We start from the raw sequence: 49,843 nt of genomic DNA, 5'->3' as shown, positions 1-49,843 counted from the left end.
AATGATATGATTTAATAATAATTTTATACTTTTTTTAATTGACCTATCTTAATCATGGTGCTATTATTGTTTTCACATGTTAATAGTTAACAATGTTAAGTAAATAGAAAATATAAAATGTAAAGAAAGGGAGGTGAAAATGATGCAGGGTTGTGGAAATGAAATATTTTCCATATTTAATCGTTTTCATCGTTTGAAAATCTCATCCATTCTGCCGGGGGTCTCATCCGTGGAAATGGGAACCTTAAAGACCATCGAGCATTGCCGCAAAGAAAAAGAGATGGCTACCAAAGAGACAGATGCCAAAGAGCCGGATAGCAAATCGATAGATGCAAAGGTTACGGTATCGGAAGTGGTACGTTATATGCGTGTGGCAGCACCGGCGGTGTCCCGGACACTTCGTTCCCTGGAAGAGAAAAATTATGTCGAACGTATGGTGTGTGAGGGTGACCGGCGGAATGTTTATGTGAGAGTAACTGAGGAAGGAAAAGAGGTTTTAAATGAATGCAACCGGATTTTGAGTGAATTATTAAAGTCGGTTACGGAGAAAATGGGAGAAGAAGATATGAACCGGCTGATTGGCTATCTGAATAAATTAGAGCAGACAGCAGAGCTTGAGATTGAAAAGAGAAGACAGTTGAAACAGCAATTAAAATAGAAATATTTTATAAATAATATAGAAAAGGAAGGAACAGGAAAGATGCGGAAACTATTTAAAAATATGCTCCCGTACTGGCATATCATCGTGGTAATATTTCTCCTCCTTGGAGTGCAGGCTTATTGCGATTTGTCGTTGCCACAATATACATCCGATATCATCGATGTAGGAATCCAGAATAAGGGAATCAAACATATTTTGCCGGAAAAGATGCCGGAGGAAGAATATCAGCTGGCAGAACTTTTTATGACAGATGGTGAAAAGGATACTTTTGAAGCGGTCTATGAAAAAAAAGATGATACTTATGTATGTACTGCGGATAAAGAGACATTAGAAACATTGGATGATGAACTACTGACACCAATCGTACTGACTTACCGTATGGCAAATATGAGTGAAACGGATTTTAAGAATACGATTGCGGAAGCATTGGAGCAGAATCCGCAGAACCAGATTACCAAAGAAAGCTTAGATGAGATGTCCATTGAAGAAATCGGACAGATGATGCAGATGGAACTGACCACATATGAAGCGGAAAATGATGATGGCGAAATGGTAACTTATGTGGATATGCGTCCGATGATGAAGCAGCTGATTGCAAGCGGTGCAATGACGCAGGATGGTATAGCACAGTCCAGAGAATATATGGAAAATATGATAGATTCTGTGGGAAGCAGTACCTTACATGCCATGGGAACAGCATATGCAGCATCCTGTGACGAAAAGGCAGGACTTGATGTGGAGCATATCCAGAAGAATTATCTCTGGTCAGAGGGTGGAAAGATGGCAGCTATGTCATTACTCATGCTGGCAGTTGCAGTGGTAGTCGGATATCTTGCATCCAGAGTCGGCGCAGGAGTCGGAAGAGACTTAAGAGAGAAAATCTTTGGTAAGGTAGTAGGCTTTTCCAATACTGAGATGGATAAATTCTCTACCGCTTCCTTAATTACAAGAAGCACCAATGATATTCAGCAGATTCAGTTTGTAACAGCAATTATGCTTCGAATGCTTTTATATGCACCAATCATCGGAATTGGTGGAATTTATAAAGTATTAAAGACCGGAGCACATATGGAATGGATTATCGTAATGGCAGTACTGGTAATTTCCGGACTGGTTATGGTGTTGATGTCCATTACACTTCCGAAGTTCAAAATAATGCAGAAGTTAGTGGATGCCCTGAACTTAGTATCCAGAGAGATTCTTACGGGACTTTCCGTAATCCGTGCTTTTGGAAGAGAAAAAAAGGAAGAAGAGCGGTTTGATGAAGCAAACCGGAATCTTACCAGAACACAGTTATTTACCAACCGTGTCATGACTTTTATGATGCCGGGCATGATGTTTATTATGTATGGAGTAACCATACTGATTGTCTGGGTATCGGCACATCGTATTGATGCCGGACAGCTTCAGGTAGGAGCAATGACCGCATTTATTACTTATACCATGCAGATTGTTATGGCATTCCTGATGCTTACCATGATGTCTATTATGCTGCCGCGTGCCGGTGTTGCAGCAGACCGGATTGATGAAGTTATTACTACAAATTCTTCTATTATAGAAAAGGCAGAAAAAGAAACAATTGAAAAACATACCGGAAAAGTGGAATTCCATCATGTAAACTTCCGTTATCCGGGTGCGGATGAAGATGTACTGGAAGATATTGATTTTACAGCAGAACCGGGAAAGACAACAGCGATTATCGGAAGTACCGGCTGTGGAAAGTCAACGCTGGTTAATCTGATTCCGAGATTCTATGATGTAACAGCCGGTAAGATTACCTTAGATGGTGTGGATATCCGGAATTTAAGCTTAGCTGAATTAAGAGATGAAATCGGATTCGTACCACAGAAGGGAATTCTATTTTCAGGAACCATTGCATCCAATCTGAAATTTGGCAGACCGGAAGCTACGGAAGCAGAAATGAAAGAGGCTGCAGAGATTGCACAGGCAACAGAATTTATTAATGAAAAGCCGGAAAAATATGACAGCGGGATTGCACAGGGTGGAACGAATGTTTCCGGTGGACAGAAACAGAGATTATCCATCGCCAGAGCAATCGCAAAGAATCCGAATGTTTATATCTTTGATGACAGTTTCTCTGCACTTGATATGAAGACCGATGCGGCACTGCGTAAAGCATTGGAGTCAAAAACAAAAGAAAGCAGTGTAATTATCGTGGCACAGCGAATCAGTACCATTTTACATGCCGACCAGATTCTTGTATTGGATGAAGGTAAGATTGTCGGAAAAGGTACTCATGAAGAATTATTACGGGATTGTGAAGTATATCAGCAGATTGCACAGTCACAGTTATCCGCAAAGGAATTGGGATTAGAAGAGGGAAAGGAGGAAAAATAACATGAGTAATGAGCAAAGTTATCGTGCACCACGTCGTAGAGGTCCGGGAGGACCAATGGGCGGTGGAATGATGCCGGGTGAAAAAGCAAAAGATTTTAAGGGCTCTTTCCGGAAACTTCTTTCTTATATTGGAAAATATAAAATTGGAATTGTTGCAGTTATGATACTTGCAATCTGTTCTACCGTATTTTCAGTATTAGGACCAAAGGTAATGGGTAAAGCTACTACGGCATTGGCAGACGGTCTGATGAATAAAGTAGCAGGAACCGGTGGAATTGATTTTACACTGATTGGAAAGATATTATTATTTACTCTTGGCTTATATATTATCAGTGCGGTATTCAGCTTTTTTCAGGGGTTTATTATGACTGGAATCACACAGAAAATCTGTTATCGTATGCGTAAAGAGATTTCTGAAAAAATCAACCATATGCCGATGAAATATTTTGAAAGCAGAACTTATGGGGAAGTTCTTTCCCGTATTACCAATGATGTGGATACTTTGGGACAGAGCTTAAATCAGAGTGTGACACAGATTATTACCAGCGTGGCAACCATTATCGGAGTGCTTGTGATGATGCTTTCTATTTCACCACTGATGACACTGATTGCATTAGTAATTCTTCCGATTTCAGCGTTGATGGTTTCGGCAATTGCAAAATTTTCACAGAAATATTTCCGTACCCAGCAGGAGTACTTGGGACATATTAATGGACAGGTGGAAGAGACTTATTCCGGACATTTAGTTATCCAGGCATTTAATAAAGAAAAGGAAACCATAAAACGGTTTAATGATACAAACCATGTATTATATGAGTCTGCCTGGAAATCCCAGTTTTTATCCGGAATGATGCAGCCGGTTATGGTATTTGTCGGTAACCTTGGCTATGCAGGCGTGGCAATTTCCGGTGGAATGCTTGCAATTAACGGAACAATCGGAATTGGTGATATTCAGGCATTTATCCAGTATGTAAAGAGCTTCACTCAGCCAATCCAGCAGATTGCACAGGTCATTAACCAGGTACAGTCCATGACCGCAGCTTCGGAACGTGTTTTTGAATTCTTAGGTGAAGAGGAAGAAGACCAGACCACAGAAAATGCAGTGGAATTAAAGGATGTTCGTGGAGAAGTAGAATTCTCCCATGTGCATTTCGGATACAATCCGGATCAGATTATCATTAATGATTTCTCAGCAAAGGTAGAACCGGGACAGAAGATTGCCATTGTAGGACCAACCGGAGCAGGTAAGACTACCATGGTGAAGCTGCTGATGCGTTTTTATGATGTCAACAGTGGAAGCATCAGATTAGATGGTAACGATATCAGAAACTATAACCGCCGGGAGCTAAGAGATGCCTTCGGCATGGTACTTCAGGATACCTGGTTATTTAAAGGTACTATTATGGAAAATATCCGTTACGGAAGACTGGATGCCACGGACGAAGAAGTTATTGCAGCAGCAAAAGCAGCCCATGCCCATCATTTCATCCAGACACTGCCGGGTGGTTATAATATGGAATTAAATGAGGACGCCAGCAATGTATCCCAGGGACAGAAACAGTTGCTTACCATAGCCCGTGCCATTTTAGCAGACAACCGGGTATTGATTTTAGATGAAGCAACTTCTTCTGTTGATACCAGAACAGAGCACAGAATCCAGAAGGCTATGGATAACCTGATGAAAGGAAGAACAAGTTTTATTATTGCCCATCGTCTGTCTACCATTCGTGATGCTGATCTGATTCTTGTTATGAAAGATGGTGATATTATTGAACAGGGAAATCATGAAGAACTGTTACAGAAGAATGGTTTCTATGCACAGCTTTATAATTCCCAGTTTGAAGAAGCTTCTTAAATAAAACCTTTGATTTTTTTATATAGATGTGTTAGTATAAATAAGCTGCAACCGTAGTCTAATGGATAGAACGTCAGACTCCGACTCTGATAATGCGGGTTCGATTCCCGCCGGGTGCATTTTATAATTTATATTAACACATTTTTTTGCGGGATTTATGTCCCGCAAAACTTATAAGAAACGTTTTTCATTATTTACACGGGCAGCTCACAAAGCATGCTTTTTTGGGGGGTCACGGGTAAGGTTAGGAGGACAGATATGAAAGCGTCAGAAATCAAAGAAAAAATGAGTAAGATATCAAAGAATGATATAAGTAGTTTCTTTCAGAAGAACTGGAAATATTTTACTGCAGTAATATTATTTGTTGTATTGGCAGTAGTAATGATAAAATTCAGCAGTGGAAATAAAGATAAAGATAATGGACTTTCTACGGAACAGAGTACCGAATCAGAGAGCTTTCAGGTAGATGCCGTTCCGGAAATCAATACCCTGATGCAGAATTATTACAATGCATATGCGGCAGGTGATCTGGCAACATTACAGACCTATGCAACACCTGTTTCCGAGAATGAACAGAGCCTGATTACCATGATGTCACAGTATGCAGAGAGTTATCAGAATATCAAATGTTATACCAAGTCAGGATTAGAAGCAGATTCTTATCTTGTCTGTGTAACGCTGGATTTGAAATTCGCAGGAGTAGATACTACAGCACCTGGTATGGAGTTCTTCTATGTAAAGAAGAATGAGCAGGGAGCACTTTATATTGATAACTTATACAGCAGCTTTAACCGTCATTATAAAGAACAGCCGACCGATAATAATGTGGAAAACTTAATCAGTAGTTTTGAAACACAGGAAGATGTCATTGCATTACAGGCAGAAGTACAGGCAAATTATGAAAAAGCAATTGCTTCAGATGAAAATCTTTCTAATATGGTAACGGTTACAATTGCTGATGCATATAATGCATGGGCAACAGCAATCGCACAGGCACAGCAGCAGCCGGCAACGGAAGAACCGGCAACAGAGGAGACACCGGCGGAACCAGAGGCACCGGTGGAACCAGAGGCACCGGTGGAACCAGAGACACCAGCTGAGCCGGAAGTGACAACGGAGACGGTATATACACTGGATAAAGTAAATGTCAGACAGGAACCGAATGAGTCCGGAGCATTGCTTGGAACAGTTGAAAAGGGAACTGCACTGACAAGAACCGGTACGACAGAAGATGGATGGAGCAGCATTGATTACAATGGTACACCGGCATATGTAAAGAGTGACTATGTTTCAACAGAAGCACCGGCACAGGAGCCGGCGGCAGACACCAGCGGAATCGCAGCGGGCACTAAGATTACATTAACCAATACGGTTAATATCCGTTCCTCTATGAGTGAGACCGCATCCAAGGTTGGAGTTGCTTATGCAGGAGATTCTGTTACTGTTCAGATGAGCTATGCAGAAGGGTGGACAAAAGTCACCTGGAAAGATAAAGAAGGATATGTTAAGACAGAGTTCTTAAAATAATAAATAGATGGAGGTCTTAGGACCTCCGTTATTTTTACTTTACAGGAAATTGCTTTCCTGTAAAGTAAAAAACGCTCCGCGAGGATGCACCAAGACACATTCTTTGTTCCGCGGGCAGCGAGAAAATTTACACAGGGTGAAAATATCGATGGAAGAAAACGGAGTCAGAATCAATAAATTTTTAAGTGAAGCAGGATATTGTTCCCGGAGAGAAGCTGACCGTCTGATTGAGCAGGGACGCATTACGGTAGATGGAAAAGTTCTTTCTGTTGGCTGTAAGGTGATGCCGGGACAGCGGGTGCGCGTAGATGGAAAAGAAATAAAAAAAGAAGAGGAAATGATTCTTCTTGCATTTAATAAGCCGGTGGGCATTGTCTGCACTGCTGCAAAAGACGAAAAAGACAATATTGTTGATTATATTCATTATCCGAAACGTATTTATCCGGTAGGAAGACTGGATAAAGATTCCCAGGGACTTATATTATTGACAAATAATGGGGATATTGTAAATAAGATGATGCGTGCCGGGAATATGCATGAAAAGGAATATGAAGTTACCGTAAATCATGACATAACGGAGACATTTTTAAAGAAAATGTCCGGGGGAGTTCCACTGGAAGAACTTGGTGTGGTTACAAGACCATGTGCAGTAGAAAAACTGGATGTGCGTAAATTCCGAATCATATTAACCCAGGGGTATAACCGGCAGATCCGCCGGATGTGTGAGTATTGCGGATATAAAGTAGTAAAATTAAAGAGAGTCCGCATTATGAATATAGAACTGGGCAGTCTCAAAAAAGGAAAGTACCGCAGAGTAACGGCGGAAGAGTGGACTGAGCTGAACCGGCGCATTTTAAATTCCAGCAATACAACAGTAATGCCAAAATAGATTGAGGGTAAGGAGCATATCCATGGATGAGAAGAAGAGAATCGAGGAACTGGTAAAAAAGTTAAATGAGGCGTCCGAAGCATATTACAATGGACAGGATGAAATTATGTCAAACTATGAATGGGATGGCATGTTTGACGAACTGACCCGGTTAGAAGAAAAAACAGGATATATTCTGCCGGAAAGTCCGACACAGAATGCCGGATTTGAGGAAAGCAATGGTGAACGGGAAGCGCATGAATATCCGGCACTTTCCCTTGCCAAGACGAAACGGATTTCTGATTTACAGGTGTGGGCGGGAGAAAGACCGGTCTGGTTATCCTGGAAACTGGATGGATTAACATTGGTAGTAACTTATGATAACGGAAAACTTGTTAAGATTTTAACAAGAGGAAATGGAACCGTCGGCAGCAATATCACATTTATGAAGGATGCCATTGAAGGGATTCCTAAGACTGTAAAATATAAGGGACATCTGGTAGTCCGTGGCGAAGCGGCTATTACCTATACAGATTTTGAATTAATCAATGATACCATTGAAGATGATAATGAAAAATATGCCAATCCGAGAAATCTTGCATCCGGCACTTTAGGTCTGGATAAGAGCAATCTTGATAAAGTAAAGGAACGCCATATTCATTTTTATGCATTTACACTGGTGCATCTGGATGAAACAATGTCATCCTGGGGAGAACGGATGGATTATCTTGAGAAGCTTGGATTTACGACAGTAGCACATGAATTGACCGATGCGAAAGGGTTGGAGGAAGTTGTAGAACGCTGGACAAAGAAGGTAGAAGATGGTGAAATGGATATTCCGGTAGATGGACTGGTTATCTGTTATGAAGATAATGATTATGCCCAGACCGGTAATGTTACCGGACATCATGCGTCAAGAGCCGGTTATGCGTTTAAATGGCAGGATGTCTCTGCGGAGACCACATTAAAATATGTAGAGTGGTCCTGTGCGGCATCTACCATTTCTCCGGTAGCAGTATTTGAGCCGGTTGCACTGGAGGGAACCACCGTAAGCCGCGCCTCTCTTTGCAATATCAGTGAAATGGAACGTCTTGGAATCGGAGAAGATGGGAAGACAACACTTGATATTATTAAAGCAAATAAGATTATTCCAAAATGTATCGGCGTAAAGAAAAAGGAAGGAACTTTTACGATTCCGGAATTCTGTCCGGTATGCCATGCCAGAACGGAAATCAGAATCAGTGAACACAGCGGAACAAAGACTTTACATTGTACGAATCCGGACTGTACCGCAAAGCATGTAAAAAAATTCAGCCGCTTTGTCAGCAAGCCTGGCATGGACATTGACGGATTGTCCATACAGACCATGCTAAAGTTTATGAACTTAGGATATATCCATTATTTTGAAGATATTTATACACTTAAAAATCATGCGGATGAAATCCGCTCTTTAGACGGATTTGGCGAGAAATCCTGTAACAATATGCTGCAGGCAATTGAAAAGAGCAAAAACGTTGATCCGGTACATTTTATTTATGCACTATGCATTCCGCAGATTGGCACCGATGCAGGAAAGAAAATGATTGCTGCCCTTGGCACAGGAGGTTTCTTTCAGAAACTGCATGCAGGGGAAGGATTTGAGGATATTGACGGAATCGGACCGGAGCGTTCGACTTCCATGCTGGACTGGTACAGACAGAATCAAAACCGTCATACGGTAGCTGCATTAGAAGAAATATTAAACATTGCGGAAGTAGAGCCGAAGGTGACAGAGGGAGGAACCTGTGAAGGACTTACCTTTGTCATTACCGGTGATGTCCATCAGTTTAAAAACCGTACCGAATTTAAAGAGTATGTGGAGAGCCAGAACGGCTCTGTTACCGGCAGTGTTTCTAAGAAAACAGATTATCTTGTGAATAATGATATTGAATCCACATCATCAAAGAATCAGAAAGCAAAGAGTCTTGGCATTCCGATTATTTCTGAAGATATGTTTGTGGAACGTTTCGGAAAGTGAATTGCATATTGAAGTATTCGTAAAATTAAGGTATTATGAAATGAGATATGTGTATATGATGAAAAGAGGTTAGATAATATGCCGATTAAGATAATGAGCGATTTACCGTCCAGAGAGATTCTGGAAAGGGAAAATGTGTTTGTTATGGATGAGGGAAGAGCAGAACATCAGGATATCCGCCCAATCCGGATTGGAATACTGAATCTGATGCCATTAAAAGAAGAAACGGAACTGCAGTTGCTGCGTTCACTTGCAAATACACCATTACAGGTTGATGTTACCTTTTTAACGGTATCATCCCATGAATCAAAGAATACATCCATGAGTCATCTGAATCATTTTTATCAGACAATGGATGAAATCTGGGATGAGAATCTGGACGGACTGATTATAACCGGAGCACCGGTAGAAACCATGGAATACGAAGAGGTGGATTACTGGAAGGAAGTCTGTGATATTATGGAGTGGTCTAAGACCCACGTAACATCAACCCTGCATTTATGCTGGGGCGCACAGGCTGCTCTCTATTATCACTATGGTATCCCAAAATATATGCTGGATGAGAAAATGTTTGGAATTTTCGAACATCAGGTAAAGAACCGCAAAGTACCACTGGTAAGGGGATTTGATGACCGCTTTATGGCACCGCATTCGAGACATTCCGGAATCCGTAAAGAGGATATTGAGAAGGTAAAGGATATTACCATTCTTGCAGAATCAGAAAAAGCAGGTGTATTTCTGGCAATTGCCAATGAGGGACGCAAAATTTTTGTAATGGGACATCCGGAATATGACCGTTATACATTGGATGAGGAATATAAGCGTGATCTGCAGAAAGGGATGGATATTGCCATGCCGGAGAATTATTATCCGGACAATGATATCAATGCAAAACCATTACTGCAGTGGCGTTCACACGGTAATATGTTATATGCAAACTGGCTGAATTATTATGTGTATCAGCAGACACCATATGATTATATCAATACCAGAAAAATTGTGGGAAAATAAGCAGATTTCTTTTTGGAAAAAGGCTTAAGAAAATACAGGGGGCACAATGAAAACGGAGAAAAAAGGTGTAGAGGGACAACTTGATATTTTCGAAGCAATGAATCGTGCAGCAGATGCCATAGACCGGATGGTGGAAGAAGACCAGAAGAAAAAGAAGGCATCCGGAAATAAAACGGAATCCGGAGAGAAGTCTGCAAAAGCTGTAACCGGGCAGAAGAAAAACAAAGAGGATAAAATCATCCGTGGCTGTGATATGCATGCATCCATGCAGAAGACATTTCTAAACCCGGAAGACGGCGATTTTGCCATGATTGCTTATATTGACTACAACAAGGTTTATATCAGGGAATGGAATTCCCCGGCAGCGTTATATACTTTCGAAGAGTCAAAGAAGGCTGTGGATTTTTATATTGACAAACTGACGAAGATAAAGGCGGCAGGGATGGCAGAAGAAACAACAGAGCAGGAACCGTTCAGTGATGTAAAATATCTTTCAGATAATATTTATGCAGAGTGTGAGGGATAAGAATGGAGCATTTAGTATATTACGATATTGCGGCTGCATTTGTTCTTCTGACTGCATTAGTTGCGTATCATTTAAGAAAATACAGTGACAATTTTCAAAGCAGGGTATACCGCGTAATGTTGTATGCTCTGCTTGTCGTGTCTACCAGCGACTTTTTACTGTTCTGGAAGGAAATCACTTTCGGAAAAACAGGAACTACAGTCCTGCTCTATATCTGTATTTTAGGGCAGGTTGTGGCAGCGGCAGCTTATCTTTTGTATATTCTGTGCCTGACAGGAAGAGTGGAACGCTTTATCCGGAAGGAAAAGGGATGGTTGTTTGTACCGGCCTGGATTGTAATCGCATTGCTGGTAGTACAGTTATTTATACCATATCTTTTTAAAGTGGGAACGGATGGCAGCTATCAGAGACAGAATGGAATTATGTTATTCTACCTATGTATGATTTATTTTTATCTGATGGGGGAAGTGTTTCTGGTTCGTTTCCGAAAACGGCTCAGCTTTGAATTATTATTCTCTACGACTGTATTTGCAGTTGTAAGTGTGTTTACACTGGTGCTTCATATTGCATTTCCGGGTTTCCGGTTTCAGTTTTTTGGAATGGCAATGTGCGTACTTTTATATCTGATTTCTTCGGAAAGACCACAGGAATATACGGTGCCGGAGCTTGAAATTATGAACCGGAGGGCATTTTTAAAAGAGTCAGAGGAACGCCTGTTAGGAAGTGAGCGTTTTCCGATGCTTGTCATTAAAGTGCATAATTTAAAGGTGATGCGGCAGACATTGGGAAATGATTCCGTCAATGAATTCCTGAAGGAAATGGCGGCATTTTTTCGTAAGCTTATCGACAATTCACGTATTTACCAGTTTTCACAGAGCGTATATGTGCTGGCGTTAGACCGGAAGAAGAAGGATATTGATTCTTCCTTACTGATCCGGCAGATTCTGAACCGGTTTGAACAGCCATGGCATTCCGGCAGTGTAGAGACAAAATTCCGGATTCATATCAGCAGTATTGTGTGTCCGCGTGATACGAATAATCTGAATGGATTAATTGACTATATCCAGTATATGCGTTCAATATCATCTGAAAATGGAAATGTAGTATTAAAGACTGCTGAGATGGATATTGACCGGCCAAAGAGGGAACTTCGTATCCGGAAACTTTTGAATGATGCAGTAGACCATAAAGGTTTCGAAGTCTTTTACCAGCCGATTTATTCGGTGACAGAAAACAGAATCGTATCTGCGGAAGCACTGGTCCGGCTGAAAGATCAGAGTATGGGCTACATTTCTCCGGAAGAATTTATTCCGATTGCAGAAAAGAGCGGAATGATTATGCAGATTGGAGAATTTGTATTTGAGACAGTCTGTCGTTTTATCCAGGAAAAGCAGCTTACGGACTATGGCTTACAGTATATAGAAATAAATCTGTCTGTGGTGCAGTGTATGCAGGAAAATCTTGCCGAGAGGTTGACGGAAATAATGAAGAGGTATCATGTAGCACCAGCCCAGATCAATCTTGAGATTACTGAGACAGCGGCAGCCCATAGTGATATGTTGGAAAACAATATCAAGATACTGCATAAGCAGGGCATTGAGTTTTCTTTGGATGATTATGGCTCGGGATATTCCAATACGGATTATCTGTTCCGGTTTCCATTCCGTATCGTAAAAATTGATAAAACCATTCTGTGGGAAGCATTTAAAAATGAAAAGGCAATGATTGCATTGCGTAATACTATCCGCATGATTAAAGAACTTGGGCTTGAGATTGTGGTAGAAGGAGTAGAAAACCAGGAATATGTAGATTATCTGACAGAACAGCACTGTGATTATCTGCAGGGATATTTTTATTCCAAGCCGATTCCGGACAGAGATTTCTTAGAACTTTTACGCAGGGAAAATGCACAATATTATGCGGAAAGGTTTTCAAAAAATGAATTATCTGATATAATAACCACATAATATTTTTGTAGGAGGCAAAACGATGGCAGATAATAGAAAAGTTGTTAAAATAAAAGAAGATAACCTTGGGGAAGTACATGTGGCAGATGAGGTTGTTGCTATTATTGCAGGACTTGCAGCAACAGAAGTAGAAGGAGTTGCATCCATGGCTGGCAATATTACCAATGAACTGGTGAGCAAACTTGGAATGAAGAATTTATCTAAGGGTGTTAAGGTAGAAGTGGCAGAGAAAACGGTCAGCGTAGAAGTAGCTTTAAATATTTCTTATGGTTATTCTATTCCGGAAGTATCTGAGAAGGTACAGGAGAAAGTAAAATCTGCAATTGAGACTATGACAGGATTATCCGTAGCAATTGTTAATGTCAGAATTGCAACGGTTGACATGAAAAATACGAAATAAAACTTTTGTGATAACCGCAGATGTAGTATAATAAAGAATGCTGTTAAAGCATTCTTTTTTATAGTTACATGGAAGACCAATAATGAAAGGATACAACATGAGCAGGAGAGAAATCAGAGAACAGATATTTAAAATGTTATTCCGTGTGGAATTTCATAGTGAGAAGGAATACGAAGAGCAGATGAATCTGTTTATCGAAGAGAATGAACCGATTGAGAAGCCGGATGAGAGTTATATTGAAGACAAATTTAATAAGATTATTGCTGTTTTAGAGGAAATCGATAAGATTATCAATGAATCATCCAAAGGCTGGAAAACAACCCGTATGGGCAAAGTTGATCTGACCCTGATTCGTCTTGCTGTATATGAGATGAAATATGAAGAGGATATTCCAACCGGAGTAGCCATCAATGAAGCAGTAGAACTGGCAAAAAAATATGGAACAGATGATTCACCGGCATTTATCAACGGAGTATTGGCAAAAATCGCATGATAAAGAAAGTATATGGGGTAACCCAGATTAACCGATACATCAGAAATATGTTTGCCCAGGATTTTGTCCTGCATCAGGTATGTGTGAAGGGTGAGGTATCGAATTGTAAATATCATTCCTCCGGTCATATTTATTTTACTTTAAAGGAAAATAACAGTGCCATCAGTGCAATTATGTTTGCCGGTAACCGGGGTGGTTTATCCTTTCGTATGAAGGATGGCGACAAAGTCGAGGTAACAGGTTCTATTGAAGTATTTGAACGTGATGGCAGATATCAGATATATGCAAAAGAAATTACACTTGCCGGTGCAGGGGATTTATATGCCAGATTTCTTCAATTGAAACAGGAACTTGAGGAAATGGGCATGTTTGCGGAAGAGTATAAAAAACCGATTCCGCAGTATGCCGGACGTATTGGAATTGTTACAGCACCTACCGGGGCTGCAATACAGGATATCCGTAATATTGCTGCACGAAGAAATCCTTATGTGCAGCTTATTCTATATCCGGCACTGGTACAGGGTGAGGGTGCCAAAGAAAGCATTGTAAATGGGATTCATGCATTGGATGCCATGCATTTGGACATTATCATTGTGGGGCGTGGTGGTGGCTCCATAGAGGATTTATGGGCATTCAACGAAGAAATTGTTGCAAGGGCAATTTTTGAATGTGAAACACCGGTTATTTCTGCAGTGGGACATGAAGTGGATTACACCATTGCGGATTATGTGGCAGACTTGCGGGCACCGACTCCGTCTGCAGCGGCAGAACTTGCGGTATATGACAGGAATCAGATGTTACAGCGGATACAGACTGACCGGGTACATCTGATGCGCAGCATGAAGAGTAAAATTGCTGTGATACAGGGACGCATGGAGACACTGAAGGCAAGATTAATGCAACAGAGTCCTGTATATCGTCTGAACAGTCAGAAACAGTATCTGGGGGAATTACAGCTTCGCTTAGAGCATAGCATGACACAGCAGTTAGATAAGAATAAGGCAAGACTTCGGATGTTAGCCCAGCATTTCGATGATATTTCGCCATTGAAACGATTGGGACAGGGATATGCATATGTTTCTGACAGCCGGCAGAATGGTTTAAAAAGTGTTTCACAGGTTTCAAAAGGAGAACAATTGCAGATCAGTGTAAAAGACGGAACCGTTAAGGCAAGAGTAGAAGAAATCATATGCCAGGAGGAAATCGGAAGATGACAGATTATACAATCAATGAAAATGAGACAGATAATATAACGGAAAAAAAAGAAAATGAGAATTTAGAGGATTTATTTGCAGAAGTGGAACAGCTGATTGCACATATGGAGGAAGACATTTCTCTTGATGAATCCTTTGTCTGCTATGAGCAGGGCATGAAGAAGCTGAAACACTGCAGTGAGCGGATAGATTCGATTGAAAAGAAAATGTTAGTGTTGAATGAACAGGGAATGCTGGAGGAATTTTAATGGATATGACAGCAGAGCTTACAAAGCGGACAGAACAGATTGAAAACATCATAAAAAAATATCTTCCGGAGGAAGAAGGCTATCAGAAGCAGGTAATTGAAGCCATGAATTATAGTTTTCTTGCAGGAGGAAAGCGGTTAAGACCAATGCTGATGTTGGAAACTTACCGCATGTTTGGTGGAAAATCAGAGGTAATTGAGCCATTCATGGCAGCCATTGAGATGATTCATACGTATTCTTTAATTCATGATGATCTGCCGGCAATGGATAATGATGAATACCGCCGCGGACGAAAGACAACGCATATTGTCTATGGAGAAGCTATGGCAATTCTTGCCGGGGATGGTCTTTTGAATTTTGCCTATGAGACAGCATTGACAGCATTACAGACGGAACAGACGCCTAATGTGGCAAAGGCATTGCTTGTATTATCACAGAAAGCCGGAATTTATGGTATGGTAGGGGGACAGACCGTAGATGTGGAAACGGATAAAACACAGTCTGTTACCAGAGACCAGTTAGATTTTATTTATAAATTAAAGACCAGTGCTTTGATTGAAGCGTCTATGTTAATCGGTGCAATTCTTGCAGGTGCCACGAAAAGCGAGCAGAAGATTATCGAAGAGGCGGCATCAGAGATTGGTCTGGCATTCCAGATACAGGATGATATTTTAGATGTTACCGGTAATCAGGAAGTGCTTGGAAAACCGGTTGGCAGTGATGCCAAAAACGAAAAGGCAACTTATGTTACATATGAGGGATTGAAAAAAGCACAGGAAGATGTGAAACGATATTCAAAACATGCAGTGAATTTATTAGAATCACTGGTGGTAAAAAATGAATTTCTGATTCATCTGGTAGAATATCTGATTCATAGGGAAAAATAAGAACTTCAGAAACCAAAGGAGTAAAGATACATGGTGCTGGAAAAGATTGAGCATGAAAATGATATAAAAAGGATAAATAAAAACGAACTTCCGATTCTGGCAGAGGAAATCCGCTCTTTTTTGATTGACAAAATATCAAAAACCGGTGGGCACCTTGCCTCCAATCTTGGCGTGGTAGAGCTTACCATGGCACTGCATCTTGCTTTTGATTTACCAGAGGATAAAATTATCTGGGATGTAGGACATCAGTCTTATACCCATAAATTACTGACAGGAAGAAAAGCCGGTTTTGATGAACTGAGAAAATACGGCGGCATGAGCGGATTCCCCAAACGTCATGAAAGTGATTGCGACTGCTTTGATACGGGACACAGTTCGACTTCCATATCCGCAGGATTAGGCTATGCTATGGCAAGGGAGCTTACCGGAGAAAAGTACAAAGTCATCTCTGTTATCGGAGATGGTGCATTGACCGGCGGAATGGCTTATGAGGCATTGAATAATGCATCAAAATTAAAGTCAAATCTGATTATTGTTTTAAATGACAATAAGATGTCTATATCGGAAAATGTCGGCGGTGTATCCAGATATTTAAGCGGACTTCGTACCGCAGAATCTTATCAGGGATTAAAGAATGGTATTACGAATTCCCTGAACAGCATTCCGAAATATGGAGAACGTATTGTTGAGAAAATCCGTAAGACCAAAAATGGAATCAAGCAGCTTGTGATTCCGGGCATGCTCTTTGAAAATATGGGAATCCTTTATTTAGGACCGGTAGATGGCCATAATATTCCTGCCATGGTGAAATTATTCAAAGAAGCCTCTAAGGTGGAAGGACCGGTTCTGGTACATGTGATTACGGAAAAAGGAAAAGGATACCTTCCGGCAGAACGCCATCCGGCACGTTTTCATGGAACGGAAGCCTTTGATGTTGAGACAGGACTGCCTCTTGTGAAACGGGTAAAAGCCAATTATACCGATATTTTTTCTACGGTTATGCGTAAATTGGGCGACCGGGATGAAAAAGTGGTTGCCATTACAGCGGCAATGGCAGATGGAACCGGACTAAAAAGATTCCGGAATATGTTCCCGGAACGTTTCTTTGATGTGGGAATTGCAGAAGAACATGCAGTGACTTTTGCTGCAGGATTGGCAGCAGCCGGTTTAAAACCGATTGTAGCGGTTTATTCTTCTTTCCTGCAAAGAGCATATGACCAGATTCTGCATGATGTCTGTATACAGGAATTGCATGTAGTATTTGCCATTGACCGTGCAGGACTTGTGGGCAGTGATGGAGAGACTCATCAGGGAATCTTTGATTTATCTTATCTTTCCTGTCTGCCGAATATGACAATTTTAGCACCTAAGAATAAGTGGGAATTATCAGATATGATAAAATATGCCGTGGATTTTTCCGGACCGATTGCAGTACGATATCCGAGAGGCGAAGCCTTTGATGAATTAAAGGAATACCGGGCACCGTTAGAATATGGTAAGGCAGAAGTTCTTTATGAAGAAAGTGAAATTTTACTTTTGGCAGTAGGAAGCATGGTAAAGACAGCACTTACCGTAAGGGAACAATTAAAAGAAAAAGGTTATTCCTGCTCTCTTGTCAATGCAAGATTTGTGAAGCCTTTTGATGAAGAGCTGCTTCTTAAACTGCAGAAGAATCATAAGCTTCTGGTTACTCTGGAAGAAAATGTACAATCCGGAGGCTTTGGAGAGCATGTATTGGAATTTATGAATACAAATGGAGATGGTTCCATGGAGGTTTTAAATATTGCAATACCGGATGTGTATGTAGAGCATGGAAATGTAGAACTTCTCCGCAAAGAAACAGGAATTGATGCAGATGGAATTATCGGTAAGATATAGACAGAAAGGCACAGTAAGAACGATGAAAGAAAGATTGGATGTTCTCTTGGTACAAAAAGGGCTGGCAGAATCCAGGGAAAAAGCAAAGACTATGATTATGGAAGGAAATGTCTTTGTGGATGGACAGAGAGAGGATAAAGCAGGAACAAATTTTGATACAGAGGCAGAGATTGAAGTCCGGGGAAATACATTAAAATATGTCAGCCGTGGTGGACTGAAGTTAGAGAAAGCAATGAAGGAATTTGATATTTCTTTAGAGGGAATGGTCTGCATGGATATCGGCGCATCCACCGGCGGATTTACTGACTGTATGTTGCAAAATGGTGCAGTGAAGGTATATTCTGTAGATGTAGGATATGGACAGTTTGCCTGGAAATTAAGAAATGACCCAAGGGTTGTCTGCATGGAGAAAACCAATATCCGTTATGTAACGCCGGAAGATATTGCAGATGTCCTTGATTTTGCATCCGTTGATGTATCTTTTATTTCTCTTACCAAGGTGCTGGTACCGGCAAGGGAGCTGCTGCGGGACGGTGGAAGAATGGTCTGTCTGATTAAGCCGCAGTTTGAAGCCGGAAGGGAAAAAGTAGGAAAAAAAGGTGTTGTCCGTGACCCAAAGGTACATGAGGAAGTCATCCATAAGGTAATTGATTTTGCGTTGGAAAATGGATTTTCTGTTCATAATCTTTCCTATTCACCGATTAAGGGCCCGGAGGGAAATATTGAATATCTGGTATATATTGAGAAAAACAGCGAGAGCAAGAAGGAGGAGACCATTGATGTGGATGCCATCGTAGAGGCGGCACATACATCATTGTCCTAGATATATGAAGCATTTTTTCATAATTGTAAACGCACAAAAAGACAGTGAACTTATTTTTACCAATCAGATTATAGATTACATCAGGCGTAAGGGTGGAACCTGTGATTATTTTGCCAGCTTTGAGGAAGAAAAAGCGGAATCAGTGGAAAAAGAAATTCCAACAGAAACCGAGGCAGTGCTTGTTATTGGTGGAGATGGAACATTAATTCGTGCGGCACGCAATCTGGTAAAGAAAAATATTCCGCTGCTGGGAATTAATTTAGGAAAGCTTGGATATCTGTGTGAGGTAGAAGAGAATACGATATTCCCGGCAATTGATGAATTGATGGCTGACCGTTATACCATAGAGCAGAGAATGCTTTTAGATGGCTATACCGTACAAAGTGGCGGAGAGAAGATTCAGAGGGTTGCGTTAAATGATGTGGTCATCCATCGTACGGGAGCACTTCAGATTGTGAATCTGAATGTTTATGTAAATGGAGAGTATCTCTATAATTTTAAGGCGGATGGAATCATTGTGGCAACACCAACCGGTTCCACCGGTTACAGTATGTCGGCAGGTGGCCCTATTGTGGACCCGAAAGCCAACCTTTTGCTGTTGACACCAATTAATGCACATACGTTGAATTCCAAGAGCATTGTAATCGGACCGGAAGATGAAATTACCATTGAAGTAGGCATGCGGAGAAGCCAGCGGGATGAGCAGGTGGAAGTGAGCTTCGATGGAGATTCTGGAGTGGAACTTAAGGTTGGTGACAAGATTGTAGTGCATAAGGCAGAAGAATCCGTAGGGATTATTCGTTTGAGTAAGATTAGTTTCCTTGAAATTTTGCGGAAAAAGATGCAGAATTATACATAACAGGAGGGACTGTAATGAAGATAGGACGACATGCAAAGATTCTGGAATTAATTCAGAAGAATGAGATAGGCACACAGGAAGAATTATCAGCAAAGTTGGAGCAGGAAGGATATCATGTGACGCAGGCAACGGTTTCACGGGATATCAGAGAGTTAAAACTGACTAAGGTAGCATTGAGCAATGGCCGTCAGAAATATGTAGCTTTATCTGAAAATAAGGAGGACATGACAGAAAAGTATGTCCGTGTATTCCGGGATGGTTTTGTATCTATGGATATGGCACAGAATATTCTTGTGATTAAGACGGTATCCGGAATGGCAATGGCAGTTGCGGCAGCATTGGATGCCATGGATTGCCATGAAATAGTAGGAAGCATTGCTGGAGATGATACAATTATGTGCGCTGTCCGTACCGTAGAGGATACCACAGCGTTAATGGGACGTCTTCGCCGGATTATGGAAGATTAGAACGGAAGACGAGAGAGAGTAGAAGGAGAAAATATGTTAAGAAACCTGCATGTTAAGAACCTGGCACTCATTGATGAGGCGGAAGTCGATTTTGAAAAAGGGTTAAATATCCTGACCGGAGAGACAGGAGCCGGAAAATCAATTATCATTGGTTCCATTAATCTGGCTCTGGGAGAAAAGGTATCCAAAGAGATGTTAAGGGATAATGAGGAGAATGCATTTGTGGAGCTGATTTTTGATGTAGAATCAGATGCTTTAAAGAAAGCACTTTCCGGGCTTGATGTTTATCCGGAGGATGATATGCTGATTTTAAGCAGAAAGATTTCCGGAGGAAGAAGCATCGCCAAAATCAATGGGGAAAGTGTTCCGGCATCAAAGATGAAAGCAGTTTCTGCGTTGCTGATTGATATTCATGGACAGCATGAACACCAGTCGCTGCTTAAGAAACAGAAGCATTTAGAAATCCTTGATGATTATGCAAGAAATGAACTGTCGGACATCAAAAGTGAGTTGAAAGAAACTTATAAAAAGTACCGTGAAGTTACGAAAGAGTTAGAAGAAGCTTCTCTGGATGAAGAGAGCCGGATGCGGGAATTATCTCTTTTAGAATATGAAATCCATGAAATTGAAGAAGCTGCATTAACAGCTGGCGAAGATGAAGTTTTAGAAACAAAATACCGGAAGCTTCTGAACGGAAAGAAAATTATGGAAGCAATTCATGCAGCCCATGGATTACTCAGCATGGAAGACGGCAGTGCATCGGAGCTGACCGGAAGAGCTCATAGAGAATTGTCATCTGTGGCAGATTATGATGATGCAATTCGTGGGATGGCAGATGAACTTTTGGAAATTGATAATCTTTTGAATGATTTGAACCGGGAAATTGCAGACTATATGGATGAGGCTGAATTTGATGATGAGACTTTTGCCGGAACAGAACAGCGTCTGGATGAAATCAATCATCTGAAGGCAAAATACGGTCATACGATAGATGAAATTTTAGCATCTTTAGAGGAAAAGCAGGAAAAGGCAGAAAAATTACAAAACTTTGATACATATCATAAGAAGCTGCTGCAACAGGAAAATGCATTAAAAGAAATATTGCAGAAGCAGTCTGAAAAAGCATCTGTAATCCGCAAAAAATATGCAAAGGAGCTGGCTGAGAAAATCAGGGAGCAGTTAGTAGATTTGAACTTCTTAGATGTTCGTTTTGAAATGAAATTTGAACAGAAAGAGACTTTTGGAGCAGATGGCTTTGATGAAGTGGAATTTGTCATTGCAACCAACCCGGGAGAGCCATTAAAACCACTTGGCAGCGTAGCATCCGGTGGAGAATTATCAAGAATTATGCTGGCATTAAAAACAGTGCTTGCTAAAAATGATGAAATAGAAACCTTGATTTTTGACGAAATTGATACAGGAATCAGCGGAAGGACGGCGCAGATGGTATCTGAAAAAATGCATATGATTGCAGAACATCATCAGGTAATCTGCATCACACATCTGCCGCAGATTGCTGCAATGGCAGATGCCCATTTCAGTATTGAAAAATCCGTAGAAAATGAGACAACCATTTCTACCATACGAAGACTCACCGAGGATGAGCAGGTAACGGAATTAGCAAGAATGCTTGGTGGAGTGAAGATTACAGACACCGTATTGGAAAGTGCAAGAGAAATGCTTAACCTGGCACAAAATGCTAAAAAATAAACGATTGAATCAAACAATAATACACATAATAAAAACAGGATATTCAATGAATATCCTGTTTTTATTTTACGCGGGAAAGCTGTAAAGAGAGTTTCCTGTAGTTATTATGCCTGTAGTGAGGAAAATATAATGCGGATGAGATTAATAAGAAAAAGCATAAAAAATATATGGCAGATTATAGTGATTGTCTGGCTGGTATTTGCTTACCAGCTTATGTTAAATATGGTTCCGGATGAAGTAAAACTTATCGATGGTGATTTAAGTAAACTGGACATTTCCATGCCGGTGACCTTCGAATGCCGGGATTCCGGAAAGAGATTTATCGATACATCTGTAATGGAAAATCAGCAGCTGCAAAGCAGCATGGACAAGGCCGGTGACGAAAGAAATGAAATAGATATGGTTTCAGATACGGTTGTTTTACGAGCGAAGCTCTTTGGAATTATTCCCATAAAGGATGTGCAGGCAGATATTGTAGCGGAGCAGGAGGTCTATGCCAGCGGGGAAAATATTGGTATTTATGTGCAGACGGATGGCATCTTTGTCATTGGAACGGGAAATTTTGAAGGGATGGATGGAGTACTGTATGCACCGGCACAGAATGTTTTAAAGAGTGGAGATTATATCTGTGCAGTAGATGGTGTAGAACTTGAAAATAAGGAGGCGTTAATGGATGCTGTGGATAAATGTGAAGGAAAATCTTTAGTGCTTCGGATACGTCGAAATGGAGAAACATTAGAATTATATATACAGCCGAAATTGTCAAAAGAAGAAACGTATAAATTAGGAGTCTGGGTAAGGGATGATCTGGCAGGAATCGGAACACTTACCTATATCAGCCAGGATGGAAACTATGGGGCACTGGGACATGCGGTAACAGACATGGATACCGGAAGTATGCTGGAAGTGGGGACGGGAAAACTTTATAACAGCAGACTGGTGGGAATCGTAAAAGGAGAATCCGGTAAACCGGGTGAATTATCAGGAGTCATTAATTATGAAGAAAAATATTGTATGGGAGATATTGAGGAGAACTGCGAACGAGGAATCTATGGAACATTACATGAAAAAAATAATTTGCTGGAACATGCCGTAGCTTATCCGGTTGGTTATAAGCAGGATATTGAACCTGGAGAAGCAGAAATTATCAGTGATATCGACGGAACGATAGCGCATTATAAGATAAGAATTACGGAAGTTAATTATCGGAAGAATAAGGAGAACAAAAGTATTTTATTTGAAGTAGAGGATGCGGCACTGTTAGAGAGCACCGGAGGTATTGTACAGGGAATGAGCGGCAGCCCGATGATCCAGAACGGAAGGCTGATAGGTGCAGTTACCCATGTGTTCGTCGATGATGCAAAGAAGGGGTATGGTATTTTTATTGAGGATATGTTAGAGATGGGGAAAACGTCGAATCCATAAGAAAAAACAGTTTATAATTTAACGACATGTTTCGACATAATTTATGTCAGGATATAATTATGATACAAAATGTATAAGGGGAAGAAGGCAGCCGTTGTCTCCCAGACGACATTGATGTCGAAATAAGATGAACGCTTTAGCTTGAAACGACAGAAAAGTTGTGTTTAAATACAAGTAGTTTCATCTTTGTACAAAAGAGTGGAAACGGCAGGAGGTTTGAAATGGAAAAATTAAATGTAGCAATTGCAGATGATAACGAGAGAATGGTACAGCTTTTAGATGAAATCGTAGCCAGCGATAAGGATTTGCAGGTGGTTGGTACGGCAAAGAACGGGGTCGAAGCATATGAGATTATCAAACATAAACAGCCGGATGTTGTTTTATTGGATATAGTTATGCCAAAACTTGACGGACTTGCACTGTTAGAAAAAGTAAAAAAAGATAAATCCATAAGAAAATGTCCTAGTTTTATTATTATCAGTGCGGTAGGACAGGACCGGATTACAGAAGATGCATTTAATCTGGGGGCGGATTATTACATTATGAAGCCCTTCGATAATGATATGATTATCAATCGGATAAAAAGTACAAGAGTGCTCCGGGGAATGAATGCTGCGGAATCAAAAAAAGTCGGAGCATATGAGAAAAAGCCTTCGGCAAAACCGGAGGATCTGGAAAGTAAAGTGACAAATATTATACATGAAATAGGAGTTCCGGCACATATCAAAGGATATCAGTATTTGCGTGAAGCAATTATTATGTCGGTAAATGATATTGAAATGCTTAATTCCATTACAAAAATACTTTATCCGACAATCGCAAAAAAATATCAGACAACAGCCAGCCGCGTAGAACGTGCTATCCGCCACGCAATAGAGGTGGCATGGAGCCGTGGCAAAATGGACACGATTGATGAGCTGTTTGGGTATACGATAAACAATGGAAAAGGTAAACCGACGAATTCAGAATTTATAGCACTGATTGCAGACAGAATCCGCCTGGAATATAAAGCGTATTAAAAGGGTGGTTTCTACAAAACGGCAGCAAAATATAGTATCTGAATCAGACAGTTTAGGTATTTTCTGCTCCCCCATAACGTGGTATAATAGACGCATAAGAAAAACAAGCGGCTGCAGAGCAGACATTTGTTTTTCTTGCGGCGTTAACGAGCAAATATTCTGCGAAGCAGAATGAAGAGCACGTTAGTGCGTATTTGCGAGTGTGAGCGTAAATAGGGCGAATGCCCGTACATCGAGAAAGCTGTAGGCTTTCGAAGATGCACTGCGAAAGAAAGCGCAGCGGATTTGCGAGTGTGAGCGTAGATAGGGCGAATGCCCGTACATCGAGAAAGCCGTAGGCTTTCGAAGATGCGCAGCGTATTTGTAAAAAGGGTATCAGATTTGGGGGTAACAGAAATGAAGCGGGTATTATTTGTTACATCAGAGGCAGTTCCATTTATCAAAACAGGCGGTCTTGCAGACGTTGCAGGTTCACTGCCAAAATATTTTTCAAAAAATGAATATGAAGTCAGCGTCATGCTGCCGAAGTATATGTGTATCCGTGAGGATATGCGTAAGAAAATGCATCATATATTGCATTTTTATGTAGATCTGGGCTGGCGAAAACAATATGTAGGAATACTGGAGGCAAAGGAAGATGGAATCCAGTATTATTTTATTGATAATGAATTCTATTTTGCGGGAGACAGACCATATAATAATATTTACGAAGATGTAGAAAAATTTGCATTTTTCTCAAAGGCAGTATTAGAAGCATTGCCGCATATGAATTACCAGCCGGATATTATTCATTGCCATGACTGGCAGACGGGACTGGTTCCGGTATATCTGGAGAATATCTATAAGAAAAATGTATTTTACCAGAATATGAAAACGGTATTTACGATACACAATCTACAGTTCCAGGGGCGCTGGAATCTAAAGGCAGTAAAAGATATTACCGGATTGCCGGATGCTCTTTTTACACCGGATAAATTAGAATCCTATGGAGAGGGCAATTATCTGAAGGGTGGTATTGTATATGCAGATGCTATAACAACGGTAAGTCCTACATATGCTTATGAGATAACAACTCCGGATGGTGGCGAAGGCTTGGATGGTCTCATTCGCAGTAACAGCTATAAATTAAGCGGTATTATTAATGGAATCGATTATAATGAATATAATCCGAAAGCGGATCCAAAGATTGCTTATTTATATGATGCCAATGATTTAGAAGAGGGCAAGCGGAAAAATAAGCAGGCACTTTTAAAGGATATGAATCTTCCGTATTCGGATGATGTGATGTTAGTTGGAATTGTTTCAGAATGACAGAGCAGAAGGGATTTGCACTGGTAGATTATATGATGGATGAACTGCTTTCTTCCGGTAAATTTGAGATTGTTGCCTTAGGAACCGGAGAGGAACGTTATGAGAATATGTTCCGTTATTATGAGAGCAGGTATCCGGACAGACTGAAGGCAAATATTATGTATTCCGAAGAAGCAGCACATAGAATTTATGCAGCATCAGATGCTTTTTTGATGCCATCTTTATTTGAACCCTGTGGTCTGAGCCAGTTGATGTGCCTTCGTTATGGAACAGTACCGGTGGTTCGCGAGACCGGTGGCTTAAAGGATACCGTAGAGCCATATAATGAGTATCAGCATACCGGAACAGGTTTTACTTTTTCCAATTATAATGCTCATGAAATGCGTGACAGTCTTCTTTATGCATATCAGGTATTCCATGAGAACCGGACCGGGTGGCTGGATATCGCAAGACGTGGCATGGAGCAGAATTTCTCCTGGTCCAGTTCTGCAAAGGAATATGAAAAATTATATGCTAGATTGTAGTCCTTTCTTCTGGCATAGAAGTAAGAAGCTTTTCAGAGTGGGAATAGAAATAAGCGTGATCGGATAAGATTTCTTCTTCCTCAACCTGAGTGGAATTTACTTCATGAATCATAGCATTTAAATCCTGTATACAGGTTCCGGGCAGAACAGGAAGAATCAGAAATTCATGAATGCTGCTTGGAATCAGATAAAAATCACATGTGAGCTTATCTGCAATGGAATCTAAAAGATTTGGATAGAGAATGCAGGAAGCACCATAGAGTCTGGCTTTATTGGTTAATACATAAAGCGGTGTTTCGGATTCTTCTTCCATGCTATCTGCAGGAAAGGGCATTGGCATAAGCTTATTGAGTAATGGCATTAATGGTTCAAAATCAGCAGGAAGCTGTGCCGGCGTATTCTCTAAGGCATAAGAATATAACGCATCTGCGGAGACGTTCCAGTAGGAAAGATGAGTGGAACGAATCAGAATAGTGGCGTTTCCCTGACTTGAGCTAGATAAAAGACAATAGAAAACAACTGCAAAATCAAGATAACGAAAATGAGGAATTTCTTTGAGGAGTTCCTCATTTTTCTGATAGTGAATCAGTTTAAAAAGGATGCGGTGCCGTACATTTTCAAAATTAGTAAAGAATGCTACATCGACAGAGCTGCTTGGACGGTAAGCCCGGTAAATTTCCCGGATATGTAAAATAATGTTATGTATGCTTTTTCCTGCCTGATATTCTTTGTAATAATCATTGAGATAAATAGTGGGAGAAATGTTGCAGCCCTTTTGCAGAATAGTGAGTCCATCCAAAGTAACGCCATTATTTTTTTGGATTTTATGCAGCTGAATCGTAACATCTGTATCAAACAGAGAATGAATTTGTAACTGGATTTCAGTAAGAAATTGTTGATATGTCATAAAGACCTCCTGGTTAGAAATGGTAAAAATGAATAAATAGAAAAGAAAGTCCATGGATTATTCCAATGGACTTTCAATATATCATCTTGTGTCTTGAATAACAAGAAAACGTAATATGAAATTTTTCTAAAAAATTTCTAATCTTTTAGAGACCAGAATATTTTAGTAAGATTTTAATTTCTTCCAGAGATAGTCATAAGTTTCTGTAGCCGGGACATCAAGACTGTTAAAAATTTCACAGTTTTCTAAAGTTTCCTGATCAGAAAAAATAGTAGTACTTTCCTGAACCTCTTCATCCAGTTCGTCATAAACAGCGGTGTTTGGTGTAGCATACCAGACATAGTCAAAGTTTTCCATACCGATATCTTCACGACAGAGATAATTTAAAAACTGTTCTGCAGCATCCTTATGCTGGCAGGTTTTGGGAATGAACCAGGAGTCCATCCACATATTGGAACCTTCTTTCGGAACCACATAATCAAGATCATCATTATAATCCTGTGCATAGGCAGCCTCTCCGGAATAAATAAGAGCCATGGCAGCATTTCCGGCAATCATTTCATCGGCAGAAGAATCTACCAGATAGGAGTAGACTAAATCTTTCTGGTCACAAAGCATGGAAAGTGCTTCGTTTAATTCATCTTCATCCGTAGTATTGATGGAATAGTCCAAAAGCCGGAGTGCAGGAACGAAGGTATCGCGGACGGAATTTTCCATGATAATCTGTCCCTTATATTTCGGATTCCAGAGAACATTCCAGCTGTCCATATCAGCTTCATCTACCATGGTTTTATTGTAGAGAATACCAAGTGTGCCGAAGAAATAAGGCAGTGTGTATTTTGTTTCCGGGTCAAAGGCCTTGGAAAATTCCACATAGGTCGGGTCGATGTTTTCGTAAAGTGGAATATTATCATAATCCATTTCTAAGACTTCACCTTCATTGATAAGCTTCTGGATCATATAGTCGGAGGTACAGATTAAATCGTATTTGATGGAACCCGCCTTATATTTGGTATACATTTCCTCCGGACTTTCATATTCTTCGTATTTGATGGTAATACCGGTTTCTTTTTCAAATTGCTGGATAACATCCGGCTCTATATATTTTCCATAATTTAAAATAACAAGTGCATTTTCATCCTCTTTCTGTCCACAGCCGGAAAGAGTAAGGAGACCAGCAATAAGCATAAATGAAAATAAGAATTTCTTCATTTCTTAAGACCTTCCTTTCGCATCCTTGACACTGCGGTAATTCATAATCAGAAGAAGTACCAGTGCAAGGAAGAATAAAATCGTAGACAGTGCATACATCTCAGGAATAATACCTTTACGCAGCTGGGTATAAATCATGGTGGACAATGTATTGACACCGGCACCCTTGGTAAAATAGGTGATGGAAAAATCGTCTAGGGACATTGTCACAGCCATCAGAAAACCGGAGAATACACCAGGCTTGATATCCGGCCATACAATTTTGAAAAATGCATAAAGTGGTGTTGCACCTAAGTCTCTGGCAGCCTCATAGGTATGGGAGGAGGTGTTGGAAAGCTTAGGCAGTACATTTAAAATGACATATGGAATGTCAAAGGTAATATGTGCAATCAATACGGTTGATGTTCCAAGCTCTGTAAAGCGGACAAAAAGCAGCATCAGGGAGATACCGGTAACAATATCTGCATTCAGAAGTGGAATGTTAGTTGCACCAAGCATAATCTGACGGTTCCTTTTCCGCATGGCACTGATTCCGATTGCTGCCATGGTTCCGATTATTGTAGCAATCACAGAAGATGCAACGGTAATCAGAATCGTGGTATAAAAGGCATTCATAATAGTCGGGTCAGAAACAAGATTGCGGTACCATTCTGTCGTAAATCCACCCCATTTTACACGGGAGAGTGAGTTGTTGAAGGAAAGTACAATCAGAACTCCAATCGGAAGATACAGAAACAGGAAAATAATTGCAAGATAAATTCTTGATAAACTTTTCTTTACCATACTGCATGCCCTCCTGATTCACCGGCACGATTCATAAATGCCATACTGATTAAAACAAAAATCATAAGTACAATGGAAAGTCCGGAACCTAAATTCCAGTAGGAACCCTGCATGAAGGACTGCTCAATAACATTTCCAATGAGAAGTACTTTACCTCCACCTAAAAGGTCTGAAATAACAAAGGAGGTAAGTGCCGGCACGAATACCATAATAATTCCGCTGACAATTCCAGGCAAAGTAAGCGGCAGAATGATACGGAAGAAGGTGATAAAACTGTTGGCACCTAAATCCCTTGCCGCATCTATGGTTTCTTTGCGGATACGTACTATGGAATTGTAAATCGGCATAATCATAAATGGAAGAAAATCATAAATCATGCCAAATACAACGGCTCCCTGTGTATTTAACATATGAAGCTTCGGGATGCCAAAAATGGAAAGGAATCCATTGATAATTCCATTGTTGGAAAGCAACATCTGCCATGCTAAAATACGCAGCATAAAATTCATCCACATTGGCAGGACGAAGATAAATACCACAAAGCTCTGATGCTTGATATGAAGACTATTTAATATCATGGCAAGCGGGTAGGAGAGCAGGAGACAGACAACCGTACATAAGATACCAAGCTTCAAGGAAAGCAGGAGTGCTTTTATATGTACCGGGTCTGCAATTGCAGCAATATTTGCCCAGGTAAAACCACCGTCACTGTTGGTGAATGCGTAATATAATATCATCAGAATTGGAAGTACAGTAAATCCAATAATCCAGACCAGATAAGGTCCGGCTAAAAGTCTTTTTCTGGCATTATGCATCGAGTTCCACCGCCTTTTCGTCACTGGATTCCGGTTTATGCATAATCTGGATATTGAAAGGAATTACCTTCATTCCCACATGGCTTCCGGTTTCAAAATATTTGGTGGTATGAACAAGCCATTCATAGCCGCCAGCCATAATTTCGATTTCATAGTGGACACCCTTGAAGATAACAGAAGTAATATCACCATCCATAAAACCGGTGCCGGCTTCTACAATCTCAATATCTTCCGGGCGGATGACTACGTCTACCGGTTTATTATTACCAAAACCGGTGTCGACACATTCGTGCTTGATGCCTAAGAAGCTGACTAATTTATCCTCAATCATGATACCGTCAATGATATTGCTGTCTCCGATAAAGTCGGCAACGAATGCATTTTCCGGCTCATTATAAATATCTTCCGGAGTACCAATCTGCTGGATATAGCCCTGATTCATGACAGCAATGGTGTCTGACATGGTAAGGGCTTCTTCCTGGTCGTGGGTAACATAGATAAAAGTAATGCCAAGTTCATTTTTCAGACGAATCAGTTCGTACTGCATGTCCTGACGCATTTTTAAATCCAGTGCACCCAAAGGCTCGTCTAAAAGGAGCACCTTTGGTTCATTTACAATGGCACGGGCAATGGCAATACGTTGCTGCTGGCCACCGCTTAAGGAATCAATGCTGCGGTTTTCATAACCGTCTAAGTTTACAAGCTTTAAGGCATATTTGATTTTATCCTGAATATAAGCCTTGCTTTTCTTGCTGATTTTTAACCCAAAAGCAATATTTTCTGCAATGCTCATATGGGTAAAAAGTGCGTATTTCTGGAATACGGTATTTAATTTACGCTCATTTGGCGGAAGAGAAGTAATATCTTTTCCATCAAAAATAATACGTCCGGTGTCCGGTGTCTCAAAACCACCGATAAGACGCAGGGTAGTAGTCTTTCCACAGCCGGAAGGTCCCAGCAGTGTTAAGAATTCGTTTTCCTTTACATAAAGATTTAAGTCATCCAAAATCATATTTCCGTCATAAGTTTTGGTAATATTTTCTAATTGTATTAATTTCTTGCCCATCATAACCTCCTAAAAACTTGGCGGGTTTGTAACCCAGATAAGAACGGCATCTTTCCTGCCGGTATTTTCGATATGGTGCTTTTTATTGGACTTAAGATAAAAAGACTCCCCCTGTCTTGCAGTATAAGTACGGGTACCATATATGATTTTAATGGAGCCCTTAAGTACATAGCCGAATTCTTCTCCCTCATGTGGAAGATAGATGTCTGATGTGCCGCCGGGCTTCAGCGTCAGTCGTACCGGTTCCATCATATCTTTCTGGGCACCGGGAACCATCCATTCGATTAAGCTCCTGTGTTCCGCATCTTCTTTTTCAAAATAATCTTCATTTTTAAAGACAAGCTGTGCAGGTTCATCATCTGCAAAAAATTCTGCCGGCGTAGTGCCGAGACACTGGATAATATCTAAAAGTGTACCCACGGAAGGAGATGTAAGATTACGCTCTAACTGGGAGATAAATCCTTTGGATAATTCCAGACGGTCAGCCAGTTCCTGCTGGGTGAGACCGTAGAGAATCCGCAGCTCCTTGATTTTATTTCCAATATCCATTTTGTACTTCCTTTCCATGAAAAGTGATTTTACATAGTTTTTACAAAATGAAGCTAATAATGTATTTGAAGTTTAATAATAATAAACTCACTAAGGAGTATTATGAGAAATTGAAAGAGAAATGTCAATACTATTTTTAGATTATTTTTAGACAACAAAAAAAGCTCCCGAGGGGACTCGAACCCCTGACCTACGCATTACGAATGCGCCGCTCTACCAACTGAGCCACGGAAGCAGAATAATCTGGTTATATGCGAAATAAAATATTTTCCTCAGACAACCCTTTATTTATTAAAATCATACTATAATATTATATATAGAAAAAAATAAATTTGCAATGTTTTTTTGAAAAAAGTTGTTCTTTCAAAGGTTACTTGGTATAATGGGCGTAGATGTGTAAGAACCGGAGAAAGATGAACCGGCTTATGAAAAGGGAAATCATTACAAGGAGGAAGTTTTTTTCATGGAAGTGAAGGAATTTGTTTCAGGGGGAAAGAAAACTGAGGACAGTAAGAAGAATATGAAGAAGAAAATCAACAGCGCAAAGAAAAATTATGCAAAGAAGAACAGTCAGTTTACGATTGCAGAATTAAAGGAAAACAGCGCGCTGATTATGTTATGTGTATTTGTGGTTTTTGCCGTATTGGAAATTGTGCTGGGTATACTGGTATGGAAGATACCGGTAGTGAGCGTATGTATTGTAGTGTTGATTGAAGCGGGACTTGCTGCATGTCTGCATAACCTTCCTGTCTGGCTGCATGGAATTGTTGCAGCAGCAGAGATTGTCGTTGGAATAATTTCCGGTAAAGTAATATTTATGCTGATTGGAATTTTATGCTATGGGGCAGCTTTGTTTGCATTGAAATTCCAGAAGGAAAATAATCCGCTTTCTATATTAAAATAAGAAGAAATCATACCAGGAGATAAAACATGGATCCCTTACAATTAGTAGAGTTATTAAGAGGACACAGAACTTATATTCAGACACATAATTTTCCAGATCCGGATGCGATTGCCAGTGCCTTTGGCTTACAGCATTTTTTAAATTACCATGGGATTAAAGCAGATATCTGTTATGATGGTAAGATTGAACGCCTGAGTACAAGAAAGATGTTTGACACATTTCATATTGATATTTTGTCTAAAGAAGATTTGGATGATATGAAGAAAGAGGACTATATTGTTACCGTAGACTCCCAGAAATATAATGCGAATCTGACCGATTTTATCGGGGATGAGGTGGCATGTATTGACCATCATCCGACAGTAATTGCCTGTGAATATGCTTATAAAGATGTGCGCCGTGTAGGAGCCTGTGCCACAATGATTGCAGAGTATTTTTATCTTACCAATACACCAATGAGCCGGGATGTGGCGGCAGCACTGGCATATGGCATCAAGATGGATACGGATGACTTTGTCCGTGGTACAACAAAGCTTGATGTGGATATGTTTGCATACATCTATCCAATGGCAGATGTGGAAGAGTTAAAGTCCATGTATGTAAATGTAATGGAGTTTTCTGATTTAAAAGCATATGGTGCGGCAATCGATAATATCCACATTTATGATGATGTGGGATTTGCATCGATTCCGTTTGATTGTCCGGATGCGCTGATTGCAATTATTTCAGACTTTATTTTATCTCTTGATGTAGTTAATATTTCCGTGATTTATGCAATCCGTTCTGACGGCATTAAGTTTTCTGTCCGTAGTGCATTAAATCATGTAGATGCCGGAAGAGTTGTAGCAAAGGCATTAGCAGATTATGGAAATGGTGGCGGACATCCGGCAATGGCTGGCGGTTTCATTCCAAAGAAGAATATGGAAAAGTTGGAACCGGACCGGGATTATAAATTAGAAATGCTGTTCTTAGAGCAGATCAAGGCAGAAGAAGGAAGGTAAGATACCATGGCAGAAAATCAGGTGAAGATAACCTATCATATTTATCTTGAGGCAGAGGATGTATCCCAGTCGAGAATTTTATCCAGTACCTCTTATGTAAAGAACTTATTTAAAAATTGTGGCAATCATTATTTTCAGGGTGTAGATTTTGATGATGAAAGTGATTTGGATGACTTTACCCTGCGTCTCTTTGTGGAGCAGGAAATCTTAGAAGAAGAGTGCAGCGTAGAGGCAGACGCAAAAGACTTTCCGGCAGATATGGCAGAATTCTTGGATAATATAGCCCAGGCACATTCTTTCCTTGATATGGAAGGTGATTTTACCGTGGAATATCAGGGCGAGAAAGTAAGTTTTAAGTTTGCTTCTGAAGCAGGAGCAGATTACTGTGACTTTGAAGAAATCGAAGAAGCATAAAAATTCATAAGTAATTTCCTGTAAAGTAAGAAAGAGAAAGGCAGTATGAAGAGCAGGTGCAATTCATACCGCCTTTCTTTATTTCCTCTTTAAGCAGAGCTTCTCAAAACTTCCAATCAGCTGATAGAGCAGCATGGCAATGAGACAGAGAATCAGAATCGATAAGATGACCCAGTCTAATTTAAAAACCTGGCTGCCATAAATAATAAGATAGCCTAAGCCTTTTTTTGCTGCAATAAATTCACCGATGATAACACCAACCAGACAAAGACCGATGTTGACTTTCATAATAGAAAGCAGGGTGGGAACACAGCCCGGCAGCATAATTTTAAACATGACATCATTACGGGTGCCGCCTAATGTCTTTATCAGAAGAATCTTTTCTTTATCCATATCACAAAAAGCAGTGTAAAGACTCAGAATAGAGCCAAAGATAGCTACGGACATACCGGTGATGATAATGGTCTTGTAATTGCCGCCCAGCCATACAATCAGCAGTGGAGCCAGCGCGGATTTTGGCAGGGAATTTAAAACCACAAGATAAGGCTCTAAGGTTTCGGATAAGGTTTTGGAAAACCAGAGGATTGCAGCAATCAGTAATGTTAAAATAATAACAAAGAAAAAGCTGCTTAAGGTTTCAAACAGGGTGATTCCAATGTGATAAAGGAGCTTCTGACCGGTAATCATCTGGTAGAAGCAGATGATAAGTCTGGTGGGACTGCTGAAAATAAAGGGGTCGATTTTTCCATATTTCGCACAGAGTTCCCATTGCAATAGAAAGACAACAAGAATCAGGATGCGACAGATTTTTATTTTAAGCCGATGCCTGCGGCATTGCCGTAAATACATAAGCTGTGCAGAGGATGGGTTATTCATTTTGATTAAATTCCTTCCATATTAAGTTAAAATAGGATTTAAAATGGCTGTCATTTCGTTTCTCTAAAGGCGTAAGACCAGGCTCAAAGGATATGGGTATAATGGAGCGGATTGTGCCCGGCCGGTGGCTTAAGACAATAACACGGTCTCCCATGGAAATTGCTTCGGATAAATCATGGGTTACAAGAATGGCGGTTTTATGTTCCTGCCGCAGAATGGTACCGATGTCATTGCTGACATTAAGGCGGGTCTGATAATCTAATGCCGAGAAGGGTTCATCTAAGAGAAGCAGCTCCGGGCGAAGTACCAGGGTCCGAATCAGGGCAGCCCGCTGCCGCATGCCGCCGGAAAGCTCAGAAGGACGTTTTGCAGCAAAATCGGCAAGTCCATAAGTTTCTAACAGCCGGCTGGCATAAGCAAGATTTTCCGGTGTCATTTTGTGCTGGATTTCCAGCCCTAATTGGACATTGGATGCGATGGTACGCCACTCTAAGAGATGGTCTTTCTGGAGCATGTATCCCATATTTAAGATATCCTTTGACTGCAGGGGGTGTCCCATGAAGGAAATGCTGCCGCCGGATGGGACAAGGAGACCGCAGATAAGGGATAAAAGTGTTGATTTGCCACATCCACTGGGACCTACAATAGCAACAAATTCTCCATTGGATAAAGTAAAACTGATATTGGACAGAGCCTTGGTTTCGCCGTCTTTCGTATGATAAATATAATCTATATTGGACAATTCAAGGATGGAGCACATGGTATTCACCTGATAGAAGTTTATAGGATAATATATGTGAAAAAATGAGATTGGTCACCCGGATTGACAGAAGAAAAGGATAGATTATAATAGGAACAGAATCGACAGAAATTTTGAATGGGAAAGGTAAATGCGATGAAAGAAAATTACCAGAAAATATTGGATGAAACGATTGCCGGATTAGAAGAAAGAGGAGAAGTTCCGAAACTTTTACTTCATAGCTGCTGTGCACCCTGCAGTTCTTATGTATTAGAGTATCTTTCCAACTATTTTTATATTACGGTGTTGTACTATAATCCCAATATTTATCCGGAGGATGAATATTATCACAGAGCAGCGGAGCAGAAACGCTTTATTAAAGAATTTCCGACGAAATATCCTGTCACCTTTGTGGAAGGAAATTTTGAACCGGAGCGTTTTTATGAAACAGTAAAAGGTTATGAAAATATCCGGGAGGGTGGCGAACGGTGTTTCCGCTGCTATGAATTAAGACTGCGGGAAGCGGCAGAGTATGCGAAAAAATTAAATTGTGATTATTTTACGACAACGCTGTCTATCAGTCCCATGAAGAATGCTGCAAAGTTAAATGAGATTGGAGGAAGGCTGGCTGAAGAATATGGCATTCCCTATTTATATTCGGATTTTAAGAAACGGGATGGCTATAAGCGTTCTACCGTAATTTCGGCAGAGTATGGCATGTACCGGCAGGATTATTGTGGCTGTGTATTTTCGAAGCGGGAGCGGGAAGAACAGAAAAGAGAACGTGCGGCGCAGGAAAGTGAGCAGACAGTACAGGAGTGATTTCTTCTGGTTGTCATTTTATGAAAAATAAGGTATACTTTCAGAAGTTAGTTATGGATTTTTGTTTAGAATAAGTACGGACATCCGTATGGAAAGAGAGGATAAAAGAGTGGCACAGTTATGGGGTGGACGCTTTACCAAAGAGACAGACAAGCTCGTTTACAATTTTAATGCGTCTATATCATTTGATCAGAAATTCTATAAACAGGATATGGAAGGCAGCATTGCGCATGTGAAAATGCTTGGAAAACAGGGCATTTTAACAGAGAAAGAAATGCAGGATATTGTAGACTGTTTAAAAGAAATCTTAAAAGAAGTAGAAGAAGGAAAGCTTATTATTACCGATGAATACGAAGATATTCACAGCTTTGTAGAGGCAAAACTCATTGACCGTCTGGGAGATACCGGTAAGAAATTACATACCGGACGAAGCAGAAATGACCAGGTTGCACTGGACATGCGTCTTTATACCAGACAGGAAGTATTGCATACTGACAAGCTGGTAAAAGAACTTCTTGAGACCATTCTTAAGATTATGGAAGAAAATACCGAGACGATTATGCCGGGATTTACCCATCTTCAGAAAGCACAGCCGATTACACTGGCACATCATATGGGAGCTTATTTTGAGATGTTCCGCCGTGACAGACTACGCCTGCAGGATATTTTTAAGAGAATGAATTACTGTCCGTTAGGTTCCGGTGCCCTGGCAGGAACTACTTATCCATTAGACCGTGAATATACTGCAGAATTACTTGGTTTCTATGGACCAACCTTAAACAGTATGGATGGCGTATCAGACCGTGACTACTTAATCGAATTTTTATCTGCATTATCAACGATTATGATGCATTTAAGCCGTTTCTCAGAAGAAGTTATCATCTGGAATTCCAATGAATATCAGTTTGTAGAGATTGACGATGCATACAGCACCGGAAGCAGCATTATGCCACAGAAGAAAAATCCGGATATTGCAGAATTGGTACGTGGAAAGACCGGAAGAGTGTATGGTGCACTGATGTCATTGCTTACTACAATGAAGGGAATTCCCCTTGCGTATAATAAAGATATGCAGGAAGACAAGGAGCTTTCCTTTGATGCCATGGATACTGCAAAAGGCTGTCTGGCACTCTTTAACGGTATGCTCGCAACTATGAAATTCAATAAAGAAAAAATGCATGACAGTGCCAACAAGGGATTTACCAATGCGACAGATGCAGCAGATTATCTGGTAAATCATGGCGTTCCTTTCCGTGATGCCCACGGTATTGTAGGAAGAATCGTGCTTTATTGTCTGGATAAGAAGATTGCCATTGATGATATGTCATTGGATGAGTTAAAGGCAATCTGTCCGGTATTTGAAGAAGATATCTATGAAGCAATTTCCATGGAAACCTGTGTTAATAAACGTCTGACTGTTGGTGCGCCTGGTAAAGACGCAATGGAAAAAGTCATTGCATTGCATAAGGAATATCTGTCAAAGGACTGGCAGGATGAGTTGAATCTGCCGGAAGAGGCGTAGAAAATAAGTAGCTTATTTTAAAAAATTGGTACATATGTATAAGAAAAATGCAATTCACTTAGTAATTTTTGATAAATTGTGAATTGCATTTTTTGTATAAATAGGATAGTATATTTATCAGAAAGACAACTGTTCGCGATAGACGAACATAAAAACGTGAGGAGAAAAAGAAATGAGCAGCAAATTAAAAGTCGGTATTTTAGGTGGAACAGGAATGGTAGGTCAGAGATTTATCTCTCTTCTGGAGAATCATCCATGGTTTGAGGTAACTACAATTGCAGCAAGCCCAAGAAGTGCAGGAAAGACCTATGCAGAAGCAGTTGGAGATCGTTGGAAAATGGATACTCCAATGCCGGAAGCCGTTAAAAATATTGTAGTAAAGAATGTTAATGAAGTAGAAAATGTTGCAGCAGAAGTTGATTTCGTATTCAGTGCTGTAGATATGACTAAAGATGAAATTAAAGCAATTGAAGAAGCATATGCTAAGACAGAGACTCCTGTTGTTTCGAACAACAGTGCACACAGATGGACACCGGATGTTCCTATGGTAGTACCTGAAATCAATCCGGAACATATGAAAGTAATCGAATTCCAGCGCAAGAGACTGGGAACCAAGAGAGGATTTGTTGCAGTAAAACCAAACTGCTCCATCCAGAGTTATGCTCCTGTTCTTACAGCATGGAAAGAGTTTGAACCATATGAAGTAGTAGCAACTACCTATCAGGCAATTTCCGGTGCCGGAAAAACCTTTAAGGACTGGCCGGAAATGGTTGGAAATATTATCCCATACATCGGTGGAGAGGAAGAAAAATCCGAAAAAGAGCCACTTCGTATCTGGGGTGAAATCAAAGATGGTGTCATTGTACCTGCTACATCACCGGTTATTACCTGCCAGTGTATCCGTGTTCCGGTATTAAACGGACATACAGCAGCTGTATTTGTTAAGTTCAAAAAGAACCCTACAAAAGAGCAGTTAATCGAAAAATTAGTAAACTTCAAGGGTGTTCCACAGGAATTAAATCTTCCAAGTGCACCAAAGCAGTTTATCCAGTACTTAGAAGAAGACAACAGACCACAGGTTTCTATGGATGTTAACTATGAAAACGGTATGGGAATCAGTGTTGGACGTCTTCGTGAGGACACCGTATATGATTGGAAATTCGTAGGATTATCCCACAATACCGTACGTGGTGCGGCTGGTGGAGCTGTTCTTTGTGCAGAACTTTTAAAAGCACAGGGTTACATTACCGCAAAATAAGCAGCAAAATATGTAACAAAATGAAGATAGAAAAGTCATATTGCAGGAAAGCAGTATGGCTTTTTTATCGTTTTGGCGTTGATAGAAAAATTAAAATGTGATATTATTTTTGTTAGAGTGACTTCTTAGAATTAGAAATTTTGGAGGATATTACCAATGATGATTCAGACATCCGAATTAAAAAAATTAGAAGAGGTATATGGACAGTCCGGCAATCAGATTGTTCTTTTATATGGAAGAGATAACTGCCAGAAAGAGCAGTTGATAAAAGAATTCTGTAAGGAGAAAAAGTTTTTTTACTATCGCGCCAGACAGGCATCCGAAAGGGAACAGGTTTTGCAGATGGGGCAGGAAGTGGAAACAAAATACGGAATTCGTCTGACACGCTATAGTTATGATGAATTCTTTAACCGCATCAAGAGTGGAGACCCGACCAAGCTTGTGGTTGTTATTGATGAATTCCAGTATATTGCCAGAAAAGATGTTGGCTTTATGAACAGCATTCTGAAACTGAAAGCAAAGAAATTATATCCGGGTCCTGTTATGATTATTCTGACCAGCTCTTCACTGGTATGGGTAGAGGAAGACTGCAGAGAAAAATATGGTGAATACTTAAAGAAGGTAGACGCAGCCATCCGCATGGAGGATGCGACATTTCTTGATGTGGTTCGACATTTCCCGGAATATGGAACCAGTCAGGCAGTGCAGGTCTATGGAATTATTGGAGGTGTGCCGGGTTATCTTACACGCTGGAATTCCAAAAAGAGTATTAAGGAAAATGTCTGTCGGCATATTTTGTCTCCGGATGGCTTCCTGTTCCATGAGGCAGAAAATTATATCAGCATTGAATTAAGAGAACTTTCTGTATATAATACAATACTTGCAGCATTGGCTTCGGGAAATAATAAGCTGAATGACCTCTTTTTAAAGACAGGCTTCTCCAGAGCAAAAATCAGTGTCTACATGAAGAATCTGATGGCATTTGATGTGGTAGAAAAGGTGGTTTCCTTTGATACCGGTGGCTGGGAGAATACGAAAAAGGGTGTTTACCGCATTGCCAATACTTATGTGAATTTCTGGTTCCGTTTTGTCTATCCACATTTATCGGACTTATATATGATGACACCGGAAGAATTTTATGATACTTATATTGAAAAAGATTTAGATGACTATATGAACCGTTATTTTGTCAAGGTCTGCCGGGAATATCTGACTTTATTAAATCGTATTGGTAAACTTCCGATTGACATTCACCGGATTGGAACCTGGGTTGGAAAGAAGGGCAATATCGATATTGTCGCCCAGAACAGTGTCCGTGAGAGCATTGTCGGAATCTGTAACTGGTCAGAGCCTTATATGACCCGCTCGTCAGGTGAAGCATTGCTTGATAATCTGAAACAGGCAAAAATTTCCGCAAAATATCTTTATATGTTTTCCGCACAGGAATTTGCAGAGGATTTAAAACAGATGGCAGAAGAAGATAAAAGATTTGTCCTGATCGATATGAAGGAATTATAAAGTGCCGGAAAGCTAAAAATGACAGTAAAGTCAAATGATTGAAAAAGACAAAATAATAGAAATGGCACAGAAATTGGAGGAAATAACGGTTGGGTAAGTCGTTAATTATCACGGAGAAACCAAGTGTTGCCCGGGAATTTGCACGAATTCTTGGCGTATCCGGCAGAAATGACGGATATATCGAAGACAGTCACTATGCTATTACCTGGTGTGTTGGTCATCTGGTGGAAATGGTATATCCGGAAGAATATGATATAAAATATAAGAAGTGGAAGTTAGAAGACCTTCCATTTCTTCCGAAAGATTATAAATATAATGTCATACCATCTGTAAGCAAACAGTATGACATCGTACATAAGCTTTTACACCGGGAAGATATTGATACCGTTTACTGGGCAGGCGATGCCGGAAAAGAAGGACAGACCATTGAAGAGAATATCCGGCGGTTCGGTGGAGTCCGTGAAGGTATGAAAGAGCTGCGGGTATGGATAGATTCGCAGACGGAGGAAGAAATTAAAAGAGGAATTGCTGAAGCAAGACCAATGGCGGATTATGATAATCTTGCTAATTCCGGGATTATGCGTACCATTGAAGACTATGCCATGGGAATTAATTTTTCCCGTGTCATGTCTGTAAAATATGGAAATCTTTTAAATGATGCTGCAGGAACCAAGTCCTATACTGCAATTGCAGTTGGCCGTGTCATGACCTGTGTACTTGGCATGGTTGTAATCCGGGAGCGGGAAATCCGTAATTTTGTAGAGACACCATTTTACCGGGTAGTGGGAAATTTTTTTGATGCAGAGATAGAAGGCGAATGGAAAGCAGTAGAAGGTTCTTCTTATTATGCGTCTCCGTTGCTCTATAAAGAGAATGGATTCAAAGAAAAAACACATGCAGAAAAGTTAATTGAAGATTTAACTAATAAAACAGCGGTTGTAAAAACAGTAGATAAAGGAATTACAAAGAAACGTGCACCGCTTTTATTTAACCTGGCGGAGCTGCAGGCAGAGTGCTCGAAAAGGTTTAAAATCAGCCCGGACGAGACGCTGCAGGTAGCACAGGACTTATATGAAAGAAAGCTGACTACTTATCCGAGAACAGATGCAAGAGTATTATCTTCTGCCGTTGCAAAAGAAATCAGTAAGAATATCAGAGGACTCCGTTCCTTTGAGCCGGTTGCACCTTTTGTACAAAATATTATGGAACATGGTTTATATAAAAATATCGGAAAGAGCAGTTATACCGATGACAGTAAGATTACAGACCATTATGCTATTGTTCCAACCGGACAGGTCAATGAATATAAGTCGCTGACGGAATTGCAGAAGCGGGTCTACGAGCTGATCGTGCGGCGTTTCTTAAGTATTTTCTATCCGCCGGCACAGTATCAGACGGTAAAACTGACCATCGGAATTGAAAAGGAATCTTTCTTTGCCGGAGCAAAAGTATTAAAGGTTCCCGGATATCTTGAAATTGCCGGAAGACCGGATACCAAAGAAAAACGGGAAAAGGAAGATGGCGACGGAGAAGAAAACAATCCGAAGAACAGCGCAGCATTACTAAAACTTGCAGATAGTCTCAAAGAAGGAGATACCGCAGAAGTAAAAGAATTTCTGGTAAAAGAGGGAAAGACTTCTCCACCAAAGCGTTATACTTCAGGTTCCATGGTGCTTGCCATGGAAAATGCGGGACAGTTAATCGAGGAAGAGGAATTAAGAGAACAGATTAAAGGCTCCGGAATTGGAACCTCTGCTACAAGGGCAGAAATCATCAAGAAGCTGGTGCGTATCGGCTACCTTGCTTTGAATAAGAAAACACAGGTGCTGACGCCGGAAGCCTTAGGCGAGATGGTTTATGAAGTGGTGAATATGACTGTTCCGGCACTTTTGAATCCGAAGATGACCGCTTCCTGGGAAAAGGGCTTGGATGGCATTACCCAGGGAACGGTTCCGATGGAAGATTATCGGGAGAAGTTAGAGGAATTTATCCGGAAAGAAACAGTTTCCATGATAAATGAAAATCTCACCAGCCAGATTGCCGGTCAGATTCGTCCATTGGCTGGCAGCAATGCCAAAGATATGAAGGCAAGGGTTAAAATCGGAGCAACCTGTCCGGTCTGTGGCGGCGAGATTGAGACTACACCTTTTGGTTATGGCTGCTCGAATTATAATAAAGATGGCAGTGGCTGCCGTTTTGCTATTGGTTCCATCGCCGGAAGAGAGCTTAACGATGAAGAAGTAAAGCAGTTATTAAGCGAAGGCAGAACCGGAGTCTTAAAGGGATTTACTTCGAAGAATAAGAAGAAGTTTTCTGCCTGCCTTGTGATGGCAAAGGATGAAGAAGGAAAACCGAATATAACCTTTGATTTTTCACAGAATGAGCCGGAGACCATAGAGGGCGTAAGTTGTCCGTTGTGTGGCGGAGCAATAGAAATAAAGCCATTTGGTTATGGCTGTGCCAATTATAAAGCGGAAGATGAGGCTGGCTGCCGGTTTGCCATTGGCAAAATAGCCGGGAAAGATTTAAACACCGCCCAGGTGAAGGAGCTTCTGACCAATGGAAGAACCGGAACGATTCGTGGATTTACTTCAAAGAATAAGAAGAAATTTGATGCCTGCCTGATGCTTGGAGAAGATGAGAATGGAAAGAAAGTCCTGAAATTTGATTTTGAGCATGTGGAAGCAAAGAAGGTAAAAGATGTAAAATGTCCACTGTGTCAGGGTGATATTGTGCAGACGCCATTTGGCTATGGCTGTGCCAATTATGACAGAAACAAAGAGGACAGCTGCCGTTTCTCAATCGGTAAAATAGCCGGAGTAAAATTAAAGGAAACTCAGGTAAAAGCACTTTTACTGACAGGAAAGACGGAAATTATAACAGGATTTAAGTCTAAGAATGGCAAGAAATTTGATGCACCATTGAAGCTTACCGAGGATGGACGCATTGAATTTGACTTTCCGGAGCGTCCGAAACCGGAAGAGACAAAAGTAAAATGTCCAAAGTGTGGGGCATTGTTAAAGAAAAGCCAGTGGTACTATGAATGTGACTGCGGATTCCGGGTGAACCGTTATGTAGCAAAGGTGGAACTGGCTGAAGAAGTATTAGAAGAGCTTTTTGCAAAAGGATATACCGCTAAAAAAATAACCGGATTTACTTCGAAAGCAGGAAATGTATTTGATACCTGTCTGAAGTTTGAAGAGGATGAAATCCGTTTTGATTTTGACCGGAAACCGGAAGAAGAAAGAGAGGAAGAGAAAGATGGAACAGTGCAAAATCAGTAATATGTATACATTAGAGGAGACAATCGCAAAGGATTATCTTGCACAATTTACTTATCCGTGGGAGGCACTTGCCGGAATCGGAGATTATATCAAAGAACTGGGAAAAACATTGAATCCGGATGTTTATGAACAGAAGGGTGAGGATATCTGGGTGGCAAAATCCGCTGTCGTGGCACCGACAGCATGTTTAAATGGTCCTTTAATTATTGATGAAAATGCTGAAATACGACACTGCGCATTCATTCGTGGAAATGCAATTGTCGGAAAAGGAACGGTGGTAGGCAATTCTACCGAGTTAAAGAATGTCATTCTTTTTAATTCCGTGCAGGTACACACTATAATTATGTGGGAGATTCTATTTTAGGATACAAGTCACACATGGGAGCAGGTTCCATCACATCCAATGTAAAATCCGATAAGACACTGGTGGTAGTAAAATCTGCTGATGAGAAGATGGAAACCGGACGTAAGAAATTTGGTGCCATGTTAGGAGATTTTGTAGAGGTCGGCTGTAATTCCGTATTGAATCCGGGAACGGTCATCGGACCACATACCAATATTTATCCGCTTTCCCCGGTACGTGGAGTAGTTCCGGCGCATTCTATTTATAAGAATAAGAATGAAATTGTAAGTAAAGCAGAAGGTTAAACGGATGGAAATTTACCCGCAGAAGTTACCTGCGGTAGCTGCTTGCAGAAAAATGACAATAGAAAATTAAGAAATGAATGGTTGACAAAAACAGCTGTATGCATTACTGTATTAATTAAGTAATACATACGGCTGCTTTTTAGTTGGACGAGAACTTTGAAAAGAGTGTTTCTCGCAGTATATACGGGAAGCTTACAAAGAGTGTTTCTCGTGAATTTTGGAGGGTGAAAATGTTAGAAGTACAAGAGCTTACTAAGAAATATGGAAAGAATGTAGCAGTGGACCATGTCAGCTTTATGGTGCAGGATGGTCAGGTCGGTATCCTGCTTGGACCAAATGGTGCCGGAAAATCAACCATTATAAAGAGTATTGCAGGACTCCTTCGTTATGAAGGCGGTGTTGGTATTAATGGAATGAAGGCAAGAAGCCTGGAAGCGAAGAAAATATTTGGCTATGTACCGGAGATTCCGGCAATGTTTGAAGCGCTGACGGTGCGGGAGCATATCGAATATGTGAAGCGGGCATATAACAGTGACATTACAGAGGAAGAAATAGATGCACTGCTGACACGTTTTGAACTTCTGGATAAACAGGAGAAGCTGGGAAATGAATTGTCCAAAGGAATGATGCAGAAGGTCAGTATCTGTTGTGCACTTGCTATTCATCCAAAGGTTGTGATGTTGGATGAGCCAATGGTTGGACTTGACCCGGCAGCCATAAAAGAACTGAAAGAAGTTGTGCTTGAGTTAAAAGAGAAAGGCTGTACCATTCTTATCAGTACCCATATGCTTGAAATGGTAAAAGATTTGTGGGATGTGATGTTTGTAATGGAACAAGGGAAAATTATAGCAACATTTAACAAAAATGAAATTGCGGATAAAGACATAGAAGAACTGTTCTTTGAAGTGACAGAACCAAAGACTGGTGGTGAAGAACATGAGTAGTCTTTCCTTTGTTTTTTCCCAGACCATTAAGAATAAAGTGAAGCGGAGCCTGAAACGGCCACAGACTTTTCTTGCACTGGTATTTGTTGTTTTATATGCAGCATTGGTATTGTATGGACTTGGTTCCATGTCTGTCGATTTCGGATTAAACAGCCCGGAAGGAATTGCAACTGTTTTATCCGTACTGATGGTTATGATTGTTCCGGCAAATCTGATTTCCTATATCAAGAGAAAAGGACTGTTGTTCCGCCCGTCAGAAGTACATTTTGTATTTGCTGCACCGGAAGAACCGAAGAAAGTTATTCTTCATGCCGGAATGAAGCAGTTCTTAACCAATTTTATTGTTGAACTATTTGTACTGGTACTTGGAATTGGTGTATTTGGTGTTACACCATATAAGATGATTTTATATTTCCTTTATGCTGGTGTACTGGAAAATATTTTAGAGGGAGCGTTAATGATTATCTGCTATGGAAATGAAACACTTCCTAAACAGTTCTTTACCGTACTTACCTATATTATGTATGGAGTAATGGCAGCTTTTGCACTGGTGGCAATCTACTTTGTTTCGGTGAAAGGCATGCAGTTATCTGTGTTTGTGGACTTAATCCAGCTTCCGGTGGTACAGCTGATTCCGATTATAGGCTGGGAAATTGCATTGATTCAGCTTATTATTATAGGTCCTGCAGGAATCAATGTGGTGGCAACCGTACTTCTTTTAACCAGTACTGTTTTTCTGGTACTTTATGCGAAAAAGATGAAGTGTACCGGAGAATTCTATGAAGATGCTGCAAAATTTGCAGAAGATTATGATGACCGGATGAAACGCTCGAAAAAGGGCGAGGTTGTAGTGGGAAATGGCAAGAAAAAGTATTTACGGAATGTAAAGATGGCTTATAAGGGAACTTACGCTAAAGCAATTTTCTACCGGCAGGTATTAGAATACCGTAAAAACCGTTTCTTTATCTTTGGCTGGAATTCGGTGCTGTTTCTGGTTATAGGTGTGGCAATTGCGGTTGTTTCTTATTATAATAAAATTTCCAGCCAGCCTTTTAAAATGTTTGTAATTCCGGGCGTCATTGCCTATGTTATCTTTATTTTCAGCGGTTATAAGACGAAGTGGTCGAAGGAACTGGCAAATCCATACACCTATCTGATTCCGGACAGCAATTTTAAGAAAATGTGGTATGCCACCAAAATGGAGCATATCCGTGCGCTGATTGACGGACTTCTGATTACGCTGCCGGGCAGTATCGTAATGGGACTTCCGGTGTCTTACATGATTTTGACCGTCATTTTATATATGTGCCTGAATGCTAATAAGCTTTATATGAATATGCTGGCAGATGTCGTGATAGGGAAAATGTTTGGAGAACTGGGCAGAACGATTCTTCGGATGCTGTTCCAGGGACTGGTATTATGTGTCGGAATCATTGTGGCAGTAGCAACGGGAGCGTTCATTTCTGTGACTGCAGGATTTATTATGATGATAGTCGTTATATTCCTGCTGACACTGGTTGGAGCAATCGGAGCATCCTTTGCATTTGAGCGGATGGAGGCATTAGATTAACAAATTGAGAAAATTAAGGGGCATTTCCTGTAAAAAAGACTGGACGAATGTCAAAAAATGTGAGAAAATGAGGGCGGTGTGTTAAATGTATAACAAAGTTTAACATGATATATATTTCATATCGAAAGGAGTCTTATAATGATTTACACGAAGGAAGTCGAAAACATGTGTCCTGTTGCCAAGGGCGCAAAACATGAGCCAGCTCCAATTCCAGAAGAAGGAAAATGGGTTCATTCCAAAAAAATTGAAGATATTTCAGGATTTACACACGGTGTAGGCTGGTGTGCACCACAGCAGGGTGCCTGCAAGCTTTCATTAAATGTAAAAAATGGTGTGATTGAAGAAGCACTGGTTGAGACAATCGGATGCTCAGGTATGACACATTCAGCAGCAATGGCAGCAGAGGTCCTTCAGGGAAAAACAATTCTTGAAGCATTAAATACTGACCTTGTTTGTGACGCAATCAATACAGCAATGAGAGAATTATTCTTACAGATCGTTTACGGACGTACTCAGAGTGCATTCTCTGATGACGGACTTGCAGTAGGTGCTGGTCTGGAAGATTTAGGAAAAGGACTTCGTTCCCAGGTTGGTACTATGTACGCAACAAAGGAGAAAGGTGTTCGTTACTTAGAGATGGCTGAAGGTTATGTAACAGGCATCGCTCTTGACGAGAACAACGAAGTTATCGGATATCAGTTCGTTTCTCTTGGAAAAATGACAGACTTTATCAAAAAAGGTGATGACCCTAACACTGCATGGGAAAAAGCAAAAGGCCAGTATGGTCGTGTAGCTGATGCTGTTAAGATCATTGACCCAAGAGAAGAGTAAGAAAGGAGAGACGAAGATAATGGCATTATTTGAAGGATATGAAAGAAGAATTGACCAGATTAACACTGTATTAAACAGCTATGGTATCAGCTCTATTGAAGAAGCTGAAAAAATTACAAAAGATGCTGGACTTGATGTATATGATCAGGTAAAGAAAATCCAGCCTATCTGTTTCGAGAACGCTTGCTGGGCTTACACTGTAGGTGCTGCAATCGCAATCAAAAAAGGATGCAAAAGAGCTGCTGATGCTGCTGCAGCAATCGGTGAAGGTCTTCAGGCATTCTGTATTCCAGGTTCTGTTGCTGACCACAGAAAAGTAGGTCTTGGACATGGTAACCTTGGAAAAATGTTATTAGAGGAAGAGACAGAGTGCTTCTGTTTCTTAGCTGGACACGAGTCTTTTGCAGCTGCTGAAGGTGCAATCGGAATCGCTGAGAAAGCAAACAAAGTACGTCAGAAACCACTTCGTGTTATCTTAAACGGACTTGGAAAAGACGCTGCACAGATTATTTCCCGTATCAACGGATTTACATTTGTTGAGACACAGTATGATTACAAAGCAGCAAAACTTAATGTTGTATATGAAAAAGCATATTCTAACGGACTTCGTGCAACTGTAAAATGTTACGGTGCTGATGATGTTCAGGAAGGTGTTGCAATCATGCATCATGAGAATGTTGGTGTTTCCATTACTGGTAACTCTACCAACCCAACACGTTTCCAGCATCCAGTAGCAGGTACATACAAGAAAGAATGTATCGAGCAGGGTAAGAAATACTTCTCTGTAGCATCCGGCGGTGGTACAGGACGTACCCTTCACCCAGATAACATGGCTGCAGGTCCTGCTTCTTATGGTATGACAGATACTATGGGACGTATGCACTCTGATGCACAGTTTGCAGGTTCTTCTTCCGTACCAGCTCACGTTGAGATGATGGGCTTAATCGGAATGGGTAATAACCCAATGGTTGGTGCTACAGTAGCAGTTGCCGTTTCCGTAGAGGAAGCAGCAAAAGCTGGTAAATTCTAAATAGAAAGCTTGATTTTATAGGCTTTTTGGAGACTTCCGTTTAAATTAAGACGGAAGTCTCTTTTTATATTCTCATATTAAAGGAGGTATCTAAATAGCTCCGCGTCAACATTTTTTTAGTTTGTTGGCGCAAAATAATGAAAAATTACGGTTCGTTGACGTGAGAAGAAATACTTTGTATTTTTGTTGACGCGAAAAAATACTTTGTTAAATTTTTTAGCCTCGCAGGTCATAGATTTCAAAGAGTCGATTTATTAGTATTACTTATATATTCATTATGTGGAAGGAGAATTATATGAGTGAGATTATGGTAAGAGAACGTTTTTTGAGGTCTGGCAAAAAAGTATATGAGTATTCATTTGAGATGGCAAGTGTTGATGGAAAAAGAAAGCGTAAATCAAAATCTGAATTTGCTAGTAAAAGGGACGCAAGAATAGCTGGAAGAAAAGCATTATCTGAATATGAAAATGTGGGACAGGTAATGGTAGATAGGGATATTTCATATGCTGATTTTGGGGATTTATAGATGGAAAATGATTGTAAACTGACATGTAAGGAAAGTACATTATATGGCTATGAGAAAAAAACCTTCTAGTTTAGAAATAGAAGGACGATCGATGGATATGCAAATGCATGAAATTTATAGTGAACAAATTGCCCAACAATTAATCCAAAAAGCATATATTCCGTTACAAGGGGAAGTGACTTTTGAGGACGTAAAGAATGGATATGAACGATATTTTAAAAACCCAAATAAAGGGACAATTGTAGAATATGAGGATTATGTATACATTAGTAGCTGGACAAGAAAAAAAGAACTTTTTGATAATGCATTGCATACGGTTTACAATGAATTAAAATCATGGCCAGAAGAAAGATATTTTGTACGAGATGGTGGTTTTAAAAATTGGATGTTGGAATTGGAAAAAAGCTAGTAATCATGAAGTATTAGAAGCAAACTATAGAATGAAATTCGAAAAATATAAAATTGAAGAATTAAAATCATGGCCAGAAGAAAGATATTTTGTACGAGATGGTGGTTTTAAAAATTGGATGTTGGAATTGGAAAAAAGCTAGTAATCATGAAGTATTAGAAGCAAAC

The 49,843-nt window shown here is 40.3% G+C and carries 43 protein-coding genes, 2 tRNA genes and 2 pseudogenes; 38 read left to right on the top strand and 9 right to left on the bottom strand.

Annotated features, from left to right (window positions below; all coding sequences use genetic code 11):
- Positions 1 to 139: 139 nt before the first annotated feature.
- The 23 genes and pseudogenes from DW059_RS09270 to glgA all read left to right on the top strand — a co-directional run bounded on the left by DW059_RS09270 (position 140) and on the right by glgA (position 26,048).
- Positions 140 to 658 carry a MarR family winged helix-turn-helix transcriptional regulator gene (locus DW059_RS09270; RefSeq protein ID WP_117698590.1) on the top strand — a complete coding sequence of 173 codons (519 nt, stop codon included), beginning with the start codon at positions 140 to 142 and terminating at the stop codon, positions 656 to 658.
- 42 nt (positions 659 to 700) lie between these two features.
- On the top strand, positions 701 to 3,019 hold the full coding sequence (locus tag DW059_RS09265) for an ABC transporter ATP-binding protein (RefSeq protein ID WP_117698589.1): 2,319 nt from the start codon (positions 701 to 703) through the stop codon (positions 3,017 to 3,019).
- 1 nt (position 3,020) lies between these two features.
- Positions 3,021 to 4,874 carry an ABC transporter ATP-binding protein gene (locus tag DW059_RS09260; protein ID WP_117698588.1) on the top strand — a complete coding sequence of 618 codons (1,854 nt, stop codon included), beginning with the start codon at positions 3,021 to 3,023 and terminating at the stop codon, positions 4,872 to 4,874.
- Positions 4,875 to 4,921: 47 nt separating this feature from the next.
- Positions 4,922 to 4,993, top strand: a tRNA-Arg gene (locus DW059_RS09255).
- A gap of 139 nt (positions 4,994 to 5,132) precedes the next feature.
- Complete coding sequence (locus DW059_RS09250; protein WP_117698587.1) at positions 5,133 to 6,401, top strand: SH3 domain-containing protein; 1,269 nt, start codon at positions 5,133 to 5,135, stop codon at positions 6,399 to 6,401.
- A 148-nt stretch (positions 6,402 to 6,549) separates the two neighbouring features.
- Complete coding sequence (locus tag DW059_RS09245; protein ID WP_022243238.1) at positions 6,550 to 7,290, top strand: pseudouridine synthase; 741 nt, start codon at positions 6,550 to 6,552, stop codon at positions 7,288 to 7,290.
- A gap of 22 nt (positions 7,291 to 7,312) precedes the next feature.
- A complete protein-coding gene (gene ligA, locus DW059_RS09240) occupies positions 7,313 to 9,286 on the top strand; it encodes an NAD-dependent DNA ligase LigA (RefSeq protein WP_117698586.1) in 1,974 nt (657 codons plus the stop codon).
- Positions 9,287 to 9,364: 78 nt separating this feature from the next.
- Positions 9,365 to 10,297, top strand: coding sequence for a homoserine O-acetyltransferase MetA (gene metA / locus DW059_RS09235; protein WP_022243236.1), 933 nt, complete (start codon positions 9,365 to 9,367; stop codon positions 10,295 to 10,297).
- A 46-nt stretch (positions 10,298 to 10,343) separates the two neighbouring features.
- The gene (locus DW059_RS09230; RefSeq protein ID WP_117698585.1) at positions 10,344 to 10,823 is read left to right on the top strand and encodes a hypothetical protein; all 480 of its coding nucleotides are present in this window, start codon (positions 10,344 to 10,346) and stop codon (positions 10,821 to 10,823) included.
- Between the two features lie 2 nt (positions 10,824 to 10,825).
- The gene (locus DW059_RS09225; RefSeq protein ID WP_117698584.1) at positions 10,826 to 12,790 is read left to right on the top strand and encodes an EAL domain-containing protein; all 1,965 of its coding nucleotides are present in this window, start codon (positions 10,826 to 10,828) and stop codon (positions 12,788 to 12,790) included.
- Positions 12,791 to 12,812: 22 nt separating this feature from the next.
- Complete coding sequence (locus tag DW059_RS09220) at positions 12,813 to 13,190, top strand: Asp23/Gls24 family envelope stress response protein (protein ID WP_022243233.1); 378 nt, start codon at positions 12,813 to 12,815, stop codon at positions 13,188 to 13,190.
- 97 nt (positions 13,191 to 13,287) lie between these two features.
- Entirely contained in the window at positions 13,288 to 13,683 is a 396-nt protein-coding gene (gene nusB / locus DW059_RS09215) for a transcription antitermination factor NusB (protein WP_197420811.1), read from the top strand.
- Positions 13,680 to 14,897 carry an exodeoxyribonuclease VII large subunit gene (xseA, locus tag DW059_RS09210; protein WP_117698582.1) on the top strand — a complete coding sequence of 406 codons (1,218 nt, stop codon included), beginning with the start codon at positions 13,680 to 13,682 and terminating at the stop codon, positions 14,895 to 14,897. The genes nusB and xseA overlap by 4 nt, the downstream gene beginning before the upstream one ends.
- Positions 14,894 to 15,145, top strand: coding sequence for an exodeoxyribonuclease VII small subunit (gene xseB / locus DW059_RS09205; protein ID WP_117698581.1), 252 nt, complete (start codon positions 14,894 to 14,896; stop codon positions 15,143 to 15,145). Before xseA ends, xseB begins: the two co-directional genes overlap by 4 nt.
- Positions 15,145 to 16,032, top strand: a complete 888-nt coding sequence (locus tag DW059_RS09200) for a polyprenyl synthetase family protein (RefSeq protein WP_117698580.1) — start codon at positions 15,145 to 15,147, stop codon at positions 16,030 to 16,032. Before xseB ends, DW059_RS09200 begins: the two co-directional genes overlap by 1 nt.
- A 30-nt stretch (positions 16,033 to 16,062) precedes the next feature.
- Positions 16,063 to 17,910: a 1-deoxy-D-xylulose-5-phosphate synthase gene (dxs, locus tag DW059_RS09195; protein ID WP_117698579.1), complete on the top strand. Its 1,848-nt coding sequence runs from the start codon at positions 16,063 to 16,065 to the stop codon at positions 17,908 to 17,910.
- A gap of 22 nt (positions 17,911 to 17,932) precedes the next feature.
- A complete protein-coding gene (locus DW059_RS09190; RefSeq protein ID WP_022243227.1) occupies positions 17,933 to 18,733 on the top strand; it encodes a TlyA family RNA methyltransferase in 801 nt (266 codons plus the stop codon).
- Positions 18,734 to 18,737: 4 nt separating this feature from the next.
- Positions 18,738 to 19,592 (top strand): NAD(+)/NADH kinase, encoded by an 855-nt coding sequence (locus tag DW059_RS09185; protein WP_117698578.1) that lies wholly within the window; start codon positions 18,738 to 18,740, stop codon positions 19,590 to 19,592.
- Between the two features lie 14 nt (positions 19,593 to 19,606).
- Positions 19,607 to 20,059, top strand: coding sequence for an arginine repressor (argR, locus tag DW059_RS09180; protein ID WP_022243225.1), 453 nt, complete (start codon positions 19,607 to 19,609; stop codon positions 20,057 to 20,059).
- Between the two features lie 33 nt (positions 20,060 to 20,092).
- Positions 20,093 to 21,769, top strand: coding sequence for a DNA repair protein RecN (recN, locus tag DW059_RS09175; RefSeq protein ID WP_117698577.1), 1,677 nt, complete (start codon positions 20,093 to 20,095; stop codon positions 21,767 to 21,769).
- Positions 21,770 to 21,904: 135 nt separating this feature from the next.
- Positions 21,905 to 23,194 carry a SpoIVB peptidase gene (spoIVB, locus tag DW059_RS09170; RefSeq protein ID WP_158552093.1) on the top strand — a complete coding sequence of 430 codons (1,290 nt, stop codon included), beginning with the start codon at positions 21,905 to 21,907 and terminating at the stop codon, positions 23,192 to 23,194.
- Positions 23,195 to 23,415: 221 nt separating this feature from the next.
- Positions 23,416 to 24,213 (top strand): sporulation transcription factor Spo0A, encoded by a 798-nt coding sequence (gene spo0A, locus DW059_RS09165; protein WP_117698575.1) that lies wholly within the window; start codon positions 23,416 to 23,418, stop codon positions 24,211 to 24,213.
- A 396-nt stretch (positions 24,214 to 24,609) separates the two neighbouring features.
- Positions 24,610 to 26,048: pseudogene (glgA, locus tag DW059_RS17620) on the top strand (glycogen synthase GlgA).
- On the opposite strand, the gene DW059_RS09155 reads toward glgA, so the two are convergent.
- The 7 genes from DW059_RS09155 to DW059_RS09125 form a co-directional block, all read right to left on the bottom strand.
- Positions 26,038 to 26,955 (bottom strand): DUF5688 family protein, encoded by a 918-nt coding sequence (locus tag DW059_RS09155; protein WP_117698574.1) that lies wholly within the window; start codon positions 26,953 to 26,955, stop codon positions 26,038 to 26,040. The pseudogene glgA and the gene DW059_RS09155 sit on opposite strands and share 11 nt — an antisense overlap.
- 162 nt (positions 26,956 to 27,117) lie before the next feature.
- Complete coding sequence (locus tag DW059_RS09150) at positions 27,118 to 28,167, bottom strand: ABC transporter substrate-binding protein (protein WP_022243219.1); 1,050 nt, start codon at positions 28,165 to 28,167, stop codon at positions 27,118 to 27,120.
- Positions 28,168 to 28,170: 3 nt separating this feature from the next.
- Positions 28,171 to 28,950: an ABC transporter permease gene (locus tag DW059_RS09145; protein WP_117698573.1), complete on the bottom strand. Its 780-nt coding sequence runs from the start codon at positions 28,948 to 28,950 to the stop codon at positions 28,171 to 28,173.
- The gene (locus tag DW059_RS09140; RefSeq protein ID WP_117698572.1) at positions 28,944 to 29,765 is read right to left on the bottom strand and encodes an ABC transporter permease; all 822 of its coding nucleotides are present in this window, start codon (positions 29,763 to 29,765) and stop codon (positions 28,944 to 28,946) included. The genes DW059_RS09145 and DW059_RS09140 overlap by 7 nt, the downstream gene beginning before the upstream one ends.
- Positions 29,758 to 30,831 carry a spermidine/putrescine ABC transporter ATP-binding protein gene (potA, locus tag DW059_RS09135; RefSeq protein WP_117698571.1) on the bottom strand — a complete coding sequence of 358 codons (1,074 nt, stop codon included), beginning with the start codon at positions 30,829 to 30,831 and terminating at the stop codon, positions 29,758 to 29,760. Before potA ends, DW059_RS09140 begins: the two co-directional genes overlap by 8 nt.
- Positions 30,832 to 30,840: 9 nt before the next feature.
- Positions 30,841 to 31,380, bottom strand: a complete 540-nt coding sequence (locus tag DW059_RS09130; protein ID WP_022243215.1) for a helix-turn-helix domain-containing protein — start codon at positions 31,378 to 31,380, stop codon at positions 30,841 to 30,843.
- Between the two features lie 162 nt (positions 31,381 to 31,542).
- Positions 31,543 to 31,615, bottom strand: a tRNA-Thr gene (locus DW059_RS09125).
- A gap of 228 nt (positions 31,616 to 31,843) precedes the next feature.
- On the opposite strand from DW059_RS09125, the gene DW059_RS09120 reads away from it, so the two are divergent.
- The 3 genes from DW059_RS09120 to DW059_RS09110 are packed head-to-tail and all read left to right on the top strand — an operon-like array spanning position 31,844 to position 33,699.
- The gene (locus DW059_RS09120; RefSeq protein ID WP_117698570.1) at positions 31,844 to 32,284 is read left to right on the top strand and encodes a hypothetical protein; all 441 of its coding nucleotides are present in this window, start codon (positions 31,844 to 31,846) and stop codon (positions 32,282 to 32,284) included.
- Between the two features lie 26 nt (positions 32,285 to 32,310).
- A complete protein-coding gene (locus DW059_RS09115) occupies positions 32,311 to 33,285 on the top strand; it encodes a DHH family phosphoesterase (RefSeq protein ID WP_117698569.1) in 975 nt (324 codons plus the stop codon).
- A gap of 6 nt (positions 33,286 to 33,291) precedes the next feature.
- On the top strand, positions 33,292 to 33,699 hold the full coding sequence (locus tag DW059_RS09110) for a hypothetical protein (protein ID WP_022243212.1): 408 nt from the start codon (positions 33,292 to 33,294) through the stop codon (positions 33,697 to 33,699).
- Between the two features lie 78 nt (positions 33,700 to 33,777).
- Here the strand turns inward: DW059_RS09110 and DW059_RS09105 are convergent, their stop codons facing one another.
- Positions 33,778 to 34,575: an ABC transporter permease gene (locus DW059_RS09105; protein ID WP_117698568.1), complete on the bottom strand. Its 798-nt coding sequence runs from the start codon at positions 34,573 to 34,575 to the stop codon at positions 33,778 to 33,780.
- Positions 34,568 to 35,335, bottom strand: a complete 768-nt coding sequence (locus DW059_RS09100; protein WP_117698567.1) for an ABC transporter ATP-binding protein — start codon at positions 35,333 to 35,335, stop codon at positions 34,568 to 34,570. The genes DW059_RS09105 and DW059_RS09100 overlap by 8 nt, the downstream gene beginning before the upstream one ends.
- A gap of 117 nt (positions 35,336 to 35,452) precedes the next feature.
- Here DW059_RS09100 and DW059_RS09095 point away from each other — a divergent pair, with 117 nt between their 5' ends.
- The 12 genes and pseudogenes from DW059_RS09095 (at position 35,453) to DW059_RS09040 (ending at position 49,676) form a co-directional block, all read left to right on the top strand.
- Entirely contained in the window at positions 35,453 to 36,136 is a 684-nt protein-coding gene (locus tag DW059_RS09095; protein ID WP_117698566.1) for an epoxyqueuosine reductase QueH, read from the top strand.
- Between the two features lie 109 nt (positions 36,137 to 36,245).
- Positions 36,246 to 37,658 (top strand): argininosuccinate lyase, encoded by a 1,413-nt coding sequence (gene argH, locus DW059_RS09090; protein WP_117698565.1) that lies wholly within the window; start codon positions 36,246 to 36,248, stop codon positions 37,656 to 37,658.
- Between the two features lie 172 nt (positions 37,659 to 37,830).
- Positions 37,831 to 38,916, top strand: a complete 1,086-nt coding sequence (asd, locus tag DW059_RS09085) for an aspartate-semialdehyde dehydrogenase (RefSeq protein ID WP_117698564.1) — start codon at positions 37,831 to 37,833, stop codon at positions 38,914 to 38,916.
- A 156-nt stretch (positions 38,917 to 39,072) separates the two neighbouring features.
- Positions 39,073 to 40,434 carry an ATP-binding protein gene (locus DW059_RS09080; protein WP_117698563.1) on the top strand — a complete coding sequence of 454 codons (1,362 nt, stop codon included), beginning with the start codon at positions 39,073 to 39,075 and terminating at the stop codon, positions 40,432 to 40,434.
- An 89-nt stretch (positions 40,435 to 40,523) separates the two neighbouring features.
- Positions 40,524 to 43,718 (top strand): type IA DNA topoisomerase, encoded by a 3,195-nt coding sequence (locus tag DW059_RS09075; protein WP_117698562.1) that lies wholly within the window; start codon positions 40,524 to 40,526, stop codon positions 43,716 to 43,718.
- Positions 43,696 to 44,366: pseudogene (locus DW059_RS17615) on the top strand (UDP-N-acetylglucosamine pyrophosphorylase). The gene DW059_RS09075 and the pseudogene DW059_RS17615 overlap by 23 nt, the downstream one beginning before the upstream one ends.
- A 230-nt stretch (positions 44,367 to 44,596) precedes the next feature.
- Positions 44,597 to 45,310 carry an ABC transporter ATP-binding protein gene (locus DW059_RS09065; protein ID WP_117698561.1) on the top strand — a complete coding sequence of 238 codons (714 nt, stop codon included), beginning with the start codon at positions 44,597 to 44,599 and terminating at the stop codon, positions 45,308 to 45,310.
- Entirely contained in the window at positions 45,303 to 46,880 is a 1,578-nt protein-coding gene (locus tag DW059_RS09060; RefSeq protein ID WP_117698560.1) for a putative ABC exporter domain-containing protein, read from the top strand. The genes DW059_RS09065 and DW059_RS09060 overlap by 8 nt, the downstream gene beginning before the upstream one ends.
- 138 nt (positions 46,881 to 47,018) lie before the next feature.
- Positions 47,019 to 47,711 (top strand): iron-sulfur cluster assembly scaffold protein, encoded by a 693-nt coding sequence (locus DW059_RS09055; protein ID WP_022243201.1) that lies wholly within the window; start codon positions 47,019 to 47,021, stop codon positions 47,709 to 47,711.
- Positions 47,712 to 47,730: 19 nt separating this feature from the next.
- Complete coding sequence (locus DW059_RS09050; protein WP_117698559.1) at positions 47,731 to 48,741, top strand: GGGtGRT protein; 1,011 nt, start codon at positions 47,731 to 47,733, stop codon at positions 48,739 to 48,741.
- Positions 48,742 to 49,036: 295 nt separating this feature from the next.
- The gene (locus DW059_RS09045; protein WP_117698558.1) at positions 49,037 to 49,267 is read left to right on the top strand and encodes an Arm DNA-binding domain-containing protein; all 231 of its coding nucleotides are present in this window, start codon (positions 49,037 to 49,039) and stop codon (positions 49,265 to 49,267) included.
- 43 nt (positions 49,268 to 49,310) lie between these two features.
- Positions 49,311 to 49,676 (top strand): hypothetical protein, encoded by a 366-nt coding sequence (locus tag DW059_RS09040; protein ID WP_117698557.1) that lies wholly within the window; start codon positions 49,311 to 49,313, stop codon positions 49,674 to 49,676.
- Positions 49,677 to 49,843: the final 167 nt, after the last annotated feature.

This window comes from Roseburia sp. AF42-8 (genome assembly GCF_003435965.1).
Classification (GTDB): domain Bacteria; phylum Bacillota; class Clostridia; order Lachnospirales; family Lachnospiraceae; genus Roseburia_C; species Roseburia_C amylophila.
This window is presented reverse-complemented; position numbering and strand designations above follow the sequence as displayed.

Excerpts from the sequence above, each read along its gene's own strand:
- xseB (WP_117698581.1), top strand. The coding sequence starts at position 14,894 with ATGACAGATTATACAATCAATGAAAATGAGACAGATAATATAACGGAA.
- DW059_RS09040 (WP_117698557.1), top strand. The coding sequence starts at position 49,311 with ATGGCTATGAGAAAAAAACCTTCTAGTTTAGAAATAGAAGGACGATCG.
- DW059_RS09100 (WP_117698567.1), bottom strand. The coding sequence starts at position 35,335 with ATGTGCTCCATCCTTGAATTGTCCAATATAGATTATATTTATCATACG.
- DW059_RS09145 (WP_117698573.1), bottom strand. The coding sequence starts at position 28,950 with ATGGTAAAGAAAAGTTTATCAAGAATTTATCTTGCAATTATTTTCCTG.
- DW059_RS09115 (WP_117698569.1), top strand. The coding sequence starts at position 32,311 with ATGGATCCCTTACAATTAGTAGAGTTATTAAGAGGACACAGAACTTAT.
- DW059_RS09185 (WP_117698578.1), top strand. The coding sequence starts at position 18,738 with ATGAAGCATTTTTTCATAATTGTAAACGCACAAAAAGACAGTGAACTT.
- spoIVB (WP_158552093.1), top strand. The coding sequence starts at position 21,905 with ATGAGATTAATAAGAAAAAGCATAAAAAATATATGGCAGATTATAGTG.
- nusB (WP_197420811.1), top strand. The coding sequence starts at position 13,288 with ATGAGCAGGAGAGAAATCAGAGAACAGATATTTAAAATGTTATTCCGT.
- DW059_RS09055 (WP_022243201.1), top strand. The coding sequence starts at position 47,019 with ATGATTTACACGAAGGAAGTCGAAAACATGTGTCCTGTTGCCAAGGGC.
- DW059_RS09225 (WP_117698584.1), top strand. The coding sequence starts at position 10,826 with ATGGAGCATTTAGTATATTACGATATTGCGGCTGCATTTGTTCTTCTG.
- DW059_RS09140 (WP_117698572.1), bottom strand. The coding sequence starts at position 29,765 with ATGCATAATGCCAGAAAAAGACTTTTAGCCGGACCTTATCTGGTCTGG.
- DW059_RS09190 (WP_022243227.1), top strand. The coding sequence starts at position 17,933 with ATGAAAGAAAGATTGGATGTTCTCTTGGTACAAAAAGGGCTGGCAGAA.
- recN (WP_117698577.1), top strand. The coding sequence starts at position 20,093 with ATGTTAAGAAACCTGCATGTTAAGAACCTGGCACTCATTGATGAGGCG.
- DW059_RS09110 (WP_022243212.1), top strand. The coding sequence starts at position 33,292 with ATGGCAGAAAATCAGGTGAAGATAACCTATCATATTTATCTTGAGGCA.
- DW059_RS09130 (WP_022243215.1), bottom strand. The coding sequence starts at position 31,380 with ATGGATATTGGAAATAAAATCAAGGAGCTGCGGATTCTCTACGGTCTC.
- DW059_RS09050 (WP_117698559.1), top strand. The coding sequence starts at position 47,731 with ATGGCATTATTTGAAGGATATGAAAGAAGAATTGACCAGATTAACACT.
- DW059_RS09045 (WP_117698558.1), top strand. The coding sequence starts at position 49,037 with ATGAGTGAGATTATGGTAAGAGAACGTTTTTTGAGGTCTGGCAAAAAA.
- DW059_RS09150 (WP_022243219.1), bottom strand. The coding sequence starts at position 28,167 with ATGAAGAAATTCTTATTTTCATTTATGCTTATTGCTGGTCTCCTTACT.
- dxs (WP_117698579.1), top strand. The coding sequence starts at position 16,063 with ATGGTGCTGGAAAAGATTGAGCATGAAAATGATATAAAAAGGATAAAT.
- DW059_RS09260 (WP_117698588.1), top strand. The coding sequence starts at position 3,021 with ATGAGTAATGAGCAAAGTTATCGTGCACCACGTCGTAGAGGTCCGGGA.
- DW059_RS09065 (WP_117698561.1), top strand. The coding sequence starts at position 44,597 with ATGTTAGAAGTACAAGAGCTTACTAAGAAATATGGAAAGAATGTAGCA.
- metA (WP_022243236.1), top strand. The coding sequence starts at position 9,365 with ATGCCGATTAAGATAATGAGCGATTTACCGTCCAGAGAGATTCTGGAA.
- DW059_RS09250 (WP_117698587.1), top strand. The coding sequence starts at position 5,133 with ATGAAAGCGTCAGAAATCAAAGAAAAAATGAGTAAGATATCAAAGAAT.
- DW059_RS09120 (WP_117698570.1), top strand. The coding sequence starts at position 31,844 with ATGGAAGTGAAGGAATTTGTTTCAGGGGGAAAGAAAACTGAGGACAGT.
- xseA (WP_117698582.1), top strand. The coding sequence starts at position 13,680 with ATGATAAAGAAAGTATATGGGGTAACCCAGATTAACCGATACATCAGA.
- DW059_RS09220 (WP_022243233.1), top strand. The coding sequence starts at position 12,813 with ATGGCAGATAATAGAAAAGTTGTTAAAATAAAAGAAGATAACCTTGGG.
- DW059_RS09245 (WP_022243238.1), top strand. The coding sequence starts at position 6,550 with ATGGAAGAAAACGGAGTCAGAATCAATAAATTTTTAAGTGAAGCAGGA.
- DW059_RS09155 (WP_117698574.1), bottom strand. The coding sequence starts at position 26,955 with ATGACATATCAACAATTTCTTACTGAAATCCAGTTACAAATTCATTCT.
- spo0A (WP_117698575.1), top strand. The coding sequence starts at position 23,416 with ATGGAAAAATTAAATGTAGCAATTGCAGATGATAACGAGAGAATGGTA.
- DW059_RS09200 (WP_117698580.1), top strand. The coding sequence starts at position 15,145 with ATGGATATGACAGCAGAGCTTACAAAGCGGACAGAACAGATTGAAAAC.
- DW059_RS09095 (WP_117698566.1), top strand. The coding sequence starts at position 35,453 with ATGGGAAAGGTAAATGCGATGAAAGAAAATTACCAGAAAATATTGGAT.
- DW059_RS09080 (WP_117698563.1), top strand. The coding sequence starts at position 39,073 with ATGATGATTCAGACATCCGAATTAAAAAAATTAGAAGAGGTATATGGA.
- DW059_RS09265 (WP_117698589.1), top strand. The coding sequence starts at position 701 with ATGCGGAAACTATTTAAAAATATGCTCCCGTACTGGCATATCATCGTG.
- asd (WP_117698564.1), top strand. The coding sequence starts at position 37,831 with ATGAGCAGCAAATTAAAAGTCGGTATTTTAGGTGGAACAGGAATGGTA.
- DW059_RS09060 (WP_117698560.1), top strand. The coding sequence starts at position 45,303 with ATGAGTAGTCTTTCCTTTGTTTTTTCCCAGACCATTAAGAATAAAGTG.
- DW059_RS09230 (WP_117698585.1), top strand. The coding sequence starts at position 10,344 with ATGAAAACGGAGAAAAAAGGTGTAGAGGGACAACTTGATATTTTCGAA.
- DW059_RS09105 (WP_117698568.1), bottom strand. The coding sequence starts at position 34,575 with ATGAATAACCCATCCTCTGCACAGCTTATGTATTTACGGCAATGCCGC.
- ligA (WP_117698586.1), top strand. The coding sequence starts at position 7,313 with ATGGATGAGAAGAAGAGAATCGAGGAACTGGTAAAAAAGTTAAATGAG.
- argR (WP_022243225.1), top strand. The coding sequence starts at position 19,607 with ATGAAGATAGGACGACATGCAAAGATTCTGGAATTAATTCAGAAGAAT.
- potA (WP_117698571.1), bottom strand. The coding sequence starts at position 30,831 with ATGGGCAAGAAATTAATACAATTAGAAAATATTACCAAAACTTATGAC.
- DW059_RS09270 (WP_117698590.1), top strand. The coding sequence starts at position 140 with ATGATGCAGGGTTGTGGAAATGAAATATTTTCCATATTTAATCGTTTT.